The sequence below is a fragment of the Bradyrhizobium sp. KB893862 SZCCT0404 genome (assembly GCF_018130885.1).
GTDB lineage: Bacteria > Pseudomonadota > Alphaproteobacteria > Rhizobiales > Xanthobacteraceae > Bradyrhizobium > Bradyrhizobium stylosanthis.
On the sequence record NZ_JAFCLT010000015.1, the window covers coordinates 56119 to 111469 of the forward strand.

Here is a 55351-nt window from a genome sequence, read left to right on the forward strand (position 1 = left end):
CCTCCGGCCTGTCGCTGTCCGGCGGCCAGCAGCAGCGCCTCTGCATCGCCCGCACCGTCGCGGTGCGGCCCGAGGTGATCCTGTTCGACGAGCCCTGCTCGGCGCTCGACCCGATCTCGACCGCCAAGGTCGAGGAGCTGATCCAGGAACTGTCCGAGAATTACACGATCGCGATCGTCACCCACAACATGCAGCAGGCGGCGCGCGTCTCCGACAAGACCGCCTTCATGTATCTCGGCGAGCTGATCGAGTTCGACGACACCAGCAAGATCTTCACGTCGCCGACCGATCGGCGCACGCAGGATTACATCACCGGCCGGTTCGGCTGAGGAGACGGGACATGGGTTCTGAACATACCGCAAAAGCCTTCGACACCGACCTCCAGGAGCTCACCCGCCTGGTCGCCGAGATGGGCGGCATCGCCGAGCGCATGATCGTCGATTCCGTCGACGCGCTGATCCGCCGCGACGTCGCGCTCGGCCAGCGCGTCGTCACCATCGACGCCGAGCTCGACGCGCTCCAGAAGAAGATCGAGGAGCGTGCCGTTCTCACCATCGCGCGCCGCCAGCCGATGGCGGTGGACCTGCGCGAGATCGTCGGCGCGATGCGCGTCGCGACCGATCTCGAGCGCATCGGCGACCTCGCCAAGAACATGGGCAAGCGCGTCGCGGCGCTGGAGACGGACTTCCATCCGCTCAAGCTGTTCCGCGGCCTGGAACACATGACCGACCTCGTGCAGCAGCAGGTCAAGTCGGTGCTGGACGCCTATGCCGCGCACGACCTGCCGGCAGCGATGGCGGTGTGGAAGGGCGACGAGGAAGTCGACGCCATCTGTACCTCGCTGTTCCGCGAGCTCCTCACCTACATGATGGAGGATCCGCGCAACATCTCGTTCTGCATCCACCTGATGTTCTGCGCCAAGAACATCGAGCGGATCGGCGACCACGCCACCAACATCGCCGAGACCGTGTTCTACATGATCGAGGGCCAGGCGATCACCGACAAGCGGCCGAAGGGCGACATGACGACCTTCGCCACGACGGTTCCGAATACCTGAAGACTTAAGGAGCGACGACACCATGGGCGCACGCATTATGGTGGTTGAAGACGAGGAAGCTCTCACCGAGCTTCTGCGCTACAACCTCGAAGGCGACGGCTATGACGTCGAGACGGTGATGCGCGGCGACGACGCCGACACCCGTCTCAAGGAACATATTCCCGATCTGATCGTGCTCGACTGGATGCTGCCGGGCCTGTCAGGCATCGAGCTGTGCCGGCGGCTGCGGACCCGCCCCGAGACCAAGCAGCTCCCGATCATCATGCTCACCGCGCGCGGCGAGGAGAGCGAGCGGGTGCGCGGGCTGGCCACCGGCGCCGACGACTACATCGTCAAGCCGTTCTCGGTGCCGGAGCTGCTGGCGCGCGTGAAGGGCCTCTTGCGGCGCGCCAGCCCCGAGCGGCTCGCCACCGTGCTCGCCTATGGCGACATCGAGCTCGATCGCGACAAGCGCCGCGTCGCGCGCTCGGGCCGGCCGATCGATCTCGGCCCGACCGAATATCGCCTGCTGGAGTTCTTCCTGGAGCATCCCGGCCGCGTGTTCTCGCGCGAGCAGCTGCTCGACAGCGTCTGGGGCCGCGACATCTACATCGACGAGCGCACCGTCGACGTCCATATCGGGCGCCTGCGCAAGCTGCTCAATCTCGGCCGCGAGCAGGACCCGATCCGCACGGTCCGCGGTGCGGGCTACGCGCTCGACGACCGCTTTGCGAAAGCCGAGCAGACCTGAGAGCGGCTTCAGGCAGGCCAAATAAAAAGCGCGCCACATGGCGCGCTTTTTTATGCCTCGATCATCGTCCCGGCCTCACGTCGGGACGGTGTCGCTTAAAACCGTGCTCAGCGCGTGCCGGGCTTGGCCGGCGCGCGCCGGCGATCCGCGGCGGGCTGATAGGCCACGCGCGAGTGCTGGGCGCAGTAGGGCAGGCCCGAGAGCGCCTTGCCGCCGCAGAAGAAGAAATCCGGGCTCGAGGGATCGCCGACCGGCCAGTGGCAGGTCGCCTCGTTCAGCTCCAGCAGCGACAGCCGCTGGCTCATCGGCACCACGTTGTCGTAGGTCACGGGCTCCGCCTCGACCTCGACCTCGAAGGCCTGCGCCAGCGCGGTGTTGCCGCGGGCGATGGGGCGGCTGACCCGCATCATATGCTGCGCGGGACGCGCCTTGCGCGGCCGCGGAGCTGCCGAGGAGGGGCTCTTGGCGCGGCCGGACAGGCCGAGCCTGTGCACTTTGCCGATCACGGCATTACGGGTCACGTTGCCGAGCTCGGCTGCGATCTGGCTGGCCGACAAACCGGCCTCCCAGAGCTTTTTCAACTGCTCGACGCGATCGTCGGACCAGGTCAAAACCGTCATTGCACCCTTTCCCTCGCCGCGCGGCTGCCGTCCTGGCGCCCTGCGGCGAATGCCTAAGCCTCGAAAAACCCGTGCCGCCAGAATCCCTTAAGGCTCGCCGGGCGTAACCAGAACGCCCGAACGTTTACGCCGGTACATGAGGACTTAGAGGATCAGAACTGCTGCACGAGATGTCGTATCTGACAAGCCAAACGCTACAATATGGCGTGACTCACGCGCAAGAGTCCGCCGACTCGCTTCCACATGTTCCGTGGCTAAAACCGCGCTAATTAGGCACCGCAAGACTACGGATTCTGCGTTTCGCGAGGCTTTCGGGCGGCATTGACACCCGTTCTACCCGGCATAAGATAGTGTCACGTGCCGCCCTTAAAAGGCGGCACGTTTCGTTTTCCGGGCCGGTCAATGGTGCGCTGCGTGAGCGCGCCCGGGCCGTCCTCAACAATCAAGTGATCGTCATGACTAACAGCGCAGCGCCGCATTTGCTCCCCGTTTTCGCCAGAGCCGACCTCGGTTTCGAGCGTGGTGAAGGCTGCTGGCTGATCGCGACCAATGGCGATCGCTATCTCGATTTCACCTCCGGCGTCGCGGTGAACGCGCTCGGTCACGCCCATCCCGCGCTGGTCAAGGCGCTGCAGGAGCAGGCGACCAAGCTCTGGCACATGTCGAACCTGTTCCAGAGCCCGGACGGCGAGAAGCTTGCCGCGCGCCTGTGCAGCGAGAGCTTCGCGGACTTCGTGTTCTTCTGCAATTCCGGCGCCGAGGCGCTGGAGGGCGTGATCAAGCTGGTCCGCCATCATCACTTCTCCAAGGGCCATCCGGAGCGCTACCGCATCATCACCTTCGAAGGCGCCTTCCACGGCCGCACGCTGGCAACGCTCGCCGCGACGGGATCGCCAAAATATCTCGAAGGTTTCGGTCCGCCGATGGACGGTTTCGACCAGCTCCCGCACGGCGACATCGAGGCCGTGAAGAAGGCGATCGGCCCGCAGACCGCCGGCATCCTGATCGAGCCGATCCAGGGCGAGGGCGGCGTGCGCTCGGCGACGCCGGCGTTCCTCAAGGCGCTGCGTCAGCTCTGCGACGAGAAGGGCCTGCTGCTCGCCTTCGACGAGGTGCAGACCGGCATGGGGCGCACCGGCGATCTGTTCGCGCATCGCCGCTACGGCGTCACGCCTGACGTGATGTCGCTCGCCAAGGCGCTCGGCGGCGGCTTCCCGATCGGCGCGGTGCTGGCCACCGCGGAGGCGGCCTCCGGCATGGGCCCCGGCTCGCACGGCTCGACCTTCGGCGGCAATCCGCTGGCGATCTCGGCCGCGAACGCCGTGCTCGACGTCATGCTCAAGCCCGGCTTCTTCGACCACGTGCAGAAGATGTCGCTGCTGCTCAAGCAGAAGCTCGCCTCCGTGATCGACCGTCATCCCGACGTCGTCAGCGAGGTGCGCGGCGAGGGCCTGCTGATCGGCATCAAGGCTGTCGTGCCCTCGGGCGATCTCGTCGCCGCGCTGCGCAACGAAAAGCTGCTCACGGTCGGTGCCGGCGACAATGTCGTGCGCTTCCTGCCGCCTCTGATCGTCACCGAAGCCGAGATCGAGGACAGCGTCGGACGGCTGGAGCGCGCCTGCACTGCGCTCACGGGCAACAAGCGGGCGACAAGCTGATGAGCAAGTCCCCGAAGCACTTTCTCGATATCAACGAGCTCCCGTTGTCGGAGCTCAAGAGCATGCTCGACGCCTCCTCGGCCATGAAGGCGAAGCAGAAGGCGCATCAGCCGGTCAGGCCGCTCGAAGGCAAGACGCTGGCGATGATCTTCGAGCGTCCCTCGACGCGCACCCGCGTCTCGTTCGACGTCGCCATGCGCCAGCTCGGCGGCGAGCCCATCATGCTCACCGGCGCCGAGATGCAGCTCGGCCGCGGCGAGACCATTGCCGACACCGCGCGCGTGCTGTCGCGCTATGTCGACGCCATCATGATCCGCATCCTCAACCACGATGCGCTGCTGGAGCTCGCGGCGAATGCGACCGTGCCCGTCATCAACGGCCTGACGCGGCGCTCGCATCCCTGCCAGGTGATGGCGGACCTGTTGACCTATCAGGAGCATCGCGGCCCGATCGAGGGCAAGACGGTGGCCTGGACCGGCGACGACAACAACGTGCTGGCGTCCTGGGCGCATGCCGCCGAGCGCTTCAAATTCCAGCTCAACGTCGCAACACCGCCGGAGCTCGCGCCGAAGAAGCCGATGCGCGACTGGATCAAGGCGACCGGCGCACCGATCGTGCTCGGCAGCGATCCCGAGGCCGCCGTGAAGGGCGCCGACTGCGTCGTCACCGACACCTGGGTGTCGATGGGCGACAAGGAGGGCGAGCATCGCCACAACGTGCTCAAGCCCTACCAGGTCAATTCGAAGCTGATGTCGCTGGCAAAACCCGACGCGCTGTTCATGCACTGCCTGCCCGCGCATCGCGGCGAGGAGGTCACCGACGAGGTGATCGACGGCCCGCAATCGGTCGTGTTCGACGAGGCCGAAAACCGCCTGCACGCGCAGAAGGGCATTCTGGCCTGGTGCTTCGACGCGGTGAAGTAGCGGCGGCGAAGGTAATCGTCGTCCCGGCGAAGGCCGGGGACCCATACCGCGTGATCTCTCTTGTGGAGGCGGGCGGAGGCGATGAGTCATCGCCAAATCAATATTTGTGGCTATGGGTCCCGGCCTTCGCCGGGACGACGACTGTGTTGCGGTATCGCTTTGCAATCGACCCACACCCGGAACACACACCACCCGCACCCCTTCCATTTCCGTCCTCCGACCCCAGATAAAGCGCCATGGTTTCCCAATCCCCTGACATGAAAACCGGGCCTGAAGGCCCGGTTCGCGCACCATCCGCGGTTCCGATCGATGACGCCGTGCTGCCCTACGAGGTCGACGCGCTCGACGTGCGCGGGCGGCTGGTCCGGCTCGGTCCGGCGCTCGACGAGATCCTGACCAAGCACGATTATCCCGCGCCGGTCGGCAAGCTGCTCGGCGAGGCCATCGTGCTGGCGACGCTGCTCGGCTCGGCGCTGAAATTCGAGGGCCGCTTCATCCTGCAGGCCCAGACCGACGGTCCGGTGTCGTTCCTGGTGGTGGACTACCAGGCGCCCGATCGCCTGCGCGCCTATGCGCGCTTCGACGCCGCGCGTCTCGGTGACGTCAAGGATTCCGGCACGCTGCTGGGCCGCGGTCATCTCGCCATGACCATCGACCAGGGCCCCGACATGAGCCGCTACCAGGGCCTGGTCGCGCTCGACGGTGGCAGCCTGGAAGACGCTGCCCACGAATATTTCCTGCGCTCCGAGCAGATCCCGACCAAGGTGCGCCTTGCCGTTGGCGAAGAATGGCGCTCGAGCGACGGCGGCAAGCATCGCTGGCGCGCCGGCGGCATGCTGATGCAATTCCTGCCGAAGGCGCCCGAGCGCGCGCGGCAGGCGGATTTGCATCCCGGCGATGCGCCCGAAGGCGCCGAGGTGCACAGCGTCGCGGAAGACGACGCCTGGGTCGAGGCGCGCTCGCTGATCGACACCGTCGAGGACGTCGAGCTGATCGATCCGGAGCTCTCCGGCGAGCGGCTGCTGTATCGCCTCTTCCACGAGCGCGGCGTGCGCGTGTTCAATCCGCTGTCGCTGAAAGCGCAGTGCTCCTGCTCGCGCGACGCGGTCGCCTCGATGCTGAAGAGCTTCTCGTCCGACGACCGCGCCGCGATGGTCAAGGACGACAAGGTCGTCGTGACCTGCGAGTTCTGCTCGTCGGTCTACCAGTTCACGCCGGATGAGGCGGGCGTCGAGGACGCGTAGGGCGCGCATTCTCCTTCATTGCTTCGTAGCGCTCCGGCTCGCGTGCCCCGGACGCAGCGCAGCGCTTCTTCAGCGGTGCGCTGCAGAGCCGGGGCCCATCTCGCCGCAGCTTTCCGTGTTGCCTTCTGGGTCCCGGCTCTGCGCAGCAACGCTTCGCGTTGCGGGGCGTCCGGGACACTCGGGTGCCCCTAGTTCAGCACCCGCTTGTTGTCCGGGCTGTCCAGCGAGAACGTCGGCACGTCGATCTCGAAGCGTTCGCCGGTTTCGCTGACCATCTGGTAGCGGCCGGTCATGAAACCGGAGGCGGTCGTCAGCGGCACGCCGGAGGTGTATTCGAACCGTTCGCCGGGGGCCAGGGTCGGCTGCTCGCCGACCACGCCCTCGCCCTTCACCTCCTGCTGCCGGCCGGTGGCGTCGGTGATGATCCAGTGCCGCGTCTTGAGCTGCACGGTTTCCTCGCCGGAATTGGTGATGACGATGGTGTAGGACCAGAAATAGCGGGAGCGGTCGGCCGACGACTGCTCCGGAACAAAGTTCGGCTCGACGGTTACTTCGATCTGGCGGGTCACGGCGCGATACATGGCCGACATCATACCGAAATCCGGTCCGGAACCAAACGCCGGAGCCGGTCCTGGCGACATCGTCCCGCCAGAATTGGCGAGGAAGTACACCCCAAGGGAAGGGCGTCCCCAAAGGGAAAAGCACCCCGATGTGATCCGGCCGCTTTGCGAGACGACGGCCGGACCGGTACACTCCATGTAACGTCGCGATTTGGGTGAGGGTTTTTAGGCCCCGATGACCATTGCCGACCAAGTGACGGGATCGACCATCGCGGGAACCGCCAATCCCGCGGAGACCAAGCCGCGTGCGGCCGCGCCGGCCATCTCGCTGCCCGCCATCGGCGAGCGCGAGCTCCGCCTCGACCTGTTCCGCGGGCTGGCGCTGTGGCTGATCTTCATCGACCATCTGCCGCCGAGCCTGCTGACCTGGTTCACGATCCGCAATTACGGCTTCAGCGACGCCACCGAGATCTTCATCTTCATCTCCGGCTACACCGCCGCCTTCGTCTATGGCCGCGCCATGCTGGAGAGCGGCTTCGTCATCGCCACCGCGCGCATCCTGCGGCGGGTCTGGCAGATCTACGTCGCGCACGTCTTCCTGTTCACGATCTTCCTCGCCGAGATCTCCTATGTGGCGACCAGCTTCGAGAACCCGCTCTACACCGAAGAGATGGGGATCATGGATTTCCTCAAGCAGCCCGACGTCACCATCGTGCAGGCGCTGCTGCTGCGCTTCCGTCCCGTCAACATGGACGTGCTGCCGCTCTACATCGTCCTGATGCTCGCGCTGCCCTTGATCCTGTGGTCGATGAAGTGGAAGCCCGACGTCACGCTGGCGCTCTCGACCGTGCTCTATGCGGTGACCTGGGAGTGGGACCTCTATTTGTCGGCCTATCCGAACGGGTTCTGGGCGTTCAATCCCTTTGCCTGGCAATTGCTGTTTGTGTTCGGCGCATGGTGTGCGCTCGGAGGTGCGCGGCGCATGTCGCGTATTTTAGCGTCGCCGGTAACGATGTGGATCGCGATCGCCTATATCGTGGCGGCGTTCTACGTGACGTTGACCTGGTATGCGCCGCGGGTGCCCCACCTGATGCCGAAGTTGCTCGAACAGTGGATGTATCCGATCGACAAGACCAACCTCGACGTTCTGCGCTTCACGCATTTCCTGGCGCTGGCCGCGCTTACCGTGCGCTTCCTGCCGCGCGACTGGCCGGGCCTGAAGTCGCCGTGGCTGCGGCCGCTGATCCTGTGCGGCTCCCATTCCCTGGAGATCTTCTGCCTCGGCGTCTTCCTCGCCTTCGCCGGCCACTTCATCCTGGCCGAAGTCTCAGGCGGCGCAGCCATGCATGCGCTGATTAGTCTCTCCGGAATCCTGATCATGTGGGGCGTGGCCTGGGTGATTTCGTGGTACAAGCGCGTGGCTGACAAGAGCGGTGCAAAAACCAAAAACGCCGTCGGCAACGCCGATCTGGCGGGAGGGGGCTGATGAAGGCGAAGGTTCTCCTGAGCCTTGTCCTGCTATGCGGTGTCCTCGCCGCGCCCCAGGCGCGCGCGGGCGATGCTGCGCCTGCTGCTCCGGCCGTGCCTCCCGCCTGCGAACTGCCGTCCTATCTGCTCACCAGCGAAAGCCAGCTTCCCAGGGTTGCCGAGGCCGTCAGGTCAGGCAAGCCACTCGAGGTTCTGGTCATCGGCAGCGGTTCGACGAGGATTCCGGCCTCCGAAGACGCCTCCTATCCGGCGCGCATGCAGGCCATCCTGAAGGACAAGCTGCCGCCGTCGGAGGCCTTGCACGTCTCCGTAGAAATACAGAGCAAGAAGACGGCAGAGGAGGCCGCCGCTACCTTCGTTAAGCTGGTGGAAGCAAAAAGGCCTACTTTGGTCATCTGGCAGACCGGGACCGTGGATGCTATCCGAGCCATCGATCCCGATGATTTTCGCGGCGCTGTGACCGAAGGGGTTACTGCGCTGCAAAAGGCAGGGGCTGACGTCGTGTTGATGAACTTGCAGTACAGCCCGCGTACGGAGACCATGATCTCGGTGCCGCCTTACCTCGACAATATGCGTGTGGTGGCGCAGGAGCACGACATCCCGCTGTTCGACCGTTTCGCGATCATGCGGCAGTGGAATGATCAGGGTCAGTTCGACCTGTTCAGCCCGTCCCGCGGGCCAGAGCTGGCGAAACAGGTCCATGATTGCCTTGGCCGGGCGTTGGCACAGTTCGTGTTCGACGCAGCCCATCTGGGGCCGGCCCAGCAGCAAAATTGAGGTCTAGCGTTAATGAGTTCTCTCCGCCCTTTTGGCTTGACGGCATGGCTGACTGTATCGGCAGCAGCCGTGCTGCTGCTGCTGACGCCGGCCTCGCAGTCGCGCGCGCAGGCGCAGGCGGCGCAGGCGACGCCTGCACCGGCGCAAGCCGCTAATCCCGCGCCCGCACCGTCCTCCCAGACCACGGTCGCGGCGACGTCGCCCGAGCAGCGCGGCATCACCTCGCGCGCCATCGACAAGGTGAAGCAGGTCGCGAAATCCGCCGGCGACATCTTCAGCCGCGTGCCCTGCCTGCCGCCCAAGGACGCGAACAAGGGCAGTGCGAAGGCGATGGGCTCGCTGCCGCATGTCGCCGCCAAGCTCGTCGCCGGTAAGCCCGTCGTGATCGTCGCGTTCGGCTCCTCGTCGACCGCCGGCTATGGTGCGAGCTCGCCTGATTTCAACTATCCGAACCGCCTCGCCGCGCAGCTGCACCGGCACTATCCGACCGCCGACATCACCGTCATCAATGCCGGTGTCGGCGGCGAAGACGCGCCCGAGATGATGAAGCGCCTGCAGACGCAGGTGATCGACGTGCATCCGGACATGGTGATCTGGCAGGTCGGCACCAACGCCGTGCTGCGCAATCTCGATCCCGGCGACACCGCCAAGCTCGTCGAGGACGGCATCGCCCGCATCCAGGCCGCCGGCGGCGCCGACATCGTGCTGGTCGATCCGCAATATTCGCCGGCCGTCAATCAGCGCGCCGAGAGCGCCGGCAAGATGATCAAGCTGCTCGGCAAGGTCGCCGAGCTGCGCAAGGTCGGCATCTTCCCGCGCTTCGAGGTGATGCGCGACTGGCACGAGAACCAGTCGATCCCGGTCGAGAGCTTCGTGATCGCCGACGGCCTGCACATGAACGATTGGGGCTATGCTTGCTTCGCCCAGCTGCTCGGCGATGACATCATCCGCTCCGTCGGCCAGATCAAGCTCGGGGTGAACGTGCCCGCGGATGTGCGGACGTACCGGCCGATGTAATTCGGTGGCGTAGGGTGGGTTAGGCGAAGCCGTAACCCACCACTTCTTCATCCGCGGAGATAGACAGTGGTGGGTTACGCTGCGCTAACCCACCCTACAATCTAAGATCACGCCTTCTCCAGCGCCGCCGTCAGATCCTCGATCAGATCGTCGGCATGCTCCAGCCCTGCGGAGAAGCGAATGAAACCTTCGCTGATGCCGAGCGCGGCGCGGTCTTCCGGCTTCAGGCGCTGATGCGTCGTGGTGGCCGGATGGGTCACGAGGCTCTTGGCGTCGCCGAGATTGTTGGAGATCTTCGCAAGCTTGAGTTCGTTGAGCACGCGGAACGCCGCGGCCTTGCCGCCCTTCACCTCGAAGCCGACCAGCGTCGAGCCGCCGCGCATCTGCTTCTTCACCAGCGCCGCCTGAGGATGATCGGCGCGGCCGGGATAGATCAGCCGCGAGATCTTCGGATGGCTCGCCAGCACCTCGGCGACCTGCGCCGCCGTGTCGGTCTGCGCGCGCACGCGCACGCCCAGCGTTTCCAGGCCCTTGAGCAGGACCCAGGCGTTGAAGGGCGAGATCGACGGGCCGGTCTGGCGCATGAAATTGTGGATGTGCTCGGCGATGAAGGCTTCCGACGACAGGATGATGCCGCCGAGACAGCGGCCCTGGCCGTCGATGTGCTTGGTCGCGGAGTAGACGACGACGTCGGCCCCGAGCGCGAGCGGGCTCTGCCAGATCGGGGTCGCGAACACGTTGTCGACGACAAGCCGCGCGCCACCCTTGTGCGCGATCTCGGCGATGCCGGGAATGTCGAGCACGTCGAGCGTCGGGTTGGTCGGGCTCTCCAGGAAGAACGTCTTGGTGTTGGTCTTCACCGCGCGCTGCCATTCATCGAGATTGGCGCCGTCGACCAGCGTGGTCTCGATGCCGTAGCGCGGCAACAGGTCCTGGATGACGTAGAGGCACGACCCGAACAGCGCGCGGGAAGCAACGACGTGATCTCCGGCCTTCAGCGGCGCCAGGATCGCGGTGGTCACCGCCGCCATGCCGGTTGCCGCCGAGCGCGCGGCTTCGGCGCCCTCGAGCTCGATCATGCGGCGCTCGAACATTGCGATCGTCGGGTTGGAGTAGCGCGAATAGATGAAGCCGGGATCCTCGCCCTTGAACCGCGCCTCGCACTCCTCGGCGCTGTTGTAGACATACCCTTGCGTCAAAAACAGCGCCTCTGACGTCTCGCCATATTGCGAGCGCAGGGTGCCGGAATGGACCAGGCGGGTTTCGGGGCGGTAAGTGGCAGGCGACTTCGACATAGGACCCTCCGATATGACCGTCTCGTCGAAAACGGTCACAAAAAAACCGGCCTGGATAAAACCACGGGCCGGGATCACAGAGGTCCCCGGCCTGTTTAGCGACTTATTTAACGTGGCTGCAAGCCGGCCGGCTCAAATCACCACGGGATAAGTGATGCTCATATTCCGCATTGCCCTTTTCGTCAAGGCGTCCATCGGATAGCCGTAAAAGGCTAGTATTTCCCGCATGTCCGGATGTACTTGACCCCTGATGAGGACCCTCGGTTGACGTTCACGGTCGCGCCCGACGCCAATGGTATCCTGCCCGACCGCATGATCGCGGCGATGGCGGAAGCAGGCCTCATCCTGCCCGCCTACGATTTCGTCGAGAGCCAGATCCAGCCGGCGAGCCTCGATCTGCGTCTCGGCGACATCGCCTATCGCGTCCGCGCCAGCTTCCTGCCCGGTCCCGGTGCCACCGTCGCCGAGCGCATCGACGAGTTGAAGCTGCACGAGTTTAGCCTTGCCGACGGCGCGGTGCTGGAGACCAACTGCGTCTACATCGTGCCGCTGCTGGAAAGCCTGGCGCTGCCGCCGGAGATCGTCGCGGCCGCCAATCCTAAAAGCTCGACCGGCCGCCTCGACGTCTTCACCCGCGTCATCGCCGACGGCACCCGCCGCTTCGACATGATCGGCGCCGGCTATCACGGCCCGCTCTATGCCGAGATCAGCCCGAAGACGTTTCCGGTGCTGGTGCGCGAGGGCTCGCGCCTGTCGCAGGTGCGCTTCCGCACCGGCGATGCCATCCTCAACGCCGACGAGCTCGATGCGCTGCATGCCGCCGAGCGCCTCGTCGATATCGACGATGCCGATCTCGCGGGCGGCGTTGCCGTCTCGGTCGATCTCTCCGGCGAGAAGGCGAACGGCTTCGTCGGCTATCGTGCCAAGCGCCATACCGGCGTCGTCGATGTCGATCGTCGCGCCGGCTATTCCGTCGAGGATTTCTGGGAGCCGATCTCGGCGCGCCCCGACGGCAGCCTGATCCTCGATCCCGGCGAGTTCTACATCCTCGCCTCCAAGGAAGCGGTGCAGGTGCCGCCGGATTACGCCGCGGAGATGGTGCCGTTCGATCCGCTGGTCGGCGAATTCCGCGTGCACTATGCCGGCTTCTTCGATCCCGGTTTCGGCTATGCCGGTGCCGGCGGGCTGGGATCGCGCGCGGTGCTCGAAGTGCGCTCGCGCGAGGTGCCGTTCATCCTCGAGCACGGCCAGATCGTCGGCCGCCTCGTCTATGAGAAGATGCTGGCGCGTCCCGACGCCATGTATGGCCAGCGCATCGGTTCCAATTACCAGGCCCAGGGCCTCAAACTATCGAAGCATTTTCGGGTGTAGCCCGATCCTGTAGCCCGGATGGAGCGAAGCGAAATCCGGGACACTCTCGCTTGTGGCACGATCCCGGTACGCTTCGCTCCATCCGGGCTACATTCCGGCGAGGTGGCGACATGACCGACCAATCCCAACTCGACGCAAACATCCTCAACGACGTCGCCGACGCGCTGATCTATTCCGATCGCGCCGGCACGATCACGCGCTGGAATCGCGCATCGAGCGCGCTGTTCGGCTTCACCGCCGACGAAGCGCTCGGCCAGAATCTCGACCTCATCATTCCCGAGCATCTGCGCGCCGCGCACTGGAAAGGTTTCGAGGCCGCGCTCGCGAGCGGCACGATGAAGCTTGCGGGCAAGCCGACACTGACCCGCGCGCTGCACAAGAGCGGCCGCAAGCTCTACATCGAGATGACGTTTGCGCTGGTGCGGGATGCCGGCGGCGCGGTGCAGGGATCGGTCGCGATGGCGCGCGACGTCACCGAACGCGTCGAGCGCGATCGCGCTGCGAAGGTTGCACGAAATTCGTGATGCGGAATTGACGGGCCGCCGCGCAGAGAGGCTTGCGCGCGCGTCATGTTGCCTGTCGGCAGAGGCGGTGACACACTCGATTGCAACAACGATCGGGAGCGAACATGACCACGCCAGGCGACACCGCGCAGGAAGCCCAATGGAAGCGCTGGCGTGCGGTCGCCGACCTCTACCACGCTTTTTTCACCGGCCTCATCCTCACCGTCGTCACGCGCCGCGGCACGGCGGATGCCGCCGAATTCGTCTTCCGCGTGTTCCGCCGCCAGCAGCAGGAGCGCTTCCTGCCGGGCCTTAGGAAGCTCGGGATCGATCATCTGCCGCCGGCGGTGGCCGCCGCGCAATATCACTATCTCTCCAACTGGATCGGCGGCGTCCACGTCGAGTACATGTACGAGAGCGACACCAAGGCCTGGATCCGCTATCCGCCGCCGCGCTGGATCTGGAAGGGCACCGCGATCTGCGGCGTGCCGGGCGAGGTCTCGCGCGCGATGCTGCGCGGCTGGCACGCCAACAACGGCGTCGCGCTCGGCGATACCAGGCTCGGCTTCGTCTGCACCAAGCAGAGCGTCGACGGCCAGGACGGGCTCGAAGGCTACTATCACCAGTACGACCATCCACTCGAGCTGGACCAGCGCCTCGTATTCGCGCGGCATCTGGAGGCGCCGTTGTTCGACGCAAAGACTGCACCGGCTCTGCCGGTCGCGAGCTGGCCAAAACCTCGGCTGGAAAAGGCCTATCGCAACTACGCGATGGAATATGTCCGCACCGCCGCGCCCGTGATGGTGCAGCTGTTCGGTCCGGAGGATGCCGCCTATCTCCTGCACCTCACAGGCAAGCTGATCGGGATGCAATATTTCGACGAGGTTGCCGCGGCGCTGTCGATGAGCCGCGGCGGCGCGAGCGAGTTCGCAGCGTTCCTGAACGCCCTGTTCGCCGCGCAGGATGACGCCGCCGAGACGACGCAGTCCGAGGGCGCGTTCGAAATCCGCCAGCAGAGCTGGAAGCTGATGGACGACGTCGCCGACTATCACCGCGCCTGTGCCAAGGTGCTGGAGGGTTTGTTCGAAGGACTGGCTGCGGGATGCGGCCGGCACATCGGCGTGCAGATGCGCACCGCCGCGGGCGGCCGTTCGCCGCTGGTCTGGACGATCGGGTGATGCGGCTGCGGCCGCGGCTTTACCTCTCCCCGCAAGCGGGGAGAGGGAGAAGAGCCGCAATTCCACGGGCTGAAATGCGCTGCCGCAGGGCACGCCTGCATCCGGCGCAGGAGGAATCGGCAATCGCCGTGCTAACAAGCCCGCACCGCGCCTTTCGCGCGAACGGATTTATTGGCACACCAAGTGATTGCTGCGCCGCGAATGGCGCCCGTGTCCGGGAGAGGAAATGTCCGACATCGCCGAGATCCCGGTCGATGAGCAAGAGCGTCCGCTGCCGCCGCCGCCGCGTCCCATCCAGAGCGCGCTGACCGACGGGCCGATCCTGCGCACGCTGCTCTCGCTCGCCTGGCCGAACGTGATCGCGCTGTCGGCCGGCACCTGCACGGTGATCGCGGAGACGTCCTATATCGGCCGGCTCGGCGTCGAGGCGCTGGCCGCGATGGCGCTGGTATTTCCGACAGTGATCCTGACCATGACCATGTCCGGCGGCGCCATGGGCGGCGCGGTGGCGTCCGCCATCGCGCGTGCGCTTGGCGCCGGCGATCGCGAGCGGGCCGGCACGCTTGCCATGCACGCGATGCTGATCGGCATCAGCTTCGGCCTCGTCTTCATGCTGGGCATGCTGATCTTCGGCCCCACGGTGCTCGAAATGCTCGGCGGCCGCGGCGATGTGCTGACGCATGCGATCGCCTACACGCAGGTGTTCTTCGGCGGCGCCGTGCTGCCCTGGCTGCTCAACACCATGGCCGGCATCCTGCGCGGCACCGGCAACATGAAGCTGCCGTCGTTCCTCATCCTCAACTCCGCGGCCTGGCAGATCGTGCTCGGCGGCACGCTCGGCCTCGGGCTCGGCCCGGTGCCGCAATTCGGCATGCGTGGCGTCGCGGCCGGCGCGCTGATCGCCTATTGCATGAACATCGCGATCATGGGCTGGTACCTGTTCTCCGGCCGCGCGCGGATCGCGCTGAAGCTGCGCGGCCTGCGCATCCAGTGGGCGATGTTCTTCGACATCCTGAAGGTCGGCGCCATCGCCTGCTTCTCCCCGCTGCAATCGGTGCTGACGATCTCGATCTTCACCCACATGCTGGCGAAGTTCGGCACGGCGATCCTCGCCGGCTACGGCGTCGGCGCCCGGCTGGAATTCTTGCTGACCTCGATCGCGTTCTCGTTCGGCATTGCCTGCGTGCCGATGGTCGGGATGGCGATCGGCGCCGGCCGCATCGCACGGGCCCGGCGCATCGCATGGACCGCAAGCGTCGCCGCCTTCGTCGCCGTCGGCGCGCCCGCGTCCCTCGTTGCGATCTTCCCCGATCTCTGGGTCAACATCTTCACCGACAGCGCGGCCGTGCGCGCGGCGAGCCATCAATATCTCTCGACGGTCGGGCCGTTCTACGCGTTCTTCGGCCTTGCGACGGTGATGTATTTCTCCTCGCAGGGCGCGGCGAAGGTGATCGGCCCGGTGCTGGCGCAGACGGCGCGGCTGATCTACATCTCGGCGGTCGGCTGGTGGCTGTCGACGCATGACGCCACGGCGCAGAGCTTCTTCTGGCTGGCTGCGAGCTCGATGGTCGTGCTCGGCCTGCTGTCATGCTCCAGCGTCCTGCTGACGCGCTGGGGCCCGCGCGTGAGCAAGCCCGCGATCAGGCCGGCCCTGTCCAGCGCGGCGGATTAGGACGCTCGCCGGATTTTTGTTTCCAAATGTTTCTGCTTCCTGCCTGGCAATGCCGGGTAACCGAAGCTGCGCCATGCCGAAGGCTCCGCGCCAGCTCCTGGCGACAAGTTCGCCGCGAGTTCATCAGCACGGAAAGCCACCATGACCTCGATTTCGGCGCTCTCCTCCCATCACCACGCGTCACCATTGCAAAGACTGCAGGACGAACTGCAGGCGGAAGTCGATTCCGGCGCGATCAGCTCGACCGATCAGTCGGCGTTGTCGTCCGCGCTCGGCGACATCGACTCCGCCCTGCAATCGAGCAGGACGAGCGATCAGTCGAGCGGCTCCCGCCTGTCGCCGGACGAGTTCGCCTCCAGGATCGACGATCTCATCCAGCAGGAAGTGTCGAGCGGCAAGCTGACCGACCAGCAGGCCACCGAGCTGCAGGGTGTGTTCAAGGCGGCGTTCTCCCATGGTCCGGGTGGACCCGGCGGAGCAGGTGGCCCGCCGCCCGGACCGCCGCCGTCTGGCGGATCTTCGGCCGGTGGCACGGACAGCTCGTCGAGCGGCAATCCGCTGGTGGATCTGCTGCAGCAATTCCTACAGTCGCTGACGAGCTCGTCCACCGATCCGACCTCGTCCAGCACGACCGGATCGAGCAACCCGACGACCGGGAGCAACACGAAGGGTTCGTCCGGCACCACGTCGGCGACGCAGCTGCTGCAGCAATTTCTCCAATCGCTGCAGGACTCGTTCGCCGACCACACTTACGACGCAGGATCGACCGATGCGGCGACTACAAACGCGTCGGTGTCCGGCGTCCTTCTCAACGATCGGATCTGATACCGGCGACGCCCCCATTCGCAGGCCAGGTGCAACCATCCTTCGTGCCCCGCGAAGGGTGGTTGCCTCGTTGTCTGCACGGCAGGTCTCGTGGCCCGGATGGCGCGCAGTGCAATCCGGGGATCCATCCTTGTGGCGATATGCTTCGTTCTAGCGATGCCTGTGACGGCGATGGCCGCCGCCGACATTGGCGAGCCGCATCAATTGCGGGATCATCGCCATCATGTCGCCGCCACCGGAGCCGCCGAGCATGCCCATGATATCGCCGCCGCCCATGCCGCCGAATCCGGCCGGCATCGTGCCGCCGCCCATCGGCGCGTAGCCGCCGTAATTGGGCGCGCCGAAGCCGCCGCCGAGGCCGCCAAGACCTCCACCGCTGCCCATCATGCCACTGAGCCCGCCGCCGCCGTTCTCCATCATGCGGCTCATCATCGGGCCCATGGTCTGCATCAGCATGGCGAAGCGGCGCTTGCCCATCTTCGCCTTCATCATCTCCAGCATCGGCGCCATCTGGGTCATCATGTCCTCGCCGCCGGCACCTCCGCCGCCGAGGAACTGCGCCTTTGCCGGCACGCTCGAAATCGAAAACAGCAGCAACACGGCGGCTGCCTGGCAGATCACCTTGTCCGCACCTCTCATCGCATGCTCCTCGCGTGCGTGGCGCTGCCGGGAGAGCAGAGCCAACCGGACGCACGCGGGCATGCTTACGGCCGGGAAGGGCGCGGCTCTGTGAGAAATATCACGCAGCCGCCGCGGGGAACGCGCGGTGGATGGCGGCGACGGCGTCCTTCGTCTGGCCCTGGACGTAAGGGGCCAGCTCGTTCGGCAGCATGTCGATGATCCAGACCAGCCGGCAGCGCGCCTCGCCCTCGGCGATCACCTGCACCGAGGCGCTGTAGTGCTTCAGCCGCTCATTGTTGATGGCATAGACCAGGCGCTGCCGCGCGTCGTCGCAATCGACAAGCACCTCGCGCGCCACCGAACCGTTGGCGAAGGTGACGATACGTGCATCGCCATCGAGCGTGCAGGCGGTGACGAAGCCCGGCGCCAGCCGCTCGGGCAGCGCGCCGAAATCACGCACCGCATCCCAGACGTCGCGGGCGGGGGTGTTGAGGGGAATGTCGTTGTGGATGGAGGCCATGGGAGTTTCCTATGATGTCGGAGGGCGCGATCGAGGGATCATTTCAGGTGTCATCGCCCGGCTTGACCGGGCGATCCAGTATTCCAGAGACCGCTGTGATTGAATCGAGAAGCCGCGGCGTACTGGATGCCCCGGTCAAGCCGGGGCATGACAGCGCGTGTTGTGGTGAGAGCTACTGCGCTCACACGCAAACCGCCTCGACGTTATTCCCATCAGGATCGATCAGGAACGCCGCGTAGTAAGTCGGGCTGTAATCCTTGCGCGGCCCGGCGCCGCCATTGTCGCGGCCGCCGCTCTTGAGGCCCTCGCTGTGAAACGCCTTGACCGCGTCATGGTCCTTGGCGCGAAAGGCGATATGCGCGCCGTCGGCCTTGCGGCCCTTGTTCAGATGCAGCCACAGCGCGGGCTCGCCCTTCGGCCCGAAGCCGGCATAGCCGTCGCCGCTTGAGCACAGGACATAGCCGAGCGGCGCCAGCACCGCGGTGTAGAAGCGCGTGGCGGCGTCGAGGTCGGCAACGCGCAATCCGATGTGGTCGTACATGATCGTCTCCATTGCAAAGCGCGCCGCAACTGGCGCGCGCCGGAGACGACCCTAGTCAGTTCAGGGCAAGCCGCTCTTGGAGAATCTTGCGCTCGCCCTTCGAGGCCTGCCGGAACTTGGTCGGCGACACGCCGGCGGCGCGGTGGAAGGTGCGGACGAAGTTGGAGAGATCGCCGAAGCCGACGTCGTAGGCGATGTCGGTGACGGGGATGTCGTCCTCGGTCAGCCGACGCGCAGCGTGGCGCAGTCGCGAGCGCACCAGATATTGATGCGGGGTGACGCCGAGCACGCTTGAGAACAGCCGCAGGAAATGGAACGGGCTGAGGCCGGCCTGCTTTGCTGCCTGTTCGAGGTCGAGCTCGGCATGCGAATTGTCGTCGATCCACAGCGCGGCTTCGACCGCGCGGCGGCGGTCTCGCGCGGTCGGTGTGGCCGGCTTGCGCGCCTTGCCGGAGACAACGTCGATGAAACGGCCCGCAAGAATTTGGCCGATCTCGTCGAGACCCAAGTCGCTGTTGCCATCTGCTGCCGTCTGGGCGAGCTCGCCCAGCACCATCAGCTCGGGCAGCGGCGGTGTCGCGCCGACCCGCCAGATCTCGCGCTGTCCGCCGATTGCATCGACCAGGCTCTCACTGAAGAAGAAGCCGAGGCAGACGTCGCCTGAGACATGCTCGTGCGTGCAGGTGTATTCCTCGCCGGGGGCGCCGACCAGCATCGAGCCCGCCACCAGCTCGAAGAAGCCGGCACGGCAATGGCAGCCAAAACTGCCGGAACGCACATAGGCGATGGAATGGCCGGTGCGGCATTCCGCAAACGGCGTGTCGTCCGGTCCCGCATCGCAGCGAAACTCGGAGACGGTGATCGATCGTGTCGTCAGCAGCGTGGTGGCATCCATGCCGCGTTATCTAGGGATGATCCGGGCAAGTGTGTAGCGGGTGCCCGACAAGATCATGTCCAAAAATCAAAGCCAGGGTGCGATCAGGATCCCGTCCTAGCCAGGTGCGCGCGGCGGAGCGACGGGCAGCAGCACGTCGAACAGCGTCTTGCTGGCGACCGGATGGGCGCCCTCGAGCGACAACAGCCGCCGCTTGGAGATCACCCCGCCATAGGGCGAGAGCCGGTCGGTGTAATTGCCGGCCTCCAGCACGCGGTGGCAGGGCACGATCAGCATGTAGGGATTTTTGGCGATGGCCTGCGCCACCGAATGCGCGGCGCCGGAGGCGCCCAGCGCCCTGGCGATCTCGCGATAGGTGCGCGTCTCTCCGCGCGGGATCGTGCAGGTGTATTCGTAGACCCGCCGGTTGAAGCCGGGTACACCGCCGGCATCGAGGCTGACCTCGGAGAAATCGGGATCGCTGCCTTGCAGCAAGGCCACGATGCCCTCGATCGCAAGCTCGGTATTGAGCGGCGGCTGCTGCTCGCGCGCCTCGGGATGGACCTGGAAAATCCGGCGGCGGGTGTCGATCTCCCGCGCCTCCGGCAACTGCACGGCGACAATGCCGGTGCCGCTCCAGATGATGCCGCAGCGCCCTATCGCCGTGTTGAATATCGTATAGCCACGCCCCGCCATGCACACGCCCCACTCAGTGCACGTTTTCCCCCGACGGTTGGATCATAACACCGCCACAATCCGGCGCACCCAAAATCTTGCCAAAACGTTAAGAAGCATCCGGCTGCCTGCGCCAAACCGCTTGGCGAGGCGCGCCGTCTCGGCTAATCAGGACAGGCGCGAAGCGCATCTGCGGGCGTAGTTCAATGGTAGAACGGCAGCTTCCCAAGCTGCATACGAGGGTTCGATTCCCTTCGCCCGCTCCAAGCCGTCTACTCCGGCGCAATCACCCGATTGGCCCGTTGGTCTTGTGACCTGAAATCTCCCTGCGGCCTCGAGCCTTCCGCCACGGCTCGTCGCGCTGATGTCGCCCGCGCTTAATCCATTGCGCTTAGCACGAACTGCAGTCTGTCGGCAGACCACCGCGGAGTTCATGTTTCGTGGTCGGGCGCCGCCCACGCAGATTCACGCGCAGCATCAACAGGCCGGCACAACAGCCGCATCGAGATCGAACGAGTTGCACCGCATGTAAAGCGCAAAACCCAGGACGGGAGATGGTCCATGCCTGATGCACGAATCCTTGTCGTCACAGCCATGATTGCCACATTCGCGATCAGCCCGGCGCATCCGATGACCCCGACGCAACAGCAGCAGGGTTCTGCGATCTCGGCGCGAGCCATGGTCCCGAAGAAGCAAGCCGTCCGCCCGGCCAAGCCGGCGCCGCACCGGCTTGTGATCCAGGTCAACCAGAACGATCCCGCCGTGATGAATCTGGCGCTCAACAACGCGACCAACGTGCTCGACTACTACCGCAAGAAGGGTGAGGACGCCGACGTCGAGATCGTGGCGTTCGGCCCCGGGCTGCACATGCTGCGCAAGGACACGACGCCGGTTGCCGACCGCATTCACGCCATGAACGAGCTCGCCTTCCCCAGCAAGGTCCGCTTCGCCGCATGCGGCGTCACAAGAGAAGGGATGGAGAAGAAGGAAGGCAAGCCGCTGGAGCTGCTGCCGGAGGCGTCCATGGTGCCCTCCGGCGTCGTCCACATGATGGAGCTGCAGGAGAAGGGCTGGAGCTACGTCCGGCCGTAGACAGGTGAAGCATGGGAGGCCGCGATGATGCGCAAGCTTCTGTTCATACTGGGCCTGTCGTTGCTCGCGCTGCCTGCTTTCGCGCAGAATGCCAACAGGGCCGGCGGTGAAAAACGCTCCGTTGAGCGCGCTGCACCTGCACCGGCGCGCGTCAGCCGCGCCGCGCGACCTGTTCAGCCGCGCAGCGCGGAAGCCGAGGTGAGGGACCGCATCAACGCCGGCTCGGTCGGCCTTGCCGCCGGATTGCTGGAAGGCGCGCCGCTCCGCTTCGCCACCGAGATCTCGCGCGTCGTCAACGAAGGCGGCAAGGTGAAGGTGCTTCCGATCGTGACGCGCGGGCCGACCGAGAACGTCAACGATCTCCTCTATCTCAAGGGGATCGACGTCGCGATCATCAACAGCGATTCGCTCGATGAGTACCGCGCCCAGGTGCCGGAGATCGGAACCCGTATCGTCCATGTGATGAACCTGTTTCCGTCGGAGCTGCACGTCTTCGCGCGTCCGGAAATCAAATCGCTCGCCGACCTCGCCAGCAAGAAGGTGAACTTCAACACGCAGGGCACCGCCGCCGCCTATTCGGGTCCGCTCATTTTCAGCCGTCTCGGTATCGCCGTCGAGAAGACCTTCGTGCCGCACCCCGTTGCGCTCGAGCAGATGCGCAAGGGCGAGATGGCGGCCGTGGTCTTCGTCACCTCCAAGCCGGTGGACGCGTTCGTGAAGCGCAAATGGGACGAGGGCTTCAAGTTCCTGCCGGTCCCCTTTGGCCCTGGATTGATCGATTATTACGTGCCGGCTGCGCTGACGTCGGCCGACTATCCGGCACTGGTGCCGGCGGGAGAAGCGATCGAGACGATCGCGGTGCCGACCGTTCTGGTCGCCTATAACTGGACCCCGGGTTCGCCGCGCCACGACCGCGTGACCGCCTTCGTGAACGAGCTGTTCGGCAAGCTCGACGAGCTGCGCGTGTCCGGCTTCGATCCGAAATGGAAGGACGCCGATCCCCAGGCCAGCGTACCCGGACTGCAGCGCCTGAAGGCGGCCGAGAGTTGGCGCGACCCGCAGATGGCCAATCGTACGGCGCGTCCATGAAGCGGCTCGCCGCTCTCCTGTTCGCCATGATCGAGATCGCGGAAGCCCACGGTCAATCCGCGTCCAGCACCCTCAAGGGCCTGGACGAGTGCTTCGCGCAGACACGCAACGCCGAGGCTGCCTGCGATCAGGTCGGCAGCGACAACGCGGCGCGTCTCGGCTGCAGGTTGAAGGCGCACAGCGCGGAGAAGCAATGCCTCGATCGTCTGTTTGCCGGCAAGGACGAGGCCGGGCCGACTGGCGAAGTGCCTGCGAAGCCGCGCGTCCGTGCGCCGCCCGGGCCGGCCACATCCGAGCCGCCGGCGGCGGCGGCTCGTCCCAATCAGGATGATCAGACCGCAGCATTGCCGGCCGCACGGGGATGGCTGATCAGCGAGACCTCGTCGCCGCGCGACTTCTCGCCGCTGTTCGTGGCCAAGCTGTACGCGCTTCTTCCTGTTCCCGCCGACGCGCCCCAGACCTTGGTCCTGCGATGCCGGAACCAGCGGACCGAGATATCCCTTGGCGCGAGCGGCGTCTGGCACGCCTCGCGCGGCGGTGACGTCGAGGTCGTGATGTCCTCCGATCAGGCGGCGGCAAGAGCGCTGCGCTGGCGATTGGCAGTCGATGGCCGCACCGCCTTCATGGCTGACGATCCGGTCGATCTGATCCGCGCGCTCGATGGCGGGCGGATGTCGGTTGCCGTGACCGACGGCACGGGGCGCACCCTCAGCGCGACCTTCGACCTCGCCGGTATCGATAGTGTCCGCGCCAGACTTGCGAATGTCTGCCGCTGGCCGAATGCGACGCTCGAATCCCGAGGCCGGTGACGGCATCCGGCTTGCGGCCGTGCTGCGTCGCGCTAAGATTCCAATATATTAGCTTTACGCGCCCGGCACGTGCGCCTCGCCCGGCTTAAGCTGCCCTCGCCCTGACGGGTGCGGTCCTCGTGTCGGGCGATGTTCGGATGACAATCATGGACCAGCAGAAACTCGACCGCGCGATCGGTCGTCGCTTGAAAACGCTCAGGACGCAGGCGGGCATGACGTTGAACGAACTCGCAGGCCGCTCCGGCGTCAGCCGGGCCATGATCGGGCGGGTGGAGCGGGCGCAGAGCAGTGCGACCGCGGCACTGCTCAACAAGCTCTGCGCGGCGCTCGACGTCACCCTCAGCGACGTCGTCGCGCTCGCGGAGAAGCCGCCGGAGCGCCTGATGCGGCTCGCCGACCAGCCGCATTGGCGCGATCCCGACAGCGGCTACCGCCGGCGCCACGCCTCGCCGCCGGATGCGGCCAGCGGCATCGAGATCATCGTCGTCGACCTGCCGGCCGGCGCGCGCGTGTCCTACAGCCCGTGGGGCCGCAACGCCTTCACCCAGCAGCTCCTGATGCTGGAGGGCGCGGTCTGTGTGCATATCGACGCCAAGACCGTGCGCCTGCGCGACGGCGACTGTCTCGACTTCGACGTGATGCGCGCCGTGACATTCGAGAACGAAACCAAACAGGACGCGCGCTACGTCATCATCACGCGGCGCGGCACGTCTTACGGGAAAATGTGATGCCGCTGGTCGTACGGGATGCCACGCTCGAAGATGCGGAGGATATTCTCGCCATCTACAATTACGCCGCGGTCCACACCACGGCGGTCTGGACCGACGGCCCGGCCGATCTCGCCTCGCGGCGCGCATGGATGTCCGCGCGGCAGGAGGCTGGCTACCCCGTGCTGGTCGCGATGAAGGGCAGGGACGTGGTCGGCTTCGCGTCATTCGGCGATTTCCGCCCCTTTCCCGGCTATCGCCACACGGTCGAGAACTCCATCTATGTCGACCAGCGGCACCACCGGGCGGGCATCGGCCGCAGCCTGATGATCGCGCTGATCGAGCGCGCCACGCTGCTGAACAAGCACATCATGGTTGCGGCGATCGAGGGGTCGAATTCCGCCTCGATTGCGCTGCACGAATCGTTTGGCTTCGCCGAGGTCGGCCGTTTGCCTGAAGTCGGCTGCAAGTTCGGCCGCTGGCTCGATATGGTCTTGATGCAGAAGCAACTGGCAGGTGACGTCAAGCCATGACGATGCAGATCCGCACCGGCGACACTTTCGATCCGCGCGTCATCGCGCTACTCGATTATCACGTCACGGCCGCACGGGCGCAGACCGCGCCCGGCAGCGCCCATGCGCTCGACCTCGCGGGGCTCCGCGCCAGCGACGTCGCGTTCTGGACCGGCTGGGACGGCGAGACACTGGTCGCCACCGGCGCGCTGAAGGCGCTCTCGGGCACCCACGGCGAGGTGAAGTCGATGCACACGCTGCAGACCACCCGGCGGCGCGGCTTTGGCGGCAAGATGCTTCGCCACATCATCACGGAGAGCCGCGCGCGCGGCTTGAGCCGGCTCAGCCTCGAGACCGGCTCGTGGGATTATTTCAAGCCGGCGCACGCGCTCTACCAAGCGCACGGCTTTGTGCTCTGCGGCCCGTTCGAGGGCTATGTCGAGGATCCCAACAGCCTCTTCCTGACGCTGGATCTGACCTCGGGCTGACTTGCCGGCTTGGCTGGCCCGATTCAACCCGGGCACGAAAAGGCTCCCTCGCCCCTCAAAATGAGTTGCGTACCTCAAAACACCTCTGCTAGCCTTCAGCCATGGCCGAGACGCTCACCACCGCCGCGCTGACGCTGAAGGACATCGCCCGCGAGGCGGGTGTTAGTCTGGCGACGGTCGATCGCGTGCTGCACAACCGCCCGGGCGTGCGGCCGGACACGGTCCGCCGCGTCAGGGAGGCGATCGACCGCAATGCCTTTCAACCGCATGTGGCGGCCGCCGAGCTCGCGCGCAGCCGGGCCCGGCGCTTCGCCTTTGTGATGCCGTCGGGGCCGAACCCGTTCATGCAGCAGATCGAGGCCTATCTCGGCGAGATGTCCACCTGGCTTTCGGCCCGCCGCCTCAAGGTCGAGATGATCGCCACCGACGTGTTCGATCCGTCCGTGCTGGCCGCTTCGCTGGAGGCGCTGTCCGGCGACTACGACGGCGTTGCCGCGGTGGCGCTGGATCATCCGACGGTTCGCGCGGCCATCAACGACCTCGTCGATGCCGGCACCAAGGTGGTCACGCTGGTCTCGGACGTGCCGTCGTCGCGCCGTCACCATTATGTCGGCATCGACAACATCGCCGCGGGGCGCACCGCCGGCGCGCTGGTCGGGCGATTGGCCGGCGGGCGCGCGGGCAAGGTGGCGGTCGTCGCGGGGTCGCAGGGCCTGCGCGACCACGCCGAGCGCATCTTCGGCTTCAACCAGGTGATGGCCGCCGAATTCCCGGGCCTCAGCGTGCTGCCGGTGCTCGAAGGACGCGACGAGGATGCGCGCTCGGAGCAGGTGCTGGCGCGGTTGTTGGGCAGGCATGCTGACATTGTCGGCCTTTATAACGTCGGCGCCGGCACGCAGGGCGTCGCCAAAGCGCTGACTGACAAGGCGTTGAGCGAGGCCGGCCGCGACAAGGTCGTCTTTGTCGGGCACGACGTCACCGCGTTGACCCGCCGGCTGCTGCTGCAGGGTGTGATGGATGCCGCGATCTCGCAGAACCCAGGACATGAGGCGCGCGCCGCCGTGCGCGTGCTGCTGGCGCTCGCCCGCGGCGAGCCGATCCTGCGCGAGCAGGAGAAGATCAGGATCGACATCGTGATGCGGGACAACCTGCCTTAGCGGCAGCGGGACGTCGAACAGCAATTTGCGGGAAAGGCGGCACCAAGCCCGCCAACCGCGACAGGCAAGAGGGAGGGTGGTGTGTATCTCGGACTGGACATCGGCACATCCGGTGTGAAGGCGGTGCTCGTCAACGATGCCGGCGCGGTGATCGCGACGGCGTCGCGCGAGCTTGCGCTGTCGCATCCCGCGCCGCTGTGGTCCGAGCAGGATCCCGAGGCCTGGGTCGCGGGCGCGGTCGGCGCGGTCGACGATCTCGCCAGCCGCCATCCGCGCGAGGTCGCTTCGGTCGCCGGCATCGGGCTGTCGGGCCAGATGCACGGCGCGACGCTGCTCGGCGAGGATGGCCGGCCGCTGCGTCCCGCCATCCTCTGGAACGATGGCCGTTCGCAGGCCGAATGCGTCGCGCTGGAGCGGCGCTGTCCGTCGCTGCACATGATCGCCGGCAATCTGGCGATGCCCGGCTTCACCGCGCCAAAGCTGCTCTGGGTCGCGCGACACGAGCCGAAAATCTTCTCGCGCATCGCAAAGGTGCTGCTGCCGAAAGCCTATGTCCGCTATCACCTGACCGGCGAGATGGTCGAGGACATTTCGGATGCGGCCGGCACGTTGTGGCTCGATGTCGGCGAGCGCCGTTGGTCGGCGCTGCTGCTGCACGCAACCGGCCTCGATCTCCACCACATGCCGCGCCTCGTCGAGGGCAGCGAGGTCAGCGCGGTGCTCGCGCCGGACTACGCGCAGCGCTGGGGCATGGCGAAAAACGTCGTGGTAGCCGGCGGCGCCGGCGACAACGCGGCGAGCGCGATCGGGCTCGGCGCGATTGCGCCCGGCGATGCCTTCCTCTCGCTGGGAACGTCGGGCGTGCTGTTCCGCGTCACCGACCGCTTCGCGCCGGCGCCGGCGTCCGCCGTCCATGCCTTCTGCCACGCGCTGCCCGGGCTCTGGCACCAGATGGGCGTGATGCTGTCGGCGGCGGCGTCGCTCGCCTGGCTCTCCGGCGTGATGGAGACACCCGCCGCGGCGCTTCTCGCGCCGCTCGGCGAGCGTGTCGACGGGCCGAGCCCGATCAAATTCCTGCCCTATCTCGATGGCGAGCGAACGCCGCACAACGATGCCGCCGCCAGCGGTGCCTTCGTCGGCCTGCGCGGGGCGACCTCCCGCAGCCAGATCGTCCAGGCCGTGCTCGAGGGCGTCGCCTTCGCGGCGCGCGACAATCTGGCGGCCTTGAGCGCGGCGAGCGGGCCGATCGGCGAAGTCGATCTCGTCGGCGGCGGCTCGCGCTCGCCGCTGTGGGCGCAGATCTGCGCCGACGTGCTCGGCATTCCCGTCCACCGCGTCGAGGAAGGCGAGGTCGGCGCTGCGCTCGGCGCCGCCAGGCTCGGCCGGCTTGCCGCCACCGGAGAAGATCCCGCCGCGGTCTGCACCCGCCCGCGGCGGCTTGCGAGCTTCGCGCCTCGCCCATCCGTGACCGCCGCCTATGACGAGGCCTATCGCAGCTGGCGCGCGCTCTATCCCGCATTGAAGGAGACTCTTTAAGTGAACGCGTCAGCCAAATTCTTCGATGCAACCACGCCCATCGCCTTTGCCGGCAAGGATGCGGCGAACACGCATGCCTTCCGCTGGTACGACAAGGACCGCATCGTCCACGGCCGCAGGATGGAGGATCATCTGCGCTTTGCGGTCTGCTACTGGCATTCGCTGTGCTGGCCGGGCGGCGATCCCTTCGGCGGCGAGACCTTCCTGCGGCCCTGGCATCACGGCACCGATGCGATGGCCATGGCGCGCGCCAAGGCCGATGTCGCCTTCGAGCTGTTCCGGCTGCTGGATGTGCCGTTCTTCACCTTCCACGACGTCGATGCGGCGCCGGAAGGCAATTCGCTCGGCGAGTCCGTGGCCAACCTCAACGCCATCGCCGATGTCTTCGAGGCGAAGATGGCATCAGCTAAGGTTCGCCTGCTCTGGGGCACCGCGAACCTGTTCACGCATCGCCGCTACATGGCGGGCGCAGCGACCAATCCGGACCCCGATGTCTTCACCTACGCGGCCGGCCAGGTCCGCGCCGCACTGGAGGTGACGCACCGGCTGGGCGGGCAAAACTATGTGCTGTGGGGCGGCCGCGAAGGCTACGAGACGCTGCTCAACACCGATCTGAAACGCGAGCTCGACCAGCTCGGCCGCTTCATCTCGCTCGTGGTCGAGCACAAGCACAAGATCGGCTTCAAGGGGCCGCTCCTGATCGAGCCGAAGCCGAAGGAGCCAACCAAGCATCAATACGACTTCGACGTCGCCACCTGTTACGGCTTCCTCGAACGTTATGACCTGCTCAAGGACGTCAAGCTCAACATCGAGCAGAACCACGCCATCCTCGCCGGCCACTCCTTCCACCACGAGGTCGCGCTGGCCGAGGCGCTCGGGGTGTTCGGCTCGCTCGACATCAACCGCGGCGACGATCTGCTCGGCTGGGACACTGACCAGTTCGCGATGAATGTCGGCGAGCTGGCGCTGGTGTTCCACGAGATCCTGAACCGTGGCGGCTTCACCACGGGTGGGCTCAATTTCGACGCCAAGATCCGCCGCCAGTCGATCGATCCCGATGATCTCATCCACGCCCATGTCGGCTCGATGGATGCCTGCGCCCGTGCGTTCCTCGCCGCCGCCGACATGCTCGATGCAGGCGCCCTGACCGCGCCGCTCGCCACGCGCTACGACGGATGGGCCGGCCCCGAGGGCCGCGCCATTCTCGGCGGCCAGCGTTCGCTCGCCGATCTCGCCGACCGCGCGATGGGCGCCGGATTCGATCCGCAGCCGCGCTCGGGACGACAGGAATATCTGGAATCCCTGGTCAACCGCTACGTCTGAGGAAGGCCGCTGATGGCAAGCGCTGACACGACACCGGTCCTCGAACTCTCCGGCATCGGCAAGGAGTTCGGCGCGATCCGCGCGCTGCACGACGTCGACATGCAGGTCCTTCCGGGCGAGGTGGTCGGCCTGATGGGCGACAACGGCGCCGGCAAGTCCACGCTGGTCAAGATCATCGCCGGCAACTTCCGCCCGACCCATGGCGAGATCCGCTTTGCCGGCAGCGCGGTTCACTTCAATCGCCCTGTCGACGCGCGCGCCGTCGGTATCGAGGTGGTCTATCAGGACCTCGCACTCGCCGACAATCTCACCGCGGCGGCCAACGTGTTTCTCGGCCGCGAGCTGAAGCGCAAATTCGGTCCCATCGCACTGCTCGACCACAAGGCGATGGCGGCGCGTGCGCTGGAGCTGTTCGGCGAGCTGCGCTCGGAGACGCGGCCCGACGATCTCGTCAAGCAGATGTCGGGCGGCCAGCGCCAGGCGGTCGCGATCGCGCGTACGCGCCTCTCCAATGCGCGGTTGGTGATGATGGACGAGCCGACCGCCGCGATCTCGGTGCGCCAGGTCGAGCAGGTGCTCGGGCTGATCCACCGGCTGAAGGAGCAGGGCGTCGCCGTGATGCTGATCTCGCACCGCATGCCCGACGTGTTCGCGGTGTGCGACCGCGTCATCGTCATGCGCCGCGGCGAGAAGCGGGCCGACAAGCCGATCCACGAGACCTCGCCGGAGGAGGTCACCGCCCTCATCACCGGCGCGAAGGAGGCGGCGTGATGGCCATGCCCATGGAATCCCCGATCACATTCTCCAATGTCGGCAAGATCAGATGGTGGCAGCGCGGCATCTTCGCCTCGCAGACCGGCTACGTGCTGCTCGCGCTGGCGGTGCTGCTGGTGATCATGCATTTCGCCAGCCCGTACTTCTTCACCCAGGGCAACATGCAGAACGTGGCGAAGAATTTTTCCTTCATCGCCATCGCCACGCTCGGCGTCACCTTCGTCATCATCACCGGCGGCATCGATCTGTCGGTGGGATCGATGATGTGCTTCTCCGCCATGATCACCTCGATGGTGATGACCGAGCTGTCGGCGCCGGGCTCGCCGCTGGTGCATATGGCCGCCGACGGCAAGACCGTGCTGGCCAACGTGCCCGGCCTGATCCTGCTGATCTCGATCCTCGCAGGCCTCGGCGTCGCGCTGATCGCGGGCCTCGTCAACGGCTTCTGCATCGCGGTGCTCGGCCTGTCGCCCTTCGTCACCACGCTCGGCATGCTCTCGATCGTGCGCGGGCTCGGCTATGTCGTCTCCAACGGCCGCGGCAGTTTCCCGGGCGGGCCGGATGCCGACTATTTCTACGCGCTCACCTCGGGCGACGTGCTCGGCGTGCCCGCGCCTTTCATCTATCTGGTGATCCTCGCGCTGGCGATGGCGGTGGTGCTGCACCACAGCGCGTTCGGCCGCCACGTCTTCGCGCTCGGCGGCAACGAGAAGGCGGCCGAGCTCACCGGCATCCCCGTGGTGCGGGTGAAGATCGAGGTCTATGTGATCTGCGCGCTCGCTGCGGGCCTCCAGGGCATCATCATCTCCGGCTGGCTCGGATCGGCGCCGGCCAACATGGCGACCTCCTACGAGCTTAACGTGATTGCCGCGGCCGTGATCGGCGGCGCCAACCTTGCCGGCGGCATCGGCGGCCCGCTCGGCGCCATCGTCGGCTGTGTGCTGCTCGAGGTGATCCGCAACGGTCTCGTGTTGGCGCAGGTCTCCTCCTACTGGCAGCAGACGCTGGTGGGCGTGATCATCATCCTGGCCGTGCTGGTCGATCGCATCCGTTCGCGGATGACCTGACGTGAAATCATCCCGGGGAGGCAACGAAAACGCCGCCTGTCCGCTTCCCGGGCGCTTTCGAGAGGATAGGCACCAAACAAGGGTGGAGGAGACAATGAGGAAACTTCTTCTGGCCGGCATCGCCGTTGCGATGATGGCGACGCCGGCGTTCGCCGCGAACTACCGCTTCGTGATCGTGCCCAAGGCGATGAACAATCCGTTCTTCGACTTCGCGCGCGACGGCTGCCTGAAGCGCGCCAAGGAGCTCGGCAACATCGAGTGCATCTACAAGGGGCCGGTGGAGCACGAGCCGGCGACGCAGGCGCAGATCATCCAGGACTTCGTCACCCAGAAGGTCGACGGCCTCGCCATCTCGGTCGCCGACGTCGCGGCCATGACCAAGTCGATCGAGGCGGCGACCGCGGCCGGCATTCCCGTCATCACCTTCGATGCCGATGCGCCCGGCTCCAAGCGCATCGCCTATATCGGCACCAACAACAAGGAGTTCGGTGTCGCGCTCGGCAAGCAGCTCCTGAAGATGCGGCCCGACGGCGGCAAATACGCGATGGTCTCGGGCGGTCCCGGCGCCAAGAACCTTGCCGAGCGCGTCGACGGCGTGCGCGAGGCGCTGAAGGGCTCGAAATGGACCGAGGTCGCGGGCTCGCCGACCTTCTGCAACGACGATCCGGCGCTGGCGGTCCAGCAGATGACGGACATGCGCACCGCAACGCCCGATCTCGCCGCCATCGTTCCCATCGGTGGCTGGCCGATGTTCGCGCCCGAAGGTTTCAAGGCCTTCGCCAGCAGGAACAAGAAGGACATTGATGCCGGCAAGTTCACGCTGGTCGTCGCCGATACGCTGAAGATGCAGCTCGAGCTGCTGCGCGACGGCTATGCCAATGCGCTGGTCGGCCAGCGCCCGTTCGAGATGGGCGAGAAGGCGATGGACACGCTGCTCGCGATCAAGAAGGGCGAGAAGGTGCCGGAGATCGTCTACACCGGCCTCGACCTCGTCACCAAGGACAACGTCGCGCAGATGTTGAAGTAGGAGCGCTCGCCAGCCCCCGCGCTCCTGCATGCCTCCCCCGCTTGCGATTTCCGCAAGCGGGGGAGATGATTTGAACGATTGGAATGAAGTAAGGCAATGGGAATGAAGCGCGCACGGCTCGGCTCTCTCGACGTCACCTCGATCGGTCTCGGTTCTGCCCCGCTCGGCGGATTGTTCAGCCCGGTCAGCGATGCCGATGCGGAAGCGACGGTCGCGCGCGCCTGGTCGGCCGGCGTCCGCTTCTTCGACACCGCGCCGCTCTACGGCTTCGGCCTCGCGGAACGGCGGCTCGGCGCGTTCCTGCGGCAACAGAAGCGCGAGTCCTATGCGATCTCGACCAAGGTCGGCCGCCTGCTGCGCGCCCCCGACAGCGGCGGCGCGGAGGACGAGCACTACAAGGGCACGTCGCGCGAGCGGCCGGTGTTCGATTTCAGCTATGACGGCGTGATGCGCTCGGTGGAGGAAAGCCTTGCCCGCCTCGGGCTCGACCGCGTCGACGTGCTCCTGGTGCACGATCCCGACGACCATTACGACGACGCCGTGTCCGGTGCCTTCCGCGCGCTCCAGCGTCTGCGCTCCGACGGCACCGTCAAGGCGATCGGCGCCGGCATGAACCAGTCCGAGATGCCGGTCCGCTTCGCGGAGGCCGTGCCGGTCGATTGCTTCCTGCTCGCCGGCCGCTACACGCTGCTGGACCAGGGCGCGCTGGATGCGCTGTTTCCGGTCTGCAAGGCGAAGAACATCGGGATCCTGCTCGGCGGCATTTACAACAGCGGCATCCTGGCGAACCCGCAGACAGGCGCGAAGTTCAACTATCAGGATGCGGATGCAGCACTCGTTGCGCGGGCCCTCGCGCTCGACGAGCTCTGCCGCAAGCACGGCACCGAGCTGAAGGCCGCCGCGCTGCAGTTCTGCATGGCCCATCCGGCGGTGACCGTCGCGGTGCTGGGCGCACGCAACGCCGGCGAGGTCGCCGACAACATCGCGATGTCGGAGAGGGCGGTCCCGGCGTCGTTCTGGCAGGAGCTGCGTGCGCGAAATCTCGTCGATGCCCGGGCGCCGCTGCCGGGCGGTGCGTAGACCATGATCATCGACGCCCATCAGCATTTCTGGGATCCCGAGCGCGCCGACTATCCCTGGATGAACGCGCCCGAGCTCGCGCCGATCCGCCGCGCCTTTGGCCCGGCCGATCTCGCGCCGCTGCTGAAGGCGAACGGCATCGACGGGAGCATCGTCGTGCAGTGCCGTTCCGCGCTGGAGGAGACCGAGGAATTTTTGCGGATCGCGCATGTGACGCCGTCTGTCATCGGCGTCGTCGGCTGGGTAGATCTGACCGACGGCGATCTCGGCGACACGCTGGACCGGCTGCGCGCGTCGCCCGGCGGCAACAAGCTTGTGGGCATCCGTCACCAGGTACACGACGAGCCTGATCCCGACTGGCTTCTGCGCGAAGACGTCAAGCGCGGCCTCACCGCAATGTTTGCCCGCGATCTCGCCTATGATTTCCTCGTCCGTACCCGCGAACTGCCCGCCGCGATCGCAACCGCGCAGGCCTTCCCTCAGGCGCGCTTCGTGCTCGACCACGCGGCAAAACCGCCGATCGCCGATGGCGGTAGCGCCGAATGGTCCGAGCGCATCGCAGCGCTCGCCGCCTGCGGCAATGTCTGGTGCAAGATCTCCGGGCTCGCGACCGAAGCGGTTTGGAACGACTGGGACGCGGAGCGACTGTTTCCATTCGTCGCGCATGCGGCAAAGTGCTTCGGCGAGGATCGTTTGATCTACGGCTCGGACTGGCCGGTGTGCCTGCTGGCGGGCAGCTACGGCGAGATCAAGGGCGCGCTGGACGCGTGCCTGGCGAAGCTCGGCCCGGCCGTGCGCGAGAAGGCGTTCGGGGCGAATGCGAAGGCTGCGTATCGGCTGGGGATGGGCTGAGACACAAACTCGCTGCACCTTCTCCCCTTGCGGGAGAAGGTGGCGCGAAGCGCCGGATGAGGGGTTGTCTCCCCCAAACTCACCTCTTAAGATTCTTGTGCCGATAGACACCCCTCACCCCGGTGAGCCTGTGTCTACCGGCAGTGATGCCCTCTCCCGCAAGGGGAGAGGGCGCAGTCATGCGCGCGCCCCCTCACGCCCCCGCGGGCACCTGGTCCAGAAATCCCGTCACGCTCCTGATCCGCCCGTCCTTCAGCACGGCGAAGTCGGTCCCCTTGATCGGGCTGTCGACACCGTCAGGGCCGAGCCCCCACGAGAAACGCACATGGTCGCCGTAGCCGTTGGGCTCGCCGATCAGCTTGAACCGGAAATCCGGAAAGCGCTGCTGCACGCCCGAGATCAGCGCGTCGATGCCATCGGGGCCGTCGCCCTTCATCAGCGGATCGACATAGCTGGCATCGGCCGTCCAGGTCTCGCTCAGCAGCTCGCGCCGGCGGCCCGGCGTGCGTTCGTTCCAGAGATCGATGTAGCAGTGGGCGATGGCGATGTGGTCGGTCATGTAGCTCTCCTTCGATGACGCCGTCTCCGGCTGACCGTCACTATCGAAGGTTCGCGCGCGCGGATCGATTACCTCGGAGGTCATCGTCGCGCGCAATAACGCTGCGCAGGCTTACTTTACCACCTCAGTATGATTGGAGATGAGAACACGTTTAGATGGCGGCATAATGAAATTCGTGTTAAAGATGCATTTTTCAGTCAGTAATTTGGTGGAGCGATGCCATATGATTTCCCTGTGAATGGCGACGTCATCTTTACATCCGACGATCGTCTTGTCTTAGCCACCCAGACGTTACTCCGCGGTCGCAGGGCAAAATGGTCGCATGTGATGATCACCATTAGCCAGGCCGGCGCACTACATTCGATTCCCAAGAAGGGCGTGGCAATCGAGGGATGGGATACTCTCTTTGCGACAAGGCGATTTGGCGACGGAAGGATGAAGGCCTATCGTTCGCCGAACGTGGACTATTTCGGGCTCCCCGTGTTTCAAGAAGCGCAAACCACGTACGGAGCAAAATATAACTCCGTCTTCATATTTCGTAATCTTCCGGTACTTCGACGCTTCTTCTTGCGAAGCTTCTTCTGTTCGGAGCTGGCGGCCGAATTTCTCTCCAAGCATGGAGTGGGCGGTGACAAGGCGTCCATGCGCATTTTTCCAATCGATCTAGAGCAGATACTTGAACGTCAAGGATGGACCGACGTCTCGCACGTCTACGAGAGCGTGCTCTCGGGCAAAACGGCCGTGCCGGAAATCGATAGAGATATGTTGCAGAGAATGCGCGACGTGATCGAACTTTTGCAGATGTCGGAAAGGCAGAGGACGCAGGCTGCTGACCTTGGGCGAAGAACTCGCGAATTCATGGACCTGCAGATGACCAAACTAAATCGCTCTGTCACGGAGCTACAGGAGAATACCAAGAAATATTCTGGTGATCGGAATCAAGGCTCGCTGGCGGAAGGGAAGAAGAAGCCCCGCGGTCGCGGAGCTTCTGCCTTGTTGGCTACTCTCGCCGCATTTTGGCGGAGAACTCGGCGCTAGATTACTTCGCCGCGGTCACCATGATCTCGACGGTGTATTGCGCGGCCGCCAGCTTGGCTTCGACGGTGGCGCGGGCCGGAGTGTTGCCGGGGGAGACCCAGGCGTCCCACACGGCATTCATCTCGCCGAAGGTCTTCATGTCGGTGATGTAGATCGTGGCCGAGAGCAGCTTCGACTTGTCGGTGCCGGCCTTGGCGAGATGGCCGTCGATCGTCTTCAGGATGTCCTGGGTCTGCTTGGTCACGCTTTCGCCGGCCGCATTGTTGGCGACGACGCCGGCGAGATAGACGGTGTTGCCGTGCACGACGGCCTGGCTCATGCGCGGGCCGGTTTCGAAACGCTGAATGCTCATTGGGGATCTCCTGCTGGAATGGCGGCCCTGTCTAGCGCAGCGCGCCGCGATCAGCCACCCCGGGCACGCATGCGTTGCCGGGCACGCATGCGTTGCCCCGGCATGCATGCGTCGCTGGCAACGCATGCGCCGCTCACGGAAAATGGCTGAAGAATGTCCAGATCGTCTCGGCGCCGTCGATGTCGGCGTTCTGCGGCCCGAGCAGGCTGGTGGCGACCCGCGGGAAGCGAGCATCCGGCGCAAAGCCGGGCATGCGGTGGCCGCCATGATTGACACGGTAGAGCACGACGTCGTGTCCCGCAGGGCAGCGCGAGGTGATCCGGGTGACCGTGGACTGGTCCGCGGGATTTTTGTGGGGCAGGTCGACGGTGGCGGCATCGTCCGTCTCGCAGCCATTGAGCTTGCGCCAGAACGCCAGCGTGTCCTCGGTCGACCAGAATCCGTCTGCGGCAAAATAGCTCGATCCGCGGCCGCCGGCATAGGGGACCAGCGGGTCTGCGGTGCTGTTCATGAGCAGCATCGGCAGCGGCCGCGACGGATGGCAGGTGACGGCGGCCTCGTCGGTGAGGTTCATGATCACGCTGGCGCCGGCCGCGAACAGGTCGGCGCGCGCACAGACGAGAGTCATCGCCATCGCCCCGCCGTTGGAGATGCCGGCGACATAGACGCGCTTTGGATCGGCGGTGCCGTTCGCCACCAGCTTCTCGACGAGCTTCGCGATGAAGCCGATATCGTCGGTGCCCACGGGCGGGCCGCGGAGCGCGGGGCCCGCCTTGGTCCGCGCATCGGCCCAGGCATGGTTGAGGCCATCGGGAAACACCACGGCAAAGCCTTCGCGCTTGGCGACCTGCGGCCACGCCGTTCGCGCGACCATGTCGGCGCCGCGCTGGGTCTTGCCGTGCAGCACGACCACCAGCGGCACAAGCCGCTTCGCCGGCAGTTGCAACGTATAGGAGCGCTTCACGCCGTTGACGTCGATGGTGTCGGCGGATGCGACCGGGGCTGCGTTCAATGCCGCAAGGCACACCCCGATCTGCATCCACCGCCGCATCATCATCCCACCGCCTTCGCCGCCGCACGCCCGGCATTGCGGCCCGAGAACAGGCAGCCGCCGAGGAAGGTGCCTTCCAGCGAGCGATAGCCGTGCACGCCGCCGCCCCCGAAGCCCGCGGCTTCGCCGACCGCGTAAAGGCCGGGAATGACGCTGCCCTCCGCGCCGAACACGCGGGAGTCGAGATCGGTCTCGAAGCCGCCCAGCGTCTTGCGGGTGAGGATGTTGAGCTTGACCGCGATCAGGGGCCCCTGCGCGGGATCGAGGATGCGGTGCGGCGAGGCGGTGCGGATCAGCTTGTCGCCGATATAGCGCCGCGCATTGTGGATGTTCATCACCTGCGCATCCTTGACGTAGGGATTGGCGATCTCGCGGTCGCGCGCTTCGATCTGCATCCTGATGTGCTCGAGCTTGAGCAGGTCGTTGCCGGCAAGCTTGTTCATCTCCGCCACAAGGTCCTCGATCTTGTCGCGCACGATGAAGTCGACACCATGGCTTTTGAAGGCTTCGACCGGCGCCGGCGCGCCCTTGTTGGTGGCGCGCTTGATCGTCATGCGCCAGCTCTTGCCGGTGAGATCGGGGTTCTGCTCCGAGCCCGACAGCGCGAACTCCTTCTTGATGATGCTCTGGGTCAGGACGAACCAGGAATAATCGTAGCCGGTGGACATGATGTATTGGAGCTGGCCGAGCGTGTCGGAGCCGGGGAAGAGCGGCGCCGGCAGCCGCGTGCCCGTGGCGTCGAACCACATCGAGGACGGGCCGGGCAGGATGCGGATGCCGTGGCGCGGCCAGATCGGATTCCAGTTCTGGATGCCTTCGACGTAGTGCCACATGCGGTCGCGGTTGATCAGCCGCGCGCCCGTCTTCTCGGTGATGCCGATCATGCGGCCGTCGACATGCTCGGGCACGCCGGAGATCATGAACTTCGGCGGATCACCCAGCCGCTTCGGCCAGTTCTGCCGCACCAGCTCGTGATTGCCGCCGATGCCGCCGGACGCCACGATCACAGCCTGCGCCTTCAGCGCGAATTCGCCGACCACGTTGCGCGACGAACTCTTGCCGCGCTCGATAGTGTCGGATGCGAGGATCGCGCCGCTGATGCCGTCCACGGTGCCGTTGGTGACGGAAAGCGCATCGACGCGATGCCTAAACTTGAAGCTGAGCCGGCCGCTCTTCATGGCCTCGCGGGCGCGGCGTTCGAACGGCTCGACGATGCCGGGACCGGTGCCCCAGGTGACGTGGAAGCGCGGTACCGAATTGCCGTGGCCCATCGCGTCGTAGCCGCCGCGTTCGGCCCAGCCCACCACGGGGAAGATGCGATGGCCCATCGCGCGCAGCCAACCGCGCTTCTCGCCGGCGGCGAAGGCGACATAGGCCTCGGCCCATTTGCGCGGCCAGAAATCCTCGTCGCGGTCGAAACCGGCGGTACCGAGCCAGTCCTGCATCGCGAGGTCGAAGGAGTCCTTGATGCCGAGCCGGCGCTGCTCCGGCGAATCGACCAGGAATAATCCGCCGAACGACCAGAACGCCTGGCCGCCGATCGACTGCTCGCCTTCCTGGTCGACCACGATGACGCGCTTGCCCGCATCGGCGATCTCCGTCGCGGCTACGAGGCCCGACAGTCCCGCGCCGACGACGATCACATCCGTCTGTTCAGCCATGTCCTTCCCCCTCCATCGGTTCCCCCCTGTAGTTGTCCGGATTGAAGCCAGCGGTTGCAACTGAGATCAAGGGCGCGGCGCGTAAGACCTCGTTAACTTGTTCCAGTTCGGGATTAAGTCCGTCCGAGTGCAGCGCCGACGCAACACTGGATTTGAATTTGTTTTGAGTCAGCCGGTCTGCCTAGACAAAACCTTGGTTACGACAGACGCTAGCTGTGCATCACCACCGGACACGCAGATTCGAATTCGACTGGGGCGGGGGACAATGAAGTTTCTGACGGGGTTGCTGGCGGCGGTTCTCCTGATCGCGGGCATGGGGGCTTCTCACGCGGTGGTTCGGATCGCGGATGACCGCGGCGGCCGGATTGGAACCTACGTCGACAAATACCAGGACCTCAGGCAATCGGGCGAGACCGTCATCATCGACGGGCTCTGCGCCTCGGCCTGCACCATCGTCCTCGGCGCCATCCCGCACGACCGCATCTGCGTGACCTCGAGCGCGACACTCGGCTTCCACGCCGCCTGGGATTTCGGCACCAATGGCCGCGCCGTCACCAATCCCGAAGCCACCCAGATGCTCTACGCGATGTATCCCTCGCAGGTGAAGCGCTGGATTAGCCAGCGCGGTGGCCTGACCCCCCACATGCTGTTCCTGAGAGGCAAGCAGCTCCAGGCCATGTACAAGCCTTGCTACCTGGACGCGCAGGCGTCGGCGATCAAGCCGGCACGCCGGCCCCTCCCGCAGGTGGAGCAGCTCGAGACCGCCCGCGGCCAGCTGCTGCACTGACGCCACAGGCTGACGGGATCGTTGAGCCCGCCAGCGGCGACGCCTTGCCTGCCAGCGGCGCCTTGCCCGCAGGCGGGCTAAAGCCTATCTGAAAGCCTTGGAACCGGGGCCTTCGCCCCCATCGTTGTCATGGCTCAACCCCTGCACTCCGCCCATCCCGTACAGGACAATTCGCCCACTGCCGGCCGGGCGTCATCCGTGCTGCTGTTGGCGGGCGCCGGCGTCGGCGGGCTCGTCGTGCTCGGCGTGCTCGCGCTCTGGTTCCACTACGGCAGCCAGGTGTTCTTCGAAATGATCAGGACCGGCTTCGCTGCCTGCTTCTGACCTCCGACAGGAAGTTTTCCGCTCATGAGTTCCGCCGCCCGTCCGCTGGTGATCGCGACCGCCTTCGCCGCAAGCCTCGTCCTCGGGCTCCTGATCATGTTCTGGGCCATGGGCGGGGTCAGCAAGGTGGCGCAGCCGGCCGCGATCGGCGGCCCGTTCCAGCTCACCGACCAGAACGGCAAGGCCGTCACCGACAAGAGCCTGAAGGGCAAGCCGACCCTGATCTTCTTCGGCTACACCCATTGCCCCGACGTCTGCCCGACCTCGCTGTTCGAGATCTCGGAGGTGCTGCGCGCACTGGGCAAGGACGCCGACAAGGTCAACGCCGTCTTCATCTCGGTCGATCCCGAGCGCGACACGCCGGCGACGATGAAGGACTATCTGTCCAGCTTCGATCCGCATCTGGAGGGCCTGTCCGGCGATCCCGCCGAGACCGCCAAGGTAATCACGTCCTACCGGGTCTATGCCAAGAAGGTCCCGACCAAGGACGGCGACTACACCATGGACCACACCGCCCTGATCTACCTGATGGACCGCGACGGCCGCTTCGTCTCGCCGTTCAACCTGAAGCGCACGCCCGAAGAGGCCGCGACGGACCTGAAGCGGTATCTTTGAAGGCTCGATTTAGGCGCAGTCCTCTCCACATCGTCATGGCCGGGCTTGTCCCGGCCATCCACGTTCTTGGCCAGGCGCGAGAATTCGTGGATGCCCGGGACAAGCCCGGGCATGACGGCTGAGAGACCATCACCCTGGCCAACATTCCCCACTCGCGTTCCCGGGTGGATGGTCTATAAGGCCCTCTGATCCCAACGAAATTCTTTGCTTTCCGGCCGATGGCTCCATCGCAACAGGCGAAATCGTTCAAATCCGTCCGTGGCTTGCTGGCAGGGCTGGCCGCCGGCCTGTGCCTGTTCGCGGGCCCGCCCGGCGCGCATGCCCAGGCCCCGGCCAAGCAGCCCCCGGCGGCACCCCAAGGGACATCGCAGGCGACCCCGCAGGTCGCGCCCCAGGCGGCCCCCCAGGCCGTGCCGGGCTTCTGGGACCCGCGGCGGCGGCCGGAGCGGCCTGACCTGTCGCGCCTGACCGTGATCCGCTTCCTGACCGAGACCGACTATCCGCCGTTCAACTACACCGGCGCCGACGGCAATCCGGCCGGCTTCAACGTCGATCTCGCCCGCGCGCTGTGCGAGGAGATCAAGGTCACCTGCACGGTGCAGATGCGCCGCTTCGAGACGCTGGTCGACGCGCTCACCTCCAACCGTGGCGATGCCATCATTGCCTCGATGGCGGTGAGCCCGCAGCTGCGCGCCCGCGTCGACTTCACCGATCCCTATTACCGGGTGCCGGCGCGCTTCGTCTCGCGCAAGGACGCGGTGATGCCGGAGATCCGCCCCGAATATCTCGAAGGCAAGAAGGTCGGCGCCATCGCCGGCTCCGCGCACGAGGCGTATCTGAAGGCGATGTTCACCGACGCCGAGCTGCACCCTTATCCCAACGACGATGCGATGCGCGCCGCGCTCCGCAAGGGCGAAGTCGACTTCATCTTCGGCGACGCCATCTCGCTCGCGTTCTGGATCAACGGGACCGATTCCGGCGATTGCTGCGCCTTCTCCGGCGGCCCCTTCGTGGAGAGCCGCTTCTTCGGCGAAGGCATCGGCATCGCCGTCCGCAAGGGCAACGACGTGCTGCGCCAGGCCTTGAACTGGGCCCTGTTCCGCGTCTGGGAAAAGGGCCGCTACACCGATCTGTGGCTGCGCTATTTCTCGGTGAGCCCGTTCTAATTCCGCTGCCTCTCCATCGTCATTGCGAGGAGCGCAGCGACGAAGCAATCCAGAACGTTTCCGCGGAAAGATTCTGGATTGCTTCGCTTCGCTCGCAATGACGGTGGAGACGACGCGTCGCCCCACAAAATTGCATTCTGCCGGGAAATCGCTATTTTCCGCGGCCCGGAGGCCCCTTGATGTCCGTTATCGATCCCAGCATGAGCCCGAGCGACCTGCGTGCGCTCGCCGAACAATCCAACGCCTGGCCGTTCGAGCAGGCGAAGGCCATTGTCGCGCGGCTGAAGAAAAGCCCGAAGGACGAGGTGCTGTTCGAGACCGGCTACGGACCGTCGGGCCTGCCGCATATCGGCACGTTCGGCGAGGTCGCGCGCACCTTGATGGTGCGCCATGCCTTCCGCGTGCTGACCGAGGACAAGATCAAGACTCGCCTGCTCGCGTTCTCCGACGACATGGACGGCTTCCGCAAGGTGCCGGACAACGTGCCGAACAAGGAGCTGCTGGCGCAATATCTTGGGCGCCCGCTCACCGCGGTGCCCGACCCGTTCTCGAACGAGCATCCGTCGTTCGGTGATGCCAACAACGCGCGGCTGCGCGCCTTCCTGGATCATTTCGGCTTCGACTACGAGTTTGCGAGCTCGACCGTCTATTACAAGTCGGGCCGCTTCGATGCGACGCTGCTCAAGATGCTCGCCGCCTACGACAAGGTCATGGACATCATCCTGCCGACGCTCGGGCCCGATCGTCGCGCCACCTATTCGCCGTTCCTGCCCATCAGCAAGACCACAGGCGTCGTGCTGCAGGTGCCGATGATCCGCCGCGATGTCGCGGCCGGCACGGTGACCTATGTCGATCCCGATACCAATGAAGAAGTCGAAACGCCCGTCACCGGCGGAAATGTAAAGTGCCAGTGGAAGGCCGACTGGGCGATGCGCTGGGTCGCGCTCGGCGTCGACTACGAGATGGCCGGCAAGGATCTGATCGATTCCGTGAAACTGTCCGGTGCGATCGCGAAGGCGCTCGGCAGCGCGCCGCCTGAAGGCTTCAACTACGAGCTCTTCCTCGACGAGAAGGGCCAGAAGATCTCGAAGTCGAAGGGCAACGGCCTCACCATCGACGAATGGCTGCGCTACGCCTCGCCGGAATCGTTGTCGCTGTTCATGTACCGTGAGCCGAAGGCGGCGAAGCGGTTGTTCTTCGACGTGATCCCGCGCCAGGTCGACGACTACCAGCAATTCATCGACGGCTTCCCGAAGCAGGACGGCAAGCAGCAGCTCGGCAATCCGGTCTGGCACATCCACAACGGCAAGCCGCCGCAGGGCGACATGCCCGTCACGTTCCAGCTTCTCTTGACGCTGGTGTCGTCGTCGAATGCGGAGAATGCCGAGACGCTGTGGGGCTTCATCGGCCGCTATCGTCCCGGCGTGAGCCCCAAGACGCATCCCAAGCTCGATGCGATGGTCGGCTACGCCATCAACTATTACCGCGACTTCGTCGCGCCGACGAAGCAGTTCCGTGTGCCCACGGACACCGAGCGCGCCGCGCTGCAGGATCTGCGCGATGCGCTCTCGCAGCTCGCGCCGGAGGCGTCCGCGGAAGACATCCAGAACGTCGTCTACGAGATCGGCCGCCGCGAGCCGTTCCTCGACCAGGTCAAGAAGGGCAAGGACGGCCGTCCCGGCGTCACGCTCGACTGGTTCAACATGCTGTACCAAGTGCTGCTCGGCCAGGAGAAGGGCCCGCGCTTCGGCTCCTTCGTCGCGGTCTATGGCGTGCAGAACGCGGTCAACATGATCGACGGCGCCCTGGCGCGATCAGCGTAACGCTGTTGCCCAACGGAAGGCCCGTAGCCCGGATGGAGCGCAGCGAAATCCGGGGTCATCGCGAAAAGCGCCAGCGGTCCCGGATTGCGCTTCGCTCCATCTGGGCTACACGCTGAGGGCGTCGGATCTCGATTGTAAGCGACCCCATCCCCCCATCGTCGTCCTGGCTTTCGCCAGGACGACATCGCGCCCCCTCAAATCGACCGCAGCACGTAACGCCGGTTGTCCTTCTGCACCGGCCTCGCGTTCATCGGATAGAGCTTCGCGAACGCCGCGACGTCGGCCGCCGACACCTGGATCGGATCGGTCAGCAGCAGCCATTCGACTACCTCCGAGCAGGGTGGCGTCGTCAGCGAGCCGGAATAGCGGTAATAGCTGAGCTTCGGCGGCAGCAGGGAGAGCGGATCGATGCTCGCATCCGCCTTCACCGCGGGGCCTTCCGCCGCGGGCATGGTCTTGATGATCTTGCCGAAGGCCGGGTTCGGCTTGCCCTCGGCCATCAGCACGCCGACCACGGCGAGCCCGCCGGCATCGTTGCGGTGGACGAAATGCGCCTCCATCGGGAAATTCTTGCCGCCGATCATGTGCTCGCTCGGCCGGTGGAAGTGCACCTGGAGCAGTTTGTACTTGACGTCGCCGAGAAGAAGCGTGCTGCCTTCGGCGAAGTTGAGCTGGATGGTGTGCCCGTTGTTGACGATGGTGTCGGCGTTCCGGCCCCAGTTCAGCCTCAGCGCGGGGAGTTGCGACTTGACCGTCGCCTCGATGTCGATCGGCGATTGTTGCAGGCCGACCGCACAGGCCTTGTTGCCCGCGTCGAGGTCGCCCCATTTGCCCGGGCCGGCGGCGCCTTCATAGCCCCAATGCGCGCCTTCGGCGGCGAAGGCCGGCTTGCACAGCGGGCAAAGCGCAAGACCCGCGAGTGCTTTCAATGCGTGGCGGCGATTCATCATAGTCCCCCGTAGGATCGATTTGATCGGTGATGCGCGCGCAACCTAGGCGAGAGGGTTCGTGAGTCGCAATGGCGATTGCGGCGCGCACCGGTGTCATGGTCCGGTCACGCCGTCACTGGCTCGCCCACACGATCCGCATGATCCAGCCGACGTCGCTGGTCGCCATCGTCCGTTCGGCGAGGGAGGCATCGAGCGGCTGCAAGTCCAGCGCCTTTGCCGTGCGGCGCTTCAGCATCGCGAGGATCACCTCGCCCGCTGTGGTCTTCACCACGACGCGATCGCCCTTGCGGACCGGCGCGTCGGGCGAGACCAGGATGACGTCGCCGTCGCGATAAACCGGCGCAAGCGCATCGCCTGATATCTCCAGCGCGAAGGTCTGGCTGTCGTCGGCCGCGGGAAGCGCGATCTCGCTCCAATCCTTGCCTGATGGAAGGCCGGCCTCGTCGAACGCGCCGCTCGCTCCGGCCAGCGCGAAGTCGAGCAGCGGCACCGAGCGGCCGCTGCCTTGATCGTCGTCGACAAGTCTCGCGAAGGTGTCGATCGAGGCCCCGGTCGCCGCCAGCGCCTTGGCGATGGATTCGGTCGAGGGCCAGCGCTCGCGGCCGTGCGAGGTGACGCGCTTCGACCGGTTGAAGGTGGTGGGGTCGAGCCCGGCGCGCTTGGCGAGGCCGGACGGCGACAGGCCGGCACGCGCCGCCAGCCGGTCCAGCGCGACCCAGATCTGGTCGTGAGTCAGTATCCTCTGCGCTTTGGCTTGTCTGACCATGGAAGGTCCAGCCCGTCGCAACCCAGGAAAACTGTCCTCAAATCAACCGGTTTTCCGTTTTTCGCGCAAGAGGCGCCGGGGACAGGGTTTGCAAGCGCAGTGGATACCGCTCGGCGCAAGGAAAACGCGGCAAAACCGGAATTGGGGGGCTCGTTCCGATTTCATCGCGGCGGAATTGGCTCTAAGTCTTGAGTTCGGAGAGGGCGGCCTTTACGGTCGCCGCCGGGGTTCAGGGACCCTGAGAGACGGAAAAACCCAAGAGACTCAACGAGCTGTCTCAAAGAGCAAACAGGGCTGCGCAGGCGGTGGTCAAGATCTACAAAATTTGTCCGGCCTCGGCCTGGCGCGAAGCGGAACGGCACGGCGTGTACCAGGGCAGCGCGGACGATTCGCGCGACGGCTTCATCCATTTCTCGACGGCGGCCCAGGTTCCCGAGACCTTGCGCAAGCACTATCTCGGGCAGCGCGCGCTGTTCCTGGTCGAGGTCGACGGCGATGCGCTCGGCAGCGAGCTGCGCTGGGAGCGTTCCCGCAACGAGGAGCTGTTTCCGCATCTCTATGGCGAGCTCGATCTCGGCGCCGTCATCTCGGTGATCAACCTCAACATGCGCTCCGATGGCGGGCACGACGTTCCGGAGCTGCTCCCGTGATCCGCGCTTTCGACGCTTTCTCGCTGCCGGTGCTGCGCTGGCTCGATCCGGAGGATGCGCATCGCCTGGCGATCCAGGGGCTGCGCTTCCTGCCGCCGGTCAAGCCGCGTGCGGACGATGCCAAGCTCGCGGTGCGCGCCTTCGGTCTCAACTTTCCCAATCCGATCGGCATGGCCGCCGGCTTCGACAAGAGCGCGGAGGTGCCGGACGCGCTGCTGCGGCTCGGTTTCGGCTTCGTCGAGATCGGCTCGGTGACGCCGAAGCCGCAAGCCGGCAATCCGCGGCCGCGGCTGTTTCGTCTCGAGCGCGACGAGGCCGTGATCAACCGCATGGGCTTCAACAATGACGGCGCGGAAATCGCGCTGCGCCGGCTCGCCGCGCGCGCGCAGCACGGCGGCATCGTCGGCGTCAATGTCGGCGCCAACAAGGACTCGCCCGATCGCGTCGCCGATTACGTCAAGCTGATCGAGACCTTTGCGCCGGTCGCGAGCTATTTCACCGTCAACGTTTCGTCGCCGAACACGCCGGGCCTGCGTAACCTGCAGGAGGGTGCGCTGCTCGACGATCTCCTCGCCCGCGTGATCGACGCCCGCGAGCGTGTCAGGCAGAAGGCCGGCGACACGCCGGTGCTGCTCAAGATCGCGCCGGATCTCAGCCTCGCCCAGCTCGACGATGTCGTGCAGGTCGCGCGTTCGCGCAAGGTCGACGGCATGATCGTGTCGAACACGACCATCGCGCGGCCGAGCACGCTGCGGGAGGAGATGCGCGCCAAGGAGCAGGGCGGCCTTTCCGGGCGGCCGCTGTTCCGCCTGTCGACGCGCATGGTCGCGGAGACCTATGTGCGCGTCGAAGGCGCCTTCCCGCTGATCGGCGTCGGCGGCGTCGATTCCGGCGGCGCTGCGCTGACCAAGATCCGCGCCGGTGCGAGCCTGATCCAGCTCTATTCCTCGCTGGTCTACAAGGGGCTCGGCCTCGTCGATGAGATCAAGCGCGATCTCACCTCGACGCTGCTGCGCACGGGCCGGGATTCGCTGTCGGATATCGTCGGTGCGGATGCGGCGACGCTCACGGCCGAAGACTGGCCGGGGATGTAGGTCTCGTGCCCCGGACGCAGCGCAGCGCTCCTTCAGCGGTGCGCTGCAGAGCCGGGGCCTATGTGGCGACATTCTGGGTCCCGGCTCTGCGCAGCAGCGTTTCACGCTGCAGCGCGTCCGGGACACGAGAGCTACGATTTCGAGAACGTCGCCCGGTACAGCGCGGGATACCTTGTGCCCTGCAATCCGCCGCGTGCCACGTAGAACGCGATCAGCGCGCACCACAGTCCGGCATTGCCGAACGATTGCAGCGCCAGCCAGGCGGCGAAGAAGATCGCCAGCGACACCAGCATCAAATTGCGCATCTCGCGCGCCCAGGTGGCGCCGACATAGATGCCGTCGAAGCCGAACGCGAACACGCCGGGGATCGGCGCCAGCACGATGAACGGCAGGAACTCGCGCGCGGCGCGGCGGACGTCCTCGCTCGCTGTCATGAAATTGATGATGTCAGGGCCGAACGTCGCGAACAGCACGGCGACGACCATGGCGAAGCCGAGACCCCACAGCAGCACCAGCCGCGTCGAATCGGCAAAGCCCCTGGCGTCGCGCGCGCCATAGGTGCGGCCGCAGAGCTGCTGGGCGGCATTGGCGAGGCCGTCGAGGAAGAAGGCGCTGACCAGCAGGAAGTTGTTGAGCACGGAATTCGCCGCCAGCGTGACATCGCCGGCGCGCGCGCCCTTGGCGGTGAAGAACAGGAACACGGTGATCAGCGCGGCGGTGCGGATCAGGATGTCGGTGTTGACAGCCAGCAGCCGCATCAGCTTCTCGCGATCGAACAGGATCGCGCGGGGAACGGCAAAGCCGCCAACCGTAAAGCGCCGGCAGACGATGACACCAAGCGCGAAGCCGATGCCCTCCGACAGCAATGCAGCGATCGCCGCGCCCGCGATGCCGGTGTCGTAGACCAGCACCAGCAGGATCGTCGCCGCCATGTTGATGAGGTTGATGACGACCTGCAGCAACAACGCCGGATTGGCGCGGGCCTGTCCCACCAGCCAGCCGAGAATGACGTAATTGGCGAAGGCGAACGGCGAGGACCAGATCCGGATCATGAAATAGGTCTTCGCCGCACGCGTCACGCCCTCGCTGCCGCCCATCAGGTCGAACAGTGCGGCGCCGAGCGGCAGTTGCAGTGCGATCAACGCGGCGCCGATCAGGCCGGCAACGATGAAGCCGCGGACCAGGATCACGGTCTGCTCGCGCGTCTCGCCTGCGCCGAGCGCCTGCGCCGTGAAGGCGAGCGTGCTCATGCGCAGGAAGCCGAACAGCCAGAACAGGCAGTCGAAGATCACCGAGGCCATCGCGACGCCGCCGAGCAGAGCGGCATCGTCGAGGCGGCCGATCGCGGTGGTCGAGACCACGCCGATCAGCGGCGTCGTCAGATTCGCGACCATCGCGGGACCGGCGATGGCGAACACCTGGCGGGAGCCGATCTTGAGGGGGACGGGCGCGTGCATGTCAGAACACGAGCACCATGCCGTCTTCGGCGGCGAGGTGCGTGATGCCGTCCAAGCGCGACAGCACGTCGTCGCTCATATGGGTGAGGACGAGGCGTTTCGCGCCGATCTCTGGCAGATGCTGTTCCAAGGTCTTCAGGCTGAGATGGTTCTTGACCACCTTCTCGTACATATAGGCTTCGGCGATGAAAAGGTCCGCGCCATGCGCCAGCGGAATGAGCGTCTCCGTCCATTCGGTGTCCGCGCTGTAGGCAAGCGTGCGGCCCTCGGCCTCGACGCGGTAGGCGAGGAACGGACCGCCGGATTCGCCGTGCACGACCGGGTAGGGCGTCACGGTCATCGCCCCGAAGCTTTGGCTTTGCCCGGGAGTGAGCGCGACGATGTTCAGCTCGAAGCGCTGCTTGGTCTTTGAGGAATGCTCGAACAGCGTTTCCATCGCCTCGCGCAGGCGTGTCTCGATGCCCCGCGGGCCCGCGATCGTCAGCGGCCTTGTCCGCCGCGAGAACTGGGCGTCGAGCAGGAAGAACGGCAAGCCGGCAAAATGGTCGCCGTGGAAATGCGTGATGAGGATGAGGTCGATGTCGTCGCGCTCGATCTCGAGCCGTTTCAGCGCCGGCAGGGCCGACGCGCCGCAATCGATCAGGAAGTTCGCGGCGCGCCCGGAGACATGGAAGCAGGTGTTGAGCCTGCCCCCGGAGCCGAAGGCATCACCGCAGCCGACGAAACGCAGTTGCATCGGCTGCCGAACTCCTTAGAGCATGATCCGGAAAAGTGTGAAGCGGTTTTCCGACAAGATCATGCTCAAAAAAACGCCTCAGCGGCCGCGCGGCGCGCCGAACACGCGCGAGAGCAGCCAGATCGGGATCACGATGACGGCGCCGAGCAGGAAGTAGCGCCACAGCCAGTTGATGGTGTCGAAGCCGAGATCCCACAGCCGCTGGAACAACAGGCGGATGCTGTAGATGATGTTCCAGGGATCGAAGCCGATCGCCGCGAGCACGACGCCGACCAGGATCGAGAGCAGGACCAGGCGAAACGCGACCGCCAGCGGCGAGCCGCCGAGAAAGCGGTTCAGCCCATCGCTGCGGCCGGCCGGCAAATCTCTGACGTCTTGGACCATCTCAAACTCCTCAGGAGGATTCGACCCCATTATAGGGCACGGCGAGGCAGATGGGGAACCCGCAACCGGGCGTCAATCGGGTTACGGGAGTTTAATTCGGGCGGCGCCGGAAGCTTCGATTTGGGCGCGCCGCCACCGCGATCTCCTTAACCTCTCCCGCTTGCGGGAGAGGTCGCGCAAAGCGCGGGTGAGGGTTCTTTCCTCTGGGGGATACTCCCAATGCGGAGACACCCTCTCCCCAGCCCTCTCCCGCAAGCGGGCGAGGGAGCGCACCTCTGCCTTGGCGATGATTGAGCTTCGCACGCCTCATGCCTCAATCTCCGCCGCCTCCGCCTTCAACATCCGCTCCAGCGTTTCCAGCCGGTCCGCCTCGCGCGGCGGCTTGTCCCAGCGCAGGCGGCTGATGCGGGGAAAGCGCATGGCGACGCCGGATTTGTGCCGCGGCGAGCGCTGCAGCCCCTCGAACGCCACCTCCAGCACCAGCCCCTTGTCGCCCTCGTGCACGACATGGCGGACGGGGCCGAATTTTTCCGTGGTGTTGCGGCGGACGAAGCGGTCGATCTGCAGCAGCTCCTCGTCGGTGAAGCCGAAATAGGCCTTGCCGACCGGCACCAGCTCGTCGCCATCAGCGCCTGCCGTCCAGACACCGAAGGTGTAATCGGAATAATAGGACGAGCGCTTGCCGTGGCCGCGCTGCGCATACATCAGCACGGCGTCGATGATGTGCGGATCGCGCTTCCACTTCCACCATTGCCCCTTCGGCCGTCCCGGCAAGTAAGGCGCATCGCGCCGCTTCAGCATCACGCCCTCGACGGCGTCCGCGTCTTCGCCTGCACCGGCGCTCGCAGGATCGGCGCGCGCGGCGGTCAGCGCCTCCCAGCTTGCGAAGGGGACGGTCGGCGAGAGATCGATGCGGGGATCGCCAAGTTTTGCGATGAAGTGCTCCAGCCGCTCGCGTCGATCCGCGAAGGGCAGCTCGCGCAGATCGTTCTCGTCGTCGCCGAGCAGGTCGTAGGCGCGGAGGTGAATCGGAAACTCCTTGATCAGCTTGGGCGAGACGACCTTGCGGTTGAGGCGCTGCTGCAGGACGTTGAAGCTCTGCACGCGGCCCTCGCGCAGGATCAAAAGCTCGCCGTCGATGGCGCCGGGCAGGCGCAGCGATGGCACGAGGTCCGGAAAGCTGCCGGTGATGTCCTCGCCGGTGCGCGAATAGAGCCGCGCCGTGATGTGGCCGTGCTCGTCGCGCCCCGCCACCGCCTGCACGCGGATGCCGTCCCATTTCCATTCCGCGATGTAGTCGGCAGGATCGAGCGCGGCGAAATCGCTATCCTCGATCGCATACGCCAGCATCACCGGGCGGAACGGTGCGGGATCGCGGTTGACCGGCTTTTCTGCGCGGCCCTCGAGCCACGCGAACAGGTCGAGATAGGGCGGCGACAGGCCCGGCCAGATCAGCTCGACTTCGTGCGGATCCTTGTCGCCGAGCGCGGCGGCCGCGGTCTTGGCCAGCCGCGCGGAAATGCCGATGCGAAGCGCACCGGTGACGAGCTTCAGCAGCGCCCAGCGCCCGGTCTCATCGAGCTCGTCGAGCCAGCGTTCGAGCTGCTTCGGCAGCTCGGTCTTGCCGAGCGTGCGCAGCGTGGTGACGACCTCGGTGAGGGTAGGGGGCGGCGGGTTGTTGTGGTGAGAGGGGGGAAGGGACTCATCGACATCTTGCCCGGAGTACCCCCCTCCCTGACCCTCCCCCGCAAGGGGGGAGGGAACGGAGAGGCTCGTGCGTCCATCACTTTGGGAATCGCTATTAGTCGTGGCGATCGCTGAAAGCGCCGCGCTCCGCCGCGCTCCCTCCCCCCTTGCGGGGGAGGGCGGGGGAGAGGGGTGGCCCGGAAAAGATTCGTCATGGCGAGGCGCCCGCTTCGGCCACATCAGCGCCACCGTCTCCGAGAGATCGCCGACATAGTCGTAGCTCAAGCCGAACAGCACCTCATCCGTGCGCGATGAGATCAGATCGCGGACCAGCGCGGGCTTGGCGTGCTTGAAGCTCAGCGCGCCGGTGAGCGCGGCCAGCGCGTAGCCGCGGTCGGGGTCGCCGACCTCGCGGAAATAGCCGGTGAGCAGGCGCAGCTTGTTGTTGCGGCCGGGCTCGTAGGCGAGGCGGTCGAGCAGTTCGGCGAAGCGGTTCATGCTTCGGCCTCGCCCGCGATCGGCGTCTCGCTCTCCTCCTCGTCGCCATAGCCGACGAGATCGAGCGGCTGCGCCTTGAGGCCCTTGCTCCGGCACCAATGCACCAGCGCGTCCTCCTGGCCGTGCGTGACCCAGATCTCGCCGGCGCCGGTCGCCGCGATCGTGGCGGTGAGGCCGTCCCAGTCGGCGTGGTCGGAGATCACCAGCGGCAGCTCGACGCCGCGCTGCCGCGCGCGGGCGCGCACGCGCATCCAGCCCGAGGCGAAGGCCGTGACGGGATCGGGAAAGCGCCGCGTCCAGATATCGGAGGTGGCCGAAGGCGGCGCCAGCGTGATGGTGCCGGCGAGCGCTGCTTTCTTCACGCCCTGCACCGGCCTGAGCTCGCCGAGCTCGATGCCGCGGCTTTGGTAGTATTCGGTGATCTTCTCCATGGCGCCGTGCAAATAGATCGGCGCGTGGTAGCCGGCCTGCCGCAGCAGCGCGATCACGCGCTGGGCCTTGCCGAGCGAATAGGCCCCGACCAGATGCGCGCGCTCCGGAAACAGCGCGACCGAGGCAAGCAGCTTCTTCACCTCGTCGCTCGCGTCGCCGTGCCGGAACACCGGCAGGCCGAAGGTCGCCTCGGTAATGAAGACGTCGCACGGCACCAGCTCGAAGGGGGTACAGGTCGGGTCGGGCGCGTCCTTGTAGTCGCCGGAGGCGACGATGCAGGTATCCTTGCACGTCACCGCGATCTGGGCCGAGCCCAGCACGTGGCCGGCCGGGTGAAACTTCACCTTGACGTCGCCCAGCCGGATCTCCTCGCCATAGCTGATGACCTGCGTCGATCCGGCAAAGTTCTCGCCGTAACGCAGCCGCATCATGTCGAGCGTTTCCTGCGTCGCCAGCACCGCGCCATGGCCGGCGCGGGCATGGTCGGAATGGCCGTGGGTGACCACCGCCCGCTCGACGGGACGGACGGGGTCGATATGGAAGCCGCCGGGCTTGCAGCACAGGCCGGCAGCAGCTGGCAGCAGGATGTCTTGCGGGCGCATGGTTGTCATATAGGCAGAGGCCGCCCCAAATTAAGCCGTCATGCGCGGGCTTGCCGTCTCCGCTGGGCTTCGCCGGCCCGATGGTGTAAGAGCCCGCCGAAGCCATTTGGCGGAGGCGGGACCCGCGCACCCATCCTCTTAAAGAGTTGCTTTTTTGATGGATTGCCGGGGTCAAGCCCGGCAATGACAATCGGTTCCTCCAATGCCGCTCCGCCTGTTCGTGACCTCCGGCGATCTCATGGCCGACCGCCGCTTCGAGTTCGCGCGCGACCTCCAGCTCAAGGGCGATCTGCCCGCCGCCGCCGACCTCATCGAGCAGGCGCTCGAGCTCGCGCCCAACTTCACCTCGGCCTGGTTCACGCTCGGCGAGATCCGCCAGCAGCTCGGCGAGCGCGACGAGGCGATCGCGGCGTTCCGCAAGGCGCGCGATTGCGATCCCGAGGACCAGCACGGCGCCGGCCTGCACCTGATGCGGCTCGGCGATACGCAAGTGGCCGAGATGCCCAAGGCCTATGTGCAGGCGCTGTTCGACCAGTACGCGCCGCGCTTCGAGCATGCGCTGATCAACGATCTCGGCTATCGGGCGCCCGCGCTGATCTTCAAGGCGGTGCTGGCCGCGCGCGTCGCCGCGAAGAAGCCGGCCTTCTTCAAGCGCACCATCGATCTCGGCTGCGGCACTGGCCTTGCCGCTGCGGCCTTCGCGAAACAGGTCGATCATTTCATCGGCATTGATCTCTCGCCCGGCATGATCAAGGAGGCGCGCGCGACGAACCTCTATGCCGAGCTCGAAGTCGCCGACATGATCGAGGGCTTGCGCAGCAAGGCGGATGCCAGCGCGAACCTCGTCGTCGCGGCGGATGCGTTCGTCTATCTCTCCGATCTCGCGCCGGTGCTCATCGAGGCGAAGCGCGTGCTGGTATCGGGCGGCGTGCTCGCCTTCACGCTGGAGACGCATGCGGGCGATGGCATCGTGCTCGGCGAAGGCCTGCGATATGCCCATTCGGCGGAATATGTGCGCGGCGCGATTGCGAAAGCCGGACTCAAGCTTCTCACGCTGGAGCCGGCATCGCCGCGCAACGAGAACAACGAGCCGGTGCGCGGTCTCGTCGTGGTCGCCGAGAAAACTTGAGTCTAGGCGCTAACTCACTGCAATTTAAGCGTCATTGCGTCGCAAAGCGATGACTTCCCACTTGCGAGCCGTGCGGCCGTGCCAGCACAATGCGCGCATTAGGGAGAAAACAAAAATGACCAAGAATCCATCGCGGCGCGATTTCAGCGCCGGCGCGCTCGCCACCATCGCAGCATCCACTCTGCCCGCGCCTTACGTCTGGGCCGCGGAGAAGAAATATGATGCGGGTGCCAGCGACACCGAGATCAAGATCGGTCAGACCGTGCCGCACTCCGGTCCCGGCTCGCTCTACGGCGTGCTCGGCCGCGTCGGGGAAGCCTATTTCCAGATGCTGAACGAGAAGGGCGGCATCAACGGACGCAAGGTCAAGTTCCTGACCATGGACGACGCCTACAGCGCGCCGAAATGCGTCGAGGCGACGCGGCGCCTGGTCGAGCAGGAGGAAGTGCTCGCGCTCTACGGCTCGCTCGGCACCGCGCCGCAGACCTCCGTGCACAAATACCTGAACTCCAAGGGCGTGCCGCAACTGCTGCTCAACACCGGCGCCTCGAAGTGGAACAATCCGAAAGAGTTCAAGTGGACGATGGCGGGCCTGCCGCTCTATCCGACCGAGGCGCGCATCCTGGCGCGGCATGTCGTGGCGACGAAGCCGAATGCCAAGGTCGGCATCCTCTACCAGAACGACGATTTCGGCCGTGACTTCCTGGGGCCGTTCAAGAAGGTGCTGGCCGATGCCGGCGGCACCGCATCTGTCATCATGGAGCAGACCTACGATCTCACCGATCCCACGGTCGATTCCCAGCTCATCAATCTCTCGAAGTCCGGCGCGGACGTCTTCTACAACATCACCACCGGCAAGGCGACGTCGCAGTCGATCCGTAAAGTGGCCGAGCTCGGCTGGAAGCCGCTGCAATTGCTGTCGGCGGGCTCCACCGGCCGCTCGATCCTCAATGCCGCGGGGCTCGAGAACGCCACCGGTATCGTCGCCATCCGCTACAACAAGGAGGTCGGCCTGCCCAAATGGGAGAAGGATCCGGACGTGATGGCGTTCGAGGAGCTGCGCAAGAAGTACACGCCGGCCATCGATCAGGACAACACCATCGCCTTCGCCGGTTACGGCCAGGCGGTGACCATGGGCGAGATCCTGCGCCGCTGCGGCGACGACCTCACCCGCGCCAACGTGCTGAAGCAGGCCTCCAACCTCAAGGGCTTCCACTCGCCCTATTTCCTCGACGGCGTCACCTACGACTATACGCCCGACGACTACACGCCGATGAAGACGTTGTTCATCTCCACCTTCAGCGGCAAGGACTGGGACATCTCCGACAAGCCGATGTCGGAGTAGGCACCGCTGTCTCTTCCCCTCTCCCCGCTTGCGGGGAGAGGGTAGGGTGAGGGGGAGCCTCCGCGGGGACGGCGGCGGTTGGACTCGCACTGTCTCCACGAACTCGTCATGCCCGGGCTTGTCCCGGGCATCCACGTCTTTGCTTCCGCGGCAAGAACGTGGATGGCCGGGCATAGGCGAGCGGAAGCGACGCCGTTCTTCGAACGGCCGGGCCCGGGCCATGACGACGGAGATGCATGTCGCTGAAGGCCCCACCCCTCGACGAACCCGCGCCCACGGCTTACCTGTGATGCCGTGCCGCCCCGCATCCTCAAAATCCCGGCCGAGCCGGCCGCACTGCTGCTGCCCGACCGCTTTCAGAAGTGGTTCGCAGGCCGCGGCTGGGCGCCGCGTGAGCATCAGCTCGCGCTGCTTGAAAAGGCGCGCGAAGACCGCTCCGCATTGCTGATCGCGCCGACCGGCGCCGGCAAGACGCTGGCTGGATTTCTGCCGACGCTCGTGGAACTGTCGGCGCAGCCGGTCGAGCGCAGCGAGGGCACGAAGAAAAACCTCGTCTCCACCGGTCGCTCCGTGCAGCGCAGCGC

58 protein-coding genes, 1 tRNA gene and 1 riboswitch (2 of these 60 running past the window's edge) are annotated in these 55351 nt (G+C 65.8%); of the genes, 40 read left to right on the plus strand and 19 right to left on the minus strand.

The window, feature by feature from the left end:
• The 3 genes in view from pstB to phoB are tightly spaced (at most 22 nt apart) and all read left to right on the plus strand, a layout consistent with a single transcriptional unit that may run on beyond the window.
• Positions 1-329, plus strand: the 3' end of a protein-coding gene (gene pstB, locus JQ617_RS36760; RefSeq protein ID WP_212030619.1) for a phosphate ABC transporter ATP-binding protein PstB. It extends 490 nt beyond the left edge of the window; 329 of the gene's 819 nt are visible here — the last part of the coding sequence; its start codon lies off the left edge, out of view; it ends in the stop codon at positions 327-329.
• A gap of 11 nt (positions 330-340) precedes the next feature.
• Positions 341-1057, plus strand: a complete 717-nt coding sequence (phoU, locus tag JQ617_RS36765) for a phosphate signaling complex protein PhoU (RefSeq protein WP_028155152.1) — start codon at positions 341-343, stop codon at positions 1055-1057.
• A gap of 22 nt (positions 1058-1079) precedes the next feature.
• The gene (phoB, locus tag JQ617_RS36770; RefSeq protein ID WP_008143479.1) at positions 1080-1787 is read left to right on the plus strand and encodes a phosphate regulon transcriptional regulator PhoB; all 708 of its coding nucleotides are present in this window, start codon (positions 1080-1082) and stop codon (positions 1785-1787) included.
• A gap of 107 nt (positions 1788-1894) precedes the next feature.
• On the opposite strand, the gene JQ617_RS36775 is transcribed toward phoB, so the two are convergent.
• Positions 1895-2407 carry a GcrA family cell cycle regulator gene (locus tag JQ617_RS36775; RefSeq protein WP_018644522.1) on the minus strand — a complete coding sequence of 171 codons (513 nt, stop codon included), beginning with the start codon at positions 2405-2407 and terminating at the stop codon, positions 1895-1897.
• A gap of 455 nt (positions 2408-2862) precedes the next feature.
• On the opposite strand from JQ617_RS36775, the gene JQ617_RS36780 reads away from it, so the two are divergent.
• From JQ617_RS36780 to JQ617_RS36790, 3 genes are all read left to right on the plus strand, one after another.
• On the plus strand, positions 2863-4065 hold the full coding sequence (locus tag JQ617_RS36780; RefSeq protein WP_212030620.1) for an aspartate aminotransferase family protein: 1203 nt from the start codon (positions 2863-2865) through the stop codon (positions 4063-4065).
• Positions 4065-4988, plus strand: coding sequence for an ornithine carbamoyltransferase (gene argF, locus JQ617_RS36785; RefSeq protein WP_212030621.1), 924 nt, complete (start codon positions 4065-4067; stop codon positions 4986-4988). The genes JQ617_RS36780 and argF overlap by 1 nt, the downstream gene beginning before the upstream one ends.
• A 236-nt stretch (positions 4989-5224) precedes the next feature.
• Positions 5225-6232 carry an Hsp33 family molecular chaperone gene (locus tag JQ617_RS36790; RefSeq protein WP_212030622.1) on the plus strand — a complete coding sequence of 336 codons (1008 nt, stop codon included), beginning with the start codon at positions 5225-5227 and terminating at the stop codon, positions 6230-6232.
• A gap of 188 nt (positions 6233-6420) precedes the next feature.
• Here JQ617_RS36790 and apaG read toward each other — a convergent pair whose 3' ends face one another.
• Positions 6421-6813: a Co2+/Mg2+ efflux facilitator ApaG/CorD gene (apaG, locus tag JQ617_RS36795; RefSeq protein WP_063687726.1), complete on the minus strand. Its 393-nt coding sequence runs from the start codon at positions 6811-6813 to the stop codon at positions 6421-6423.
• A 214-nt stretch (positions 6814-7027) separates the two neighbouring features.
• On the opposite strand from apaG, the gene JQ617_RS36800 reads away from it, so the two are divergent.
• From JQ617_RS36800 to JQ617_RS36810, 3 genes are read left to right on the plus strand one after another with little or no spacing between them, the layout of a single operon-like run.
• Complete coding sequence (locus JQ617_RS36800; RefSeq protein ID WP_063686415.1) at positions 7028-8278, plus strand: OpgC domain-containing protein; 1251 nt, start codon at positions 7028-7030, stop codon at positions 8276-8278.
• On the plus strand, positions 8278-9057 hold the full coding sequence (locus tag JQ617_RS36805; RefSeq protein ID WP_212030623.1) for an SGNH/GDSL hydrolase family protein: 780 nt from the start codon (positions 8278-8280) through the stop codon (positions 9055-9057). Before JQ617_RS36800 ends, JQ617_RS36805 begins: the two co-directional genes overlap by 1 nt.
• Before the next feature lie 12 nt (positions 9058-9069).
• Positions 9070-10074 carry an SGNH/GDSL hydrolase family protein gene (locus tag JQ617_RS36810; RefSeq protein WP_212030624.1) on the plus strand — a complete coding sequence of 335 codons (1005 nt, stop codon included), beginning with the start codon at positions 9070-9072 and terminating at the stop codon, positions 10072-10074.
• 107 nt (positions 10075-10181) lie between these two features.
• Here JQ617_RS36810 and JQ617_RS36815 read toward each other — a convergent pair whose 3' ends face one another.
• Positions 10182-11369, minus strand: coding sequence for an O-succinylhomoserine sulfhydrylase (locus JQ617_RS36815; RefSeq protein WP_212030625.1), 1188 nt, complete (start codon positions 11367-11369; stop codon positions 10182-10184).
• Between the two features lie 74 nt (positions 11370-11443).
• Positions 11444-11523: riboswitch (SAM riboswitch) on the minus strand.
• Positions 11524-11603: 80 nt separating this feature from the next.
• Here JQ617_RS36815 and JQ617_RS36820 point away from each other — a divergent pair.
• The 5 genes from JQ617_RS36820 to JQ617_RS36840 all read left to right on the plus strand — a co-directional run bounded on the left by JQ617_RS36820 (position 11604) and on the right by JQ617_RS36840 (position 16918).
• On the plus strand, positions 11604-12740 hold the full coding sequence (locus JQ617_RS36820) for a 2'-deoxycytidine 5'-triphosphate deaminase (RefSeq protein WP_156527835.1): 1137 nt from the start codon (positions 11604-11606) through the stop codon (positions 12738-12740).
• A 110-nt stretch (positions 12741-12850) separates the two neighbouring features.
• Complete coding sequence (locus JQ617_RS36825; protein WP_212030626.1) at positions 12851-13264, plus strand: PAS domain S-box protein; 414 nt, start codon at positions 12851-12853, stop codon at positions 13262-13264.
• Positions 13265-13368: 104 nt separating this feature from the next.
• Positions 13369-14421 carry a hypothetical protein gene (locus tag JQ617_RS36830; RefSeq protein WP_212030627.1) on the plus strand — a complete coding sequence of 351 codons (1053 nt, stop codon included), beginning with the start codon at positions 13369-13371 and terminating at the stop codon, positions 14419-14421.
• A 226-nt stretch (positions 14422-14647) separates the two neighbouring features.
• Positions 14648-16093, plus strand: coding sequence for an MATE family efflux transporter (locus tag JQ617_RS36835; protein ID WP_212030628.1), 1446 nt, complete (start codon positions 14648-14650; stop codon positions 16091-16093).
• Between the two features lie 141 nt (positions 16094-16234).
• Positions 16235-16918, plus strand: coding sequence for a hypothetical protein (locus JQ617_RS36840; protein ID WP_212030629.1), 684 nt, complete (start codon positions 16235-16237; stop codon positions 16916-16918).
• A 150-nt stretch (positions 16919-17068) separates the two neighbouring features.
• Here JQ617_RS36840 and JQ617_RS36845 read toward each other — a convergent pair whose 3' ends face one another.
• From JQ617_RS36845 to JQ617_RS36865, 5 genes are all read right to left on the minus strand, one after another.
• Positions 17069-17557: a hypothetical protein gene (locus JQ617_RS36845; RefSeq protein WP_212030630.1), complete on the minus strand. Its 489-nt coding sequence runs from the start codon at positions 17555-17557 to the stop codon at positions 17069-17071.
• A 100-nt stretch (positions 17558-17657) separates the two neighbouring features.
• Positions 17658-18059: an SRPBCC family protein gene (locus JQ617_RS36850; protein ID WP_212030631.1), complete on the minus strand. Its 402-nt coding sequence runs from the start codon at positions 18057-18059 to the stop codon at positions 17658-17660.
• A gap of 181 nt (positions 18060-18240) precedes the next feature.
• Entirely contained in the window at positions 18241-18600 is a 360-nt protein-coding gene (locus JQ617_RS36855) for a VOC family protein (protein WP_212030632.1), read from the minus strand.
• A gap of 55 nt (positions 18601-18655) precedes the next feature.
• A complete protein-coding gene (locus JQ617_RS36860) occupies positions 18656-19495 on the minus strand; it encodes a helix-turn-helix transcriptional regulator (RefSeq protein WP_212030633.1) in 840 nt (279 codons plus the stop codon).
• A 96-nt stretch (positions 19496-19591) separates the two neighbouring features.
• Positions 19592-20170, minus strand: coding sequence for a methylated-DNA--[protein]-cysteine S-methyltransferase (locus JQ617_RS36865; protein ID WP_212030634.1), 579 nt, complete (start codon positions 20168-20170; stop codon positions 19592-19594).
• 171 nt (positions 20171-20341) lie between these two features.
• Between JQ617_RS36865 and JQ617_RS36870 the strand changes: the two genes are divergently transcribed.
• From JQ617_RS36870 to JQ617_RS36940, 15 genes are all read left to right on the plus strand, one after another.
• Positions 20342-20415 (plus strand) — tRNA-Gly (locus JQ617_RS36870).
• Positions 20416-20710: 295 nt separating this feature from the next.
• On the plus strand, positions 20711-21241 hold the full coding sequence (locus tag JQ617_RS36875) for a DsrE family protein (protein WP_249157819.1): 531 nt from the start codon (positions 20711-20713) through the stop codon (positions 21239-21241).
• Between the two features lie 24 nt (positions 21242-21265).
• Positions 21266-22330 carry a TAXI family TRAP transporter solute-binding subunit gene (locus tag JQ617_RS36880; RefSeq protein ID WP_212030635.1) on the plus strand — a complete coding sequence of 355 codons (1065 nt, stop codon included), beginning with the start codon at positions 21266-21268 and terminating at the stop codon, positions 22328-22330.
• A gap of 26 nt (positions 22331-22356) precedes the next feature.
• On the plus strand, positions 22357-23139 hold the full coding sequence (locus JQ617_RS36885; protein WP_249157820.1) for a hypothetical protein: 783 nt from the start codon (positions 22357-22359) through the stop codon (positions 23137-23139).
• Between the two features lie 146 nt (positions 23140-23285).
• Positions 23286-23867, plus strand: a complete 582-nt coding sequence (locus JQ617_RS36890) for a helix-turn-helix domain-containing protein (protein ID WP_211414939.1) — start codon at positions 23286-23288, stop codon at positions 23865-23867.
• Positions 23867-24379: a GNAT family N-acetyltransferase gene (locus JQ617_RS36895; protein ID WP_212030637.1), complete on the plus strand. Its 513-nt coding sequence runs from the start codon at positions 23867-23869 to the stop codon at positions 24377-24379. Before JQ617_RS36890 ends, JQ617_RS36895 begins: the two co-directional genes overlap by 1 nt.
• 2 nt (positions 24380-24381) lie before the next feature.
• Positions 24382-24846: a GNAT family N-acetyltransferase gene (locus JQ617_RS36900; RefSeq protein WP_212030686.1), complete on the plus strand. Its 465-nt coding sequence runs from the start codon at positions 24382-24384 to the stop codon at positions 24844-24846.
• A 101-nt stretch (positions 24847-24947) separates the two neighbouring features.
• The gene (locus JQ617_RS36905; RefSeq protein ID WP_212030638.1) at positions 24948-26003 is read left to right on the plus strand and encodes a LacI family DNA-binding transcriptional regulator; all 1056 of its coding nucleotides are present in this window, start codon (positions 24948-24950) and stop codon (positions 26001-26003) included.
• Positions 26004-26084: 81 nt separating this feature from the next.
• Complete coding sequence (gene xylB, locus JQ617_RS36910) at positions 26085-27539, plus strand: xylulokinase (protein ID WP_212030639.1); 1455 nt, start codon at positions 26085-26087, stop codon at positions 27537-27539.
• Positions 27540-28862, plus strand: a complete 1323-nt coding sequence (gene xylA, locus JQ617_RS36915) for a xylose isomerase (RefSeq protein ID WP_212030640.1) — start codon at positions 27540-27542, stop codon at positions 28860-28862. It begins immediately after the preceding gene.
• Positions 28863-28874: 12 nt separating this feature from the next.
• Positions 28875-29633, plus strand: a complete 759-nt coding sequence (locus tag JQ617_RS36920) for an ATP-binding cassette domain-containing protein (RefSeq protein WP_212030641.1) — start codon at positions 28875-28877, stop codon at positions 29631-29633.
• Positions 29633-30703 carry an ABC transporter permease gene (locus tag JQ617_RS36925; RefSeq protein ID WP_063686451.1) on the plus strand — a complete coding sequence of 357 codons (1071 nt, stop codon included), beginning with the start codon at positions 29633-29635 and terminating at the stop codon, positions 30701-30703. The genes JQ617_RS36920 and JQ617_RS36925 overlap by 1 nt, the downstream gene beginning before the upstream one ends.
• Before the next feature lie 94 nt (positions 30704-30797).
• On the plus strand, positions 30798-31730 hold the full coding sequence (locus JQ617_RS36930; RefSeq protein WP_212030642.1) for a sugar-binding protein: 933 nt from the start codon (positions 30798-30800) through the stop codon (positions 31728-31730).
• Between the two features lie 102 nt (positions 31731-31832).
• A complete protein-coding gene (locus JQ617_RS36935; RefSeq protein WP_212030643.1) occupies positions 31833-32810 on the plus strand; it encodes an aldo/keto reductase in 978 nt (325 codons plus the stop codon).
• A gap of 3 nt (positions 32811-32813) precedes the next feature.
• Positions 32814-33662 carry an amidohydrolase family protein gene (locus JQ617_RS36940; protein WP_212030644.1) on the plus strand — a complete coding sequence of 283 codons (849 nt, stop codon included), beginning with the start codon at positions 32814-32816 and terminating at the stop codon, positions 33660-33662.
• Positions 33663-33855: 193 nt separating this feature from the next.
• Here the strand turns inward: JQ617_RS36940 and JQ617_RS36945 are convergent, their stop codons facing one another.
• Positions 33856-34221, minus strand: a complete 366-nt coding sequence (locus JQ617_RS36945; RefSeq protein ID WP_212030645.1) for a nuclear transport factor 2 family protein — start codon at positions 34219-34221, stop codon at positions 33856-33858.
• 234 nt (positions 34222-34455) lie between these two features.
• Between JQ617_RS36945 and JQ617_RS36950 the strand changes: the two genes are divergently transcribed.
• A complete protein-coding gene (locus tag JQ617_RS36950; RefSeq protein WP_212030646.1) occupies positions 34456-35259 on the plus strand; it encodes a hypothetical protein in 804 nt (267 codons plus the stop codon).
• Position 35260: 1 nt separating this feature from the next.
• Here JQ617_RS36950 and JQ617_RS36955 read toward each other — a convergent pair whose 3' ends face one another.
• From JQ617_RS36955 to JQ617_RS36965, 3 genes are all read right to left on the minus strand, one after another.
• Positions 35261-35611 carry a RidA family protein gene (locus JQ617_RS36955; protein ID WP_063686455.1) on the minus strand — a complete coding sequence of 117 codons (351 nt, stop codon included), beginning with the start codon at positions 35609-35611 and terminating at the stop codon, positions 35261-35263.
• A gap of 133 nt (positions 35612-35744) precedes the next feature.
• Positions 35745-36662 (minus strand): CE1 family esterase, encoded by a 918-nt coding sequence (locus tag JQ617_RS36960; protein WP_212030687.1) that lies wholly within the window; start codon positions 36660-36662, stop codon positions 35745-35747.
• A gap of 2 nt (positions 36663-36664) precedes the next feature.
• Positions 36665-38323: an FAD-binding dehydrogenase gene (locus tag JQ617_RS36965; RefSeq protein ID WP_212030647.1), complete on the minus strand. Its 1659-nt coding sequence runs from the start codon at positions 38321-38323 to the stop codon at positions 36665-36667.
• Between the two features lie 265 nt (positions 38324-38588).
• Between JQ617_RS36965 and JQ617_RS36970 the strand changes: the two genes are divergently transcribed.
• The 5 genes from JQ617_RS36970 to JQ617_RS36990 all read left to right on the plus strand — a co-directional run bounded on the left by JQ617_RS36970 (position 38589) and on the right by JQ617_RS36990 (position 43038).
• Positions 38589-39110 carry a hypothetical protein gene (locus JQ617_RS36970; protein ID WP_212030648.1) on the plus strand — a complete coding sequence of 174 codons (522 nt, stop codon included), beginning with the start codon at positions 38589-38591 and terminating at the stop codon, positions 39108-39110.
• Between the two features lie 198 nt (positions 39111-39308).
• Entirely contained in the window at positions 39309-39434 is a 126-nt protein-coding gene (locus JQ617_RS40315; RefSeq protein WP_283842106.1) for a hypothetical protein, read from the plus strand.
• A gap of 24 nt (positions 39435-39458) precedes the next feature.
• Positions 39459-40049, plus strand: a complete 591-nt coding sequence (locus JQ617_RS36980) for an SCO family protein (RefSeq protein ID WP_063686459.1) — start codon at positions 39459-39461, stop codon at positions 40047-40049.
• A 218-nt stretch (positions 40050-40267) separates the two neighbouring features.
• Entirely contained in the window at positions 40268-41215 is a 948-nt protein-coding gene (locus JQ617_RS36985) for an ABC transporter substrate-binding protein (RefSeq protein WP_212030649.1), read from the plus strand.
• Positions 41216-41394: 179 nt separating this feature from the next.
• A complete protein-coding gene (locus JQ617_RS36990) occupies positions 41395-43038 on the plus strand; it encodes a lysine--tRNA ligase (protein ID WP_212030650.1) in 1644 nt (547 codons plus the stop codon).
• Between the two features lie 194 nt (positions 43039-43232).
• Here JQ617_RS36990 and JQ617_RS36995 read toward each other — a convergent pair whose 3' ends face one another.
• Together JQ617_RS36995 and JQ617_RS37000 are read right to left on the minus strand one after the other, a co-directional pair.
• Complete coding sequence (locus JQ617_RS36995) at positions 43233-43985, minus strand: carbonic anhydrase (protein ID WP_212030651.1); 753 nt, start codon at positions 43983-43985, stop codon at positions 43233-43235.
• Positions 43986-44100: 115 nt separating this feature from the next.
• Complete coding sequence (locus JQ617_RS37000) at positions 44101-44754, minus strand: S24 family peptidase (RefSeq protein WP_212030652.1); 654 nt, start codon at positions 44752-44754, stop codon at positions 44101-44103.
• A gap of 305 nt (positions 44755-45059) precedes the next feature.
• Between JQ617_RS37000 and JQ617_RS37005 the strand changes: the two genes are divergently transcribed.
• Together JQ617_RS37005 and JQ617_RS37010 are read left to right on the plus strand one after the other, a co-directional pair.
• A complete protein-coding gene (locus JQ617_RS37005) occupies positions 45060-45404 on the plus strand; it encodes a DUF952 domain-containing protein (RefSeq protein ID WP_212030653.1) in 345 nt (114 codons plus the stop codon).
• Entirely contained in the window at positions 45401-46498 is a 1098-nt protein-coding gene (locus JQ617_RS37010) for a quinone-dependent dihydroorotate dehydrogenase (RefSeq protein ID WP_212030654.1), read from the plus strand. The genes JQ617_RS37005 and JQ617_RS37010 overlap by 4 nt, the downstream gene beginning before the upstream one ends.
• 131 nt (positions 46499-46629) lie before the next feature.
• Here JQ617_RS37010 and JQ617_RS37015 read toward each other — a convergent pair whose 3' ends face one another.
• The 5 genes from JQ617_RS37015 to JQ617_RS37035 form a co-directional block, all read right to left on the minus strand.
• Positions 46630-47955, minus strand: a complete 1326-nt coding sequence (locus tag JQ617_RS37015) for an MATE family efflux transporter (RefSeq protein ID WP_212030655.1) — start codon at positions 47953-47955, stop codon at positions 46630-46632.
• Position 47956: 1 nt separating this feature from the next.
• Positions 47957-48691: an MBL fold metallo-hydrolase gene (locus JQ617_RS37020; RefSeq protein ID WP_212030656.1), complete on the minus strand. Its 735-nt coding sequence runs from the start codon at positions 48689-48691 to the stop codon at positions 47957-47959.
• 78 nt (positions 48692-48769) lie between these two features.
• Positions 48770-49075 carry a DUF6460 domain-containing protein gene (locus JQ617_RS37025; RefSeq protein ID WP_018644944.1) on the minus strand — a complete coding sequence of 102 codons (306 nt, stop codon included), beginning with the start codon at positions 49073-49075 and terminating at the stop codon, positions 48770-48772.
• A gap of 306 nt (positions 49076-49381) precedes the next feature.
• The gene (locus tag JQ617_RS37030) at positions 49382-51259 is read right to left on the minus strand and encodes an ATP-dependent DNA ligase (protein WP_212030657.1); all 1878 of its coding nucleotides are present in this window, start codon (positions 51257-51259) and stop codon (positions 49382-49384) included.
• Positions 51256-52293, minus strand: coding sequence for a ligase-associated DNA damage response exonuclease (locus JQ617_RS37035; RefSeq protein ID WP_212030688.1), 1038 nt, complete (start codon positions 52291-52293; stop codon positions 51256-51258). The genes JQ617_RS37030 and JQ617_RS37035 overlap by 4 nt, the downstream gene beginning before the upstream one ends.
• 202 nt (positions 52294-52495) lie before the next feature.
• Here JQ617_RS37035 and JQ617_RS37040 point away from each other — a divergent pair, with 202 nt between their 5' ends.
• From JQ617_RS37040 to JQ617_RS37050, 3 genes are all read left to right on the plus strand, one after another.
• Positions 52496-53422, plus strand: coding sequence for a class I SAM-dependent DNA methyltransferase (locus JQ617_RS37040; protein WP_212030658.1), 927 nt, complete (start codon positions 52496-52498; stop codon positions 53420-53422).
• Between the two features lie 115 nt (positions 53423-53537).
• Positions 53538-54767: an ABC transporter substrate-binding protein gene (locus tag JQ617_RS37045; RefSeq protein ID WP_212030659.1), complete on the plus strand. Its 1230-nt coding sequence runs from the start codon at positions 53538-53540 to the stop codon at positions 54765-54767.
• A 294-nt stretch (positions 54768-55061) separates the two neighbouring features.
• A protein-coding gene (locus JQ617_RS37050) for a ligase-associated DNA damage response DEXH box helicase (RefSeq protein ID WP_212030660.1) crosses the window boundary here: on the plus strand, positions 55062-55351 show its 5' end (the start). 2290 nt of this gene lie beyond the right edge of the window; 290 of the gene's 2580 nt are visible here — the first part of the coding sequence; the start codon lies at positions 55062-55064; the stop codon falls past the right edge of the window.

Coding starts and splice junctions, on each gene's coding strand:
- JQ617_RS36900 (WP_212030686.1), top strand. CDS start 24,382: ATGCAGATCCGCACCGGCGACACTTTCGATCCGCGCGTCATCGCGCTA.
- JQ617_RS36830 (WP_212030627.1), top strand. CDS start 13,369: ATGACCACGCCAGGCGACACCGCGCAGGAAGCCCAATGGAAGCGCTGG.
- JQ617_RS36800 (WP_063686415.1), top strand. CDS start 7,028: ATGACCATTGCCGACCAAGTGACGGGATCGACCATCGCGGGAACCGCC.
- JQ617_RS36815 (WP_212030625.1), bottom strand. CDS start 11,369: ATGTCGAAGTCGCCTGCCACTTACCGCCCCGAAACCCGCCTGGTCCAT.
- JQ617_RS37045 (WP_212030659.1), top strand. CDS start 53,538: ATGACCAAGAATCCATCGCGGCGCGATTTCAGCGCCGGCGCGCTCGCC.
- JQ617_RS36955 (WP_063686455.1), bottom strand. CDS start 35,611: ATGAGCATTCAGCGTTTCGAAACCGGCCCGCGCATGAGCCAGGCCGTC.
- JQ617_RS36810 (WP_212030624.1), top strand. CDS start 9,070: ATGAGTTCTCTCCGCCCTTTTGGCTTGACGGCATGGCTGACTGTATCG.
- JQ617_RS37000 (WP_212030652.1), bottom strand. CDS start 44,754: ATGGTCAGACAAGCCAAAGCGCAGAGGATACTGACTCACGACCAGATC.
- JQ617_RS36840 (WP_212030629.1), top strand. CDS start 16,235: ATGACCTCGATTTCGGCGCTCTCCTCCCATCACCACGCGTCACCATTG.
- apaG (WP_063687726.1), bottom strand. CDS start 6,813: ATGTATCGCGCCGTGACCCGCCAGATCGAAGTAACCGTCGAGCCGAAC.
- JQ617_RS37035 (WP_212030688.1), bottom strand. CDS start 52,293: ATGCGCCCGCAAGACATCCTGCTGCCAGCTGCTGCCGGCCTGTGCTGC.
- JQ617_RS36990 (WP_212030650.1), top strand. CDS start 41,395: ATGTCCGTTATCGATCCCAGCATGAGCCCGAGCGACCTGCGTGCGCTC.
- JQ617_RS36895 (WP_212030637.1), top strand. CDS start 23,867: ATGCCGCTGGTCGTACGGGATGCCACGCTCGAAGATGCGGAGGATATT.
- JQ617_RS36925 (WP_063686451.1), top strand. CDS start 29,633: ATGGCCATGCCCATGGAATCCCCGATCACATTCTCCAATGTCGGCAAG.
- JQ617_RS37020 (WP_212030656.1), bottom strand. CDS start 48,691: ATGCAACTGCGTTTCGTCGGCTGCGGTGATGCCTTCGGCTCCGGGGGC.
- JQ617_RS36835 (WP_212030628.1), top strand. CDS start 14,648: ATGTCCGACATCGCCGAGATCCCGGTCGATGAGCAAGAGCGTCCGCTG.
- JQ617_RS36855 (WP_212030632.1), bottom strand. CDS start 18,600: ATGTACGACCACATCGGATTGCGCGTTGCCGACCTCGACGCCGCCACG.
- JQ617_RS36820 (WP_156527835.1), top strand. CDS start 11,604: ATGTACTTGACCCCTGATGAGGACCCTCGGTTGACGTTCACGGTCGCG.
- JQ617_RS36780 (WP_212030620.1), top strand. CDS start 2,863: ATGACTAACAGCGCAGCGCCGCATTTGCTCCCCGTTTTCGCCAGAGCC.
- JQ617_RS36825 (WP_212030626.1), top strand. CDS start 12,851: ATGACCGACCAATCCCAACTCGACGCAAACATCCTCAACGACGTCGCC.
- JQ617_RS36945 (WP_212030645.1), bottom strand. CDS start 34,221: ATGACCGACCACATCGCCATCGCCCACTGCTACATCGATCTCTGGAAC.
- JQ617_RS36935 (WP_212030643.1), top strand. CDS start 31,833: ATGAAGCGCGCACGGCTCGGCTCTCTCGACGTCACCTCGATCGGTCTC.
- JQ617_RS36880 (WP_212030635.1), top strand. CDS start 21,266: ATGATGCGCAAGCTTCTGTTCATACTGGGCCTGTCGTTGCTCGCGCTG.
- JQ617_RS36875 (WP_249157819.1), top strand. CDS start 20,711: ATGCCTGATGCACGAATCCTTGTCGTCACAGCCATGATTGCCACATTC.
- JQ617_RS36885 (WP_249157820.1), top strand. CDS start 22,357: ATGATCGAGATCGCGGAAGCCCACGGTCAATCCGCGTCCAGCACCCTC.
- JQ617_RS36850 (WP_212030631.1), bottom strand. CDS start 18,059: ATGGCCTCCATCCACAACGACATTCCCCTCAACACCCCCGCCCGCGAC.
- JQ617_RS36980 (WP_063686459.1), top strand. CDS start 39,459: ATGAGTTCCGCCGCCCGTCCGCTGGTGATCGCGACCGCCTTCGCCGCA.
- JQ617_RS36775 (WP_018644522.1), bottom strand. CDS start 2,407: ATGACGGTTTTGACCTGGTCCGACGATCGCGTCGAGCAGTTGAAAAAG.
- JQ617_RS36920 (WP_212030641.1), top strand. CDS start 28,875: ATGGCAAGCGCTGACACGACACCGGTCCTCGAACTCTCCGGCATCGGC.
- JQ617_RS37030 (WP_212030657.1), bottom strand. CDS start 51,259: ATGAACCGCTTCGCCGAACTGCTCGACCGCCTCGCCTACGAGCCCGGC.
- JQ617_RS36965 (WP_212030647.1), bottom strand. CDS start 38,323: ATGGCTGAACAGACGGATGTGATCGTCGTCGGCGCGGGACTGTCGGGC.
- JQ617_RS36890 (WP_211414939.1), top strand. CDS start 23,286: ATGGACCAGCAGAAACTCGACCGCGCGATCGGTCGTCGCTTGAAAACG.
- JQ617_RS36790 (WP_212030622.1), top strand. CDS start 5,225: ATGGTTTCCCAATCCCCTGACATGAAAACCGGGCCTGAAGGCCCGGTT.
- phoU (WP_028155152.1), top strand. CDS start 341: ATGGGTTCTGAACATACCGCAAAAGCCTTCGACACCGACCTCCAGGAG.
- JQ617_RS37015 (WP_212030655.1), bottom strand. CDS start 47,955: ATGCACGCGCCCGTCCCCCTCAAGATCGGCTCCCGCCAGGTGTTCGCC.
- JQ617_RS36985 (WP_212030649.1), top strand. CDS start 40,268: ATGGCTCCATCGCAACAGGCGAAATCGTTCAAATCCGTCCGTGGCTTG.
- JQ617_RS36865 (WP_212030634.1), bottom strand. CDS start 20,170: ATGGCGGGGCGTGGCTATACGATATTCAACACGGCGATAGGGCGCTGC.
- JQ617_RS36995 (WP_212030651.1), bottom strand. CDS start 43,985: ATGAATCGCCGCCACGCATTGAAAGCACTCGCGGGTCTTGCGCTTTGC.
- argF (WP_212030621.1), top strand. CDS start 4,065: ATGAGCAAGTCCCCGAAGCACTTTCTCGATATCAACGAGCTCCCGTTG.
- JQ617_RS36930 (WP_212030642.1), top strand. CDS start 30,798: ATGAGGAAACTTCTTCTGGCCGGCATCGCCGTTGCGATGATGGCGACG.
- JQ617_RS36860 (WP_212030633.1), bottom strand. CDS start 19,495: ATGGATGCCACCACGCTGCTGACGACACGATCGATCACCGTCTCCGAG.
- JQ617_RS36845 (WP_212030630.1), bottom strand. CDS start 17,557: ATGAGAGGTGCGGACAAGGTGATCTGCCAGGCAGCCGCCGTGTTGCTG.
- JQ617_RS37025 (WP_018644944.1), bottom strand. CDS start 49,075: ATGGTCCAAGACGTCAGAGATTTGCCGGCCGGCCGCAGCGATGGGCTG.
- JQ617_RS36970 (WP_212030648.1), top strand. CDS start 38,589: ATGAAGTTTCTGACGGGGTTGCTGGCGGCGGTTCTCCTGATCGCGGGC.
- JQ617_RS36905 (WP_212030638.1), top strand. CDS start 24,948: ATGGCCGAGACGCTCACCACCGCCGCGCTGACGCTGAAGGACATCGCC.
- JQ617_RS36940 (WP_212030644.1), top strand. CDS start 32,814: ATGATCATCGACGCCCATCAGCATTTCTGGGATCCCGAGCGCGCCGAC.
- phoB (WP_008143479.1), top strand. CDS start 1,080: ATGGGCGCACGCATTATGGTGGTTGAAGACGAGGAAGCTCTCACCGAG.
- JQ617_RS37040 (WP_212030658.1), top strand. CDS start 52,496: ATGCCGCTCCGCCTGTTCGTGACCTCCGGCGATCTCATGGCCGACCGC.
- JQ617_RS36960 (WP_212030687.1), bottom strand. CDS start 36,662: ATGCGGCGGTGGATGCAGATCGGGGTGTGCCTTGCGGCATTGAACGCA.
- JQ617_RS36805 (WP_212030623.1), top strand. CDS start 8,278: ATGAAGGCGAAGGTTCTCCTGAGCCTTGTCCTGCTATGCGGTGTCCTC.